The following is a 54,788-nucleotide window of genomic DNA, read 5'->3' on the forward strand; positions in this document are numbered from 1 at the left end:
CCCGCTCAAGGTGGTCACCGACGGCTCGCTCAACACCCGCACCGCCTACTGCCACGACCCGTACCCGGGCCTGACCGGCCCGGACGCGCACGGCATCCTCGCCGTGCCGACGGAGCACCTGGTGCCGCTGATGGCGCACGCGCACCGCAAGGGCCTCACCTGCGCGATCCACGCGATCGGCGACCACGCCAACACCCTCGCGCTCGACGCGTTCGAGGCCAGCGGCGCCCGCGGGTCGGTGGAGCACGCGCAGCTGCTGACCGACGCCGACGTCGCCCGGTTCGCCGCGCTGGACCTGCTCGCCTCGGTGCAGCCGGAGCACGCGATGGACGACCGCGACGTGGCGGACCGGCACTGGGCCGGGCGCACCGGCCGCGCGTTCCCGCTGGCGTCGCTGGCCGCGGCCGGCGTCCGGCTCGCGATGGGCTCCGACGCGCCGGTGGCGCCGCTGGACCCTTGGCAGGCGGTGTCCGCCGCCGTCGAGCGCACGCGCGACGGGCGCGAGGCGTGGCACCCCGAGCAGCGGCTGGACCTGCTGACGGCGCTCCGGTCGTCCACCGACGGCCAGCCCCTGGAGCTCGCCGTCGGGGCCCCGGCCGACCTGGCGGTGCTGGACGCGGACCCCCTCGGCGCGAGCGGGGCGGCGCTGCGCGAGCTGCCGGTGGCCGGGACGCTGCTGGCCGGGCGGTGGACGCACCGGGAGCTGTGAGGCCACCGGTCCGGACGCCGCCGGCGTCCACCACCCGGACGAGGTCGGCCGATCGGGTGGCACCGCGAACGGGGCCTGGGTGCTAGCACCCCACCCTCCCGGCGACAGCGGGCGTACCGGGTCGTAACGTCGAGCCACCCATGTGCCCTGACCTGCGAGTCCTCGCCCCCCACGGGATCGCCGCCCGTGCCGCGCTCGGCTACCACCCGCGCGACGGCCGCCCGGTCGCGTGCTGGGTCGTGCACCCCACGGCCGCGGACGCCGGGGTGCTGTCGCGGCTCGACCGGTTCACCGCCGCCCTCGGTCTCGGCGCGCAGACCGACGCCGTCCTGACGGAGGTCGACGGGTACCGCGCGTCGCTCACGGCGGCCGGCGGCTGGGCGACCCTGTGGGTCGGCGACGAGTCCGAGCTGGTGGCCGAGCACGACGACGCGTGGCTCGACGCGCTGCTGGACCGGGGCTGGGCCATCGTCGTCATCGGCACCTCGCCGGACCTGGCCCGCGCCGACAACGCGACGGTGCTGGCGTACCTGACCGGCGGCGACGCCGCGCACGTGGGCGTGGTCCGGGCCGCCTGAGCCGGGTGCGCGGGCGGCGGGCGCCAGCAGTCCCGCGGGGTCGGTAGGCTGTGACCATCCCCACCGCCGCGAACCAGGGAGCTCACCCGTGGGACGAGTCGTCGTCGATGTGATGCCCAAGCCGGAGATCCTCGACCCGCAGGGCAAGGCCGTCGCCGGCGCGCTGCCGCGGCTGGGCTTCGGGCAGTTCACCGCCGTCCGCCAGGGCAAGCGGTTCGAGCTCGAGGTCGACGGGCCGGTGACCCCCGAGGTCCTCGCCGCCGCCGCCGAGGCCGCCGCCCAGGTGCTGTCCAACCCGGTCATCGAGGACGTCGTGCGGGTCGCCGACTCCGAGGCCGACGCGGCCGCCACCATCACGTCGGGCGGCCTCGCCTGATGACGAGGATCGGCGTCGTCACGTTCCCCGGCACGCTGGACGACCGCGACGCCGCGCGCGCGGTGCGGCTCGCCGGTGCCGAGCCCGTCGCGCTCTGGCACGCGGACGCCGACCTCAAGGGGGTCGACGCCGTCGTCCTGCCCGGCGGTTTCTCGTACGGCGACTACCTGCGGGCCGGCGCCATCAGCCGGTTCGCGCCCGTGATGGGCGAGGTCGTCGAGGCCGCCGGCAAGGGGATGCCCGTGCTCGGCATCTGCAACGGCTTCCAGGTCCTCACCGAGGCGCACCTGCTGCCCGGGTCGATGATCAAGAACGACCACCTGCACTTCGTCTGCCGCGAGCAGGTGCTGTCCGTCGAGCGGACCGGCACCGCCTGGACCGGCGAGTACCGCGAGGGCGAGCGGATCACCATCCCGCTCAAGAACCAGGACGGCCAGTACGTCGCCGACGAGCGCACGCTGGACGAGCTGGAGGGGGAGGGCCGCGTGGTCTTCCGCTACGAGGACGCGAACCCGAACGGCTCCCGCCGCGGCATCGCCGGCATCAGCAACGCCCGGGGCAACGTCGTCGGGCTGATGCCGCACCCCGAGCACGCGGTCGAGGCCGGGTTCGGCCCGGACGGCGCCCGCGGCCCGCGGTCCGGCACCGACGGCCTGCGGTTCTTCACCTCCGTGATGCGGTCGCTGGTCTCCTGACCCGCCGCTGACCCACCCGTGCCCGGGCTCGGCCCGACGCGACCCGGGCCCGGCCGGGCCCCGGGCGTCACGGTCGCCCGGCATGTGGACGCGGCGTGGTGCCGCGTGGCGCCGGCGGGTTAGCGTGCTCGCGTGTTCCTGACCCGGGTGTGTTGTCGCTGAGCTGACGACCCCGCGCGCCCGCGGCCGCCCCGGCCCCCGCGCGCACCCGCCTCCTGTCGAGGACACCCCCATGGCTCAGCCCGTGCTGGACCGCGCGCCCGCGGTCGCCCACCTCCACCCCGCCCCCTCCGGCACCCGGCCCACGCGTGCGCGTGCCGCCCGCGCTGCCGGCCCCGCCCGCGCTGCCGGCCCCGAGCAGCCCGCCCTCGCCGAGCACCCCTGGTCCGCGCCGTCCGCGCCGTCCGCGGTCAACGCGACGGAGCCGCCGGCGATCCACGTCCGGACGCCCCGCTACGGCGTCCGGACCGTCGAGGCCCGGCCCGGGTCCGAGTCCGCGATCGCGGTGGCCGCGCGCACCGCGGACGTCATCCGCCTGGAGTTCTCCGTCGCCGTGCCCTCGGTCGGCGCGCTGGCCCGGGTCGCCGCCCTGGTCGACGAGGCCCTCGCCGAGTCCGGCCGGGACCGCGACGGGGTGCGCGTGCTCCTGGACCTCGAGGTCGTGCTGGCCGGCGACGAGCGGACGGCGCGGCGCAAGCGGTCCCAGCTGGAGCACCTGGACGCGCTGGCGGGCCTGACCTGGTCGCCCGCCGACACCCGGGTGGTGACGACCGCGGACCGGCTGGTGGCCGAGGTCCGCGAGCTCGCTGTGCGGGCCGGGGTGGACGGCGTCGTGCTGCACCCGCTCGCCGGCGGCCGGGCCGTGGAGGACGAGCTCCGCGCGCTCGTCGCCTGACCCGGCACGGGCGTCGGTACGGTGTGCCGATGACACGGACGTGGCACTGGTCGGTGCTCGGCGTGCCGCTGCTCGCCGGGTGGCTGGTGGCGGGCGCGTGGGCGGGCGACGCCGGCTCGCGCGCCGCGTTCCTCGGCTACGCGGTGCTGATGTTCCTGGTCGGCGTCGTGCCCGTGGTGCTGCTCCTGACGCTCGTCGGGGCGGGGGTCCTGGCCGTGGCACGACGGCTCCCGCGGCCGGGGGAACCGCGCCGCGGCCGTGCCCTGGCCGTCGCCGTGGCCGCCACCGCGGCCCTGACCACGCTGGCCGGGGCGGTCCTCGGCCCCGGGGGACTGGCGGTCGCCGGCGCGGCGCCCGCGGTGCTCGGCTGGTCGGCGCTGGCCGTGGGGCTGCCCCTGACGACAGCGGCCGCGGTGGCCTGGACGCGCTGGCAGCCCCGGGCGGAGCCGGCCCGCTCGCCGGCGGCCGGCGGCGCGCGGAACTGACGCCGGCGCCCGCCGCGCGTCAGGCGTCCAGCGCCGCCAGGGCCTGGTCCAGGTCGTCCCGCAGGTCCGCCGGGTCCTCGAGCCCGACCGACAGCCGCACGGTCGACTCGGCGATGCCCACCGCCGCGCGGCCGGCGGCGCCGAGCTTGCGGTGCGTCGTCGTCGCCGGGTGCGTGACCAGCGACTTCGCGTCGCCGAGGTTGTTGGAGATGTCGACCACCCGCAGCGCGTCGAGCACGCCGAAGGTCGCCTGCTTGGCGAGGTCGGCGCCGGCACCGTCGGGCACCCGCAGGTCGAACGTCACGACCGTGCCGCCGCCGTCCTGCTGCGCGAGCGCGAGGGCGTGCTGCGGGTGCGACGGCAGGTACGGGTACCGCACCTGCGCGACCGCCGGGTGCTGCTCCAGCCACGTCGCCAGCGTCAGGGCGGACGCCGTCTGGTGCCGGACGCGCAGCGACAGCGTCTCCAGGCCCTTGAGCAGCACCCACGCGTTGAACGCGGACAGCGACGGCCCGGTGTTCCGGATGAGCGTCTGCACGGGACCGTGCACGTAGGCGTCGGTGCCGAGGATCGCGCCGCCGAGCACCCGGCCCTGCCCGTCGATGTGCTTGGTGGCCGAGTACACGACGACGTCGGCGCCGAGCTCGAGCGGCCGGGACAGCACCGGGGTGGCGAACACGTTGTCCACGACGACCACGGCCCCGGCGGCGTGCGCGAGCCGGCTGACGGTCGCGATGTCGACCAGGTCCTGCATCGGGTTGGACGGCGTCTCGAAGAACACCACGTCGGCCGGGGTGGCCAGCGCCTGCTCCCACTGCTCCGGCACGTGGCCGTCGACGTAGTCGGTGCGCACGCCCCACCGCGCGAGGATCTCGTCGAAGATCACGACGGTCGACCCGAACAGCGCCCGGGCCGCCACGACCCGGGAGCCGGAGCGGACCAGCGCGGCGAGCGCGGTGAACACCGCGGACATCCCGGAGGCGGTGGCGTAGCAGGCCTCGGCGCCCTCGAGCAGGCGGAGCCGCTCCTCGAACGTCGACACCGTCGGGTTGCCGTACCGGGAGTACAGGAACCGGTCGGCCTCGCCCGCGAACGCCGCCTCGGCGTCGGCGGCGCGCTCGTACACGTAGCCCTGCGTGAGGAACAGCGCCTCGGACGTCTCCTGGAACGGGGTGCGCACCGTGCCGCCGCGGACGGCCAGCGTGTCCGGGCGCAGCGTGTCCCGGGGCAGCCGGCCGTCGTGCCAGTCGGCAGGACCGGGCGCGCCGGTCAGGTCGTCCGCGCCGGTCACGCCTCCCGCCAGGGCAGGCCGGCGGCGCGCCAGCCCTGGTGCCCCCGCTGCCCGTCCGGGCCGACGTCGCCCTCGAACCCGGTGAGCACGTTGTACGCCGGGCCGAGCCCGGCGGCGGTCGCGGTGACGGCGGCGGCGACCGACCGCGCGCCGGACCGGCACAGGAACACGACGGGCCGCGGGTCGTCGGCCGTCACGCCGGCGGCCGCCAGCTCGTCGAGGAACCGCGCGTTCGGCCGGCCCAGCTGGTCGGTCCACTGCACGAAGGCCGTGCGGTCGTCGCCCGCGTCGGCGGTGTCGGGCACGCCGATCGTCCGCCACTCGCCCTCGGTGCGGACGTCCACCAGGACGGCCCGCTCGTCCTGCAGCAGCAGGTCCCAGGCCTCCTGCGGGGTGAGGTCACCCGCGTACGGCGCGGTCACAGCGGGCGCACCGTGGCGTGCGGGGCGGTCGCGGCGGGCAGGACCACGGCCTGCGCGACGACGACGCGCTCGCCGTCGAAGGTCGCGGCCGGGCCGCCGTGCAGCTCGTAGCCCTCGGCGAGCGCGGCGCTGACCCGCTCGCAGAAGGTGCGGTCGTCCGGCCCCGTCAGCAGGCGGTAGCGCAGGCGGTCGTCGGTCTCGGTCATGCGTCTCCTCCATCGGTTCTGGCGGAAGCACCCTCGGCAGGGCCGGGCGGGCGCCCAGGTCCACGGGTTGCTGCGGCGTCGTCGAGCCAGATCTCTCAGCCGCTCTGGATGGTGCGGCGATGCTACGCCACGGCCGCCGGGGAGCGGTTCACCCCGCCCGCTCCGTGGACCGGTGTTGACACGCGCGCGCGGCCCCGCCCATCCTCGAACCAGGTCATGAGCGCCAGCGCGAAGCCCCGGCTCGCTGGCCGGCAACCCTCCCACCGCGGCGGGGTGCCCCGGGTGACGACCTGGCCGACCGCCGTCCGGCGGCCGGCAAGCGCGGGGTCGCCCGGTCCGTGACCGAGCCCCCAGATCCGTCCCGGGGGTACTCCCATGTCCGTCAGCACCACCACCACCTGTGCACCGGCCGCGGCCGCGCTGCTGCCCGTCGTCGGCGCCGGGACGCTCGTCCCGCTGGTCGACGGCCGGTCGGTGCCGTACGCCAACCTCGACTACGCGGCGTCGGCACCGGCGCTCGAGCAGGTCGCCGCCCGCGTCGTCGAGGTGCTGCCGCTGTACGCGTCGGTGCACCGCGGCGCCGGCTACCTGTCCCAGGTGTCGACCGCGCTGTACGAGGCGTCGCGGGCCGCGGTCGCCCGGTTCGCCGGCGCCCGCGCGGACGACGTCGCGGTGATCACCCGCAACACCACGGACGCGCTGAACCTGCTGGCGGGCTGCGTCCCGGACGGCGGGCGGGTGCTCGTGCTGGACGTCGAGCACCACGCGAACTTGCTTCCGTGGGTGTCCTCGGTGCGCGGCTCCGGCCGCACCGCGACGATCCTGCCGGCCGCGCCCACGGTCGCCGAGACGCTCACGGCGCTGCGCACCGAGCTCGCGCGCCTGCCGTACGCGCTGGTGACGGTGACCGGGGCGTCGAACGTCACGGGCGAGGCGCTGCCGATCCCGTCCGTGGTGGCGCTGGCCCAGGAGGCCGGGGCCCGGGTGGCGGTGGACGGCGCGCAGCTGCTCCCGCACCGGGCGTTCTCGCTGGCGGACTCCGGCGTGGACTACGTGGCGTTCTCCGGGCACAAGACCTACGCCCCGTTCGGCGCGGGGGCGCTGGTCGGTCGCCGGGACTGGCTGGACGCCGGCGCCCCGTACCTGGCCGGCGGCGGCGCGGTCCGGGACGTCCGCACGGACCGGACGCTCTGGCAGCCCGCGCCGGCCCGGCACGAGGGCGGCTCGCCCAACGTGCTCGGTGCCGTGGCGCTGGCCGAGGCCTGCGACGCCCTCGCCGGCCTGCCGGCCGGTGCGCTCGCCGAGCACGAGGCCGCGCTGCGGGCGCGCCTGGTCGACGGGCTCGCGACGATCCCGGGCGCGCGCGTGCTGCGGCTGTGGTCCGACTCGGCCGAGCCGGTCGGCGTGGTCGCGTTCACGCTCGGCGAGCACGACGCCGGCCTGGTTGCCGCCTACCTGTCCGCCGAGCACGGCATCGGGGTGCGCGACGGGCGGTTCTGCGCGCACCCGCTGCTCGCCCGGGTCGGCGTCACCGGCGGGGCGGTCCGCGCCTCGGTCGGCGTCGGCACCACCACGGACACGGTCGACCGGCTGCTCGCCGGGCTGCGGGCGTTCGTGGCCGCGGGGCCGCGCGCGGCGTACGAGGTGGTCGACGGCTGCTGGGCCGTCGCCGGGGACACCCGGCCGCGGCCGGAGGTGTCCGGGATCGACGCCATCGCCGCGACCGCCGCCGCCGCGTGCGGCCCGGCGGTCGAGGACTGACCCACCCACAGACCGACCCGGGTCGGCCCGAGCGGGGGGCAGGCCGGCCCGGGTCGCACCCCCGTGCGCGCTCAGCGCACGGTCACCCCGAGGTGCGCGGCGAGCGCACCGGCGAGCTCCAGGAGCTGCTGCTCGCTGATCGTCGCGCCCTTCAGACCCGCGGTCCCGTCGATGCCGGCCAGGTCGGCGCCGCGCAGGTCCACCTCCCGCAGCTGCGCCCGGGTCACGTCCAGGCGGCCCACCCGGCAGCCCTCGAACCGGACGCGCGCAGCCTTCACCCCGGCCAGGTCCAGGTCGCCGATCGTGCAGCCCACCAGGCGGACGTCCTGCACGCGGGAGTCGCGCAGGTTCAGGTAGTCGATCTTGCCGCCCTCGACGGTCACCCGGTCCCAGGAGCCGCCGAACGCCTCCAGCGCACCGAACCGGCAGTCGCGCAGGGTCACGTCCCGCCAGGTGCCGGACCGGGCGCGGAGCGTGCCGGCGCGGCAGTCGGCCAGCGTGGTGTCGACCAGGTGCGCGTGGTCGAGCGTCGCGCCGTCCAGGTCGCAGCCCCGCAGCAGGCACTCGATGAACCGGCTGCTCTCGGCGTCGACCCCGGCCAGGTCGTGGCCGTCCAGCAGCAGCCGGTCGTAGTCGCCCTCCGGTTCCAGCGGGCCGGCGTAGGTCTCCAGGGCGGACTCGTGCGGTGCGGGCATGCGTCCAGGGTGGCACGCACCTCGGCGCACGCCTCAGCGCACGTCCCGGCCCAGCGGGGTCACCTCCACGGTGAGGTGCGGCTTGTTCCGCTTCCCGTCCCACACCACGACCGACCACCCGTCGCCGCGGTGCGGGTCGGGCCGCGGCCCGACCCGTACGGCGGGGGAGGACGGCAGCAGCACGGGCGCCGCGAACTCGACGTCCCAGGTGTACGCCTCCCCGCGCCGGGCGCCCACGTCGGCGAGCGCCCGCGCGGCGGTGTACATGCCGTGCGCGATGGCCCGGGGGAACCCCAGCGCTCGCGCGGTCAGCGGGGTGAGGTGGATGGGGTTGGCGTCGCCGGACACCGCGGCGTACCGGCGCCCCGTCCCGGCGTCGAGCACCCACCGGCCCGTGGGGTCCGGCGCGGTGAACGCGGCACGGGCCGGGTCCGCCGGGACCTCCCCGGGCACCCGGACGCCCGGGGCGAGGTACGTCGACACGCCGCGCCAGGCGGGCGCGGCGTCCGGGTCGGCCGGGTCCGTGCCCGACCGCCGGACCTCGGTGACCAGGTCCACCTGCGCGCCCTTGCGGTGCGGCCGGAGGTCCTGCGCCCAGGCGCGCACGTCCAGCACGTCGCCGACCCGCAGCGGCGACCGCTGCTCGACCCGGTTGGCCAGGTGCACGATCCCCAGCGGCGGCATCGGGAAGTCCGGCCGGACGATCAGCGCGATCGCGGCCGGGAACGCCAGCACGTGCACGTAGCCCGCGGGCAGCACGTCCCCGGCGGGCTCGCCGAGCAGGTGCTGGTACGCGGTGAGCACCCCGGGGTCGGGCCGCAGCCCGGTCACCCGGTGCTCGACGGCGGGGAGCACGGGCGCGGACGCGCCGCCCCGACCCCCGCCCAGCGCCCGCCGCAGCGGCCCGGCGACGGCGGCCCGGCCGGACGCGAGCCCGGCGCGGGCGTACAGCGCGCCGAGGCCGGGGGACCCCGGCAGCTCGACGACCTGCCGCGCGCCGGGGGTCGCGAGCGCGGTCACCGGCCCACCATGTTCTGCCCGCACACCCGCAGCACCTGCCCGACCACCCCGCCGGCCGGCGGCGACGCGAGGAACGCGACGGCCTCGGCCACGTCGACCGGCAGCCCGCCCTGCTGCAGGGAGGACAGCCGGCGCGCGACCTGCCGGGTGAGCGCGGGCATCCGCGCGGTCATGTCCGTCTCGATGAACCCCGGTGCGACCGCGTTGGCGGTGCCGCCGAACGCGGTGAGCAGCGGGGCGGTGGCCTGCACCATGCCGATCACGCCGCCCTTGGACGCGGCGTAGTTCGACTGCCCGCGGTTGCCCGCGATGCCGGACGTCGACGCGAGCGAGACGATCCGCGGGGCGTCCGTGACGTCGCCGGAGGTGAGCAGCGCCTCGTTGATCCGCAGCTGGGCGGCGACGTTCACCGCGATGACGGACTCCCACCGGTCGGGGGTCATGTTGGCCAGCAGCTTGTCCCGGGTGATCCCGGCGTTGTGCACCATGATGTCGAGCCGGCCGTGCCGGCCGAGCGCGTGCTCGAGGATGCGCGCGCCGGCGTCGTCGGCCGTGACGTCCAGCTGCAGGGCGGTGCCCCGCACCCGGTTGGCGACCGCGGCGAGCGCCTCGCCCGCCGCGGGGACGTCGACCGCGACGACGGTGGCGCCGTCCCGCGCCAGGGTGGTGGCGATGGCCGCGCCGATCCCGCGCGCGGCCCCGGTGACGACGGCGACCCGGCCCTCGAGCGGCCGGTCCCAGTCGGCGGGCAGGGACCCGGCGTCGGAGTCGACCGGCAGCAGCTGGCCGTCGACGTACGCGGACCGGGCGGACAGCAGGAACCGCAGGGTGCCGAGCACGCCCGGCGCCGTGACCGGCACGCCGTCGGCGACGACCACGCCGTTGGCGGTCGAGCCGGCGCGCAGCTCCTTGGCGACCGACCGGAGCGCGCCGTCGACGCCCTGCCGGGCGGCGGAGACCGCGGGCGCCTGGTCGGGGGTCGCCGGGCGGGAGACGGTGACGACGCGGCCGTGGGACGCGAGGGTCTTCAGCACCGGCGCCAGCGCGAGCAGCGGCTCGGCCAGGTCCGTCGGGTGCGCGACCTCGGTCAGCGCGAGCACCACGGCGGCGAACCGGGTGCCCTCGCCGGCGTGCCGGCGGACGTCCAGGTCCCAGCCCTTGCGGTCCGGTGACGTGCCGGCCAGCAGCTGCGCCAGCGTGTCGGCGTCCGCGCCGTCGCCGAGCACCAGCACGGGCCCGTCCACGAGCGGGGCGCCCGGCCGGTGCCGGCGCAGCCGTGCGGGGCGGGGCAGCCCGAGCTGCTTCGCGACCTTGGCGGTGAGCCCGCCGTTGACCAGGTCCAGGTAGGTGTCGGTCACGCCGCCTCCAGGATCGCGGCGACGCCGAGGCCCCCGGCGGCGCAGACGGACACGAGGGCGCGGACGGGGCGGTCCTCGCCGGCGGCGCGAAGCTCCGCGCGGCGCTGGTGCAGCGTCTTGGCGACGGACGCGACGATCCGCCCGCCGGTCGCCGCGAACGGGTGCCCGGCGGCCAGCGACGAGCCGTGCACGTTCAGGCGCGCGCGGTCCACGGTGCCGAGCGCGTCGTCCAGCCCCAGGCGGGACAGGCAGAACTCCTTGTCCTCCCACGCGGCGAGCGTGGTGAGCACGGTGGCGGCGAACGCCTCGTGGATCTCGACGTAGTCCAGGTCGGCCAGCGCCAGGCCCTGGCGGGCGAGCAGCCGCGGCACGGCGTACACCGGCGCCATCAGCAGGCCGTCCTCGCCGTGCACGAAGTCGACGGCCGCGGTCTCGGCGTCGACCACCGCGGCGAGCGGGGTCAGGCCGCGGGCGCGGGCCCAGTCCTCGGACGCGAGCAGCACGGCCGACGCCCCGTCGGTCAGCGGGGTGGAGTTGCCCGCGGTCATCGTGGCGGGGGTGTCGAGGCGCGTGCCGAACGCCGGCTTGAGCTTCGCCAGCTTCTCCAGGGAGGTGTCGGCGCGCAGGTTCTGGTCGCGCACCAGGCCGCGGTACGGCGTGACCAGGTCGTCGAAGAACCCGGCGTCGTAGGCCGCGGCGAGCCGCTGGTGGCTGGCGAGCGCGATCTCGTCCTGCGCCTGGCGGGAGATGCCCCACTGCGCGGTGGTCAGCGCCTGGTGCTCGCCCATCGACAGGCCGGTGCGCGGCTCGTCGGTGCGCGGCGTGGCGGGCTTGAGGTCGTGCGGCCGCAGCGCGGCAGCGGCCTGCAGCCGCTGCGGCACGGTCTTCGCGCGGGACAGGGCCAGCAGCGTGCGGCGCAGGCCCTCGCTGACGGCGATCGGCACGTCGGACGCCGAGTCGACGCCGCCCGCGACGCCGGACTCGACCTGGCCGAGCCGGATCTTGTTGGTGATGGCGACCACGGCCTCGAGCCCGGTGGCGCACGCCTGCTGCAGGTCGTACGCCGGGGTGCGGGCCGACAGCGGCGAGCCGAGCACGGCCTCGCGGGTCAGGTTGAAGTCGCGGCTGTGCTTGAGCACGGCGCCGGCGACCACCTCGCCCAGCACCTCGTCCTGCAGGCCGAACCGGGCGACCAGCCCGTCGAGGGCGGCGGTGAGCATGTCCAGGTTGCTGACCCGGGCGTAGGCGCCGCCGGCCCGGGCGAACGGGATCCGGTTGCCGCCGACCACCACGGCACGCGTGCCGCCGGGCGTCGGGGTGGGGGTGTCGGTCATCGTCGCAGGTCCTCCCGCATCGTCGTCGATGTCGCTGGGTGGTGCCGAACGGGCCGCCGGGGGTCCGGGACCTCGGTCCCTTGCGCGGTGCCCGAAACTCACAGTACCTGATACCGTCGGTTCTGTGAGCCCCAGCACCCGGGAGACGTCGACGGCGACCGCCGAGGCCGGCACGCGCCCCGACGACGGCCGGTCGACGCGCTGGGAGGACCACCGCGAGGCCCGCCGGGCCGAGCTGGTCCGCGTCGCGCGGCGCGTGGTGCACCACGGCGGGCCCGACGCGTCCATGGACGACATCGCGGCGGCCGCCGGCACGTCGAAGTCGATCGTCTACCGGTACTTCACCGACAAGGACGGCCTGCAGCTCGCGGTGGCCTCCGCCGTCGTCTCGGACATCCGGGACGCCCTGGACGCCGCCGCCACCGGGGCGAGCACGCCGCGGGACGCCCTGCGCCAGATGGTCGACACCTACCTGGCGATGATCGAGTCCTCGCCGCACGTGTACACGTTCGTCACCCGCGGCGGCTCCGTCGGCCCGTTCCTCGACTCCGTCACCGAGATGGTCGCCGTCCCGTTCGTCCGGGCGCTCGGCGTGCACGACGGGGACGGCGGCGACGACGCCGCGTGGGCCCGGCTCTGGGCCGCCGGCGCCGTCGGGTTCGTGCGCGGGGCGGGCGAGCGCTGGCTCGCCGCGGAGCCCGGCGCCGACCGCGAGGACGTCGCCGCCCGGGTCGCCGCGTGGCTGTGGGCCGGCCCCGTCGGCGTGCTGTCCCGCGAGCGCACCGCCCGGCCCGCCGACCCGCCCGGCTGAGCAGCCGGGCCACCCGCCCGACCCCGCCGCACCACCCGCACGCACCCCGCAGGACCCGCACCACCAGCACGTGACCGCATGGACACCGCGTCGACGACGACGCACCGATCGAGGGAGATCGTTCATGACCACGACCGCGCCGACCCCGGCCACCACCCCCGGCCCCACGTCGACGAGCCCGTCCGCGACCGTGCGCCCGACCGGCACCGGTCACCCGGCCCGCCGGGCGCCCGCGGACCCGCGCGTCGACGTCGCGCGGCTGACGGACGTGCTGCTCGGCCCCTACGCCGAGCTGCGCCGCGGCGCGCGCGCCGTCGTCGCTCAGGAGCGGTTCCAGCGGGTCGAGGGCCTGCCCGTGCCCGAGCACCGCGAGCGGGTGCTCGACCAGCTGCGCACGCTGGCGGCGGAGGGCGACGTGCTGCGCGCGTTCCCCTCGCGGCTCGGCGGCCGGGACGACCACGGCGGCAGCCTGGCCCGGTTCGAGGAGCTCGTCGCCGCGGACCCGTCGCTGCAGATCAAGGCCGGCGTCCAGTGGGGGCTGTTTGCCTCGGCGATCCTGCACCTGGGCACCGAGCGGCACCACGACGCCTACCTGCCGGGGGCGATGTCGGTCGACGTCCCCGGGGCGTTCGCGATGACGGAGACCGGCCACGGCTCGGACGTCGCGAGCATCGGCACCACGGCGACGTACGACCCGGCGACCGAGGAGTTCGTCGTGCACACGCCGTACCGGGCCGCCTGGAAGGACTACCTCGGCAACGCGGGTCAGCACGGCACGGCCGCGGTGGTGTTCGCCCAGCTCGTCGCGCAGGGCCCGGACGACAGGCACCCGGTCAACCACGGTGTGCACGCGTTCTACGTCCCGATCCGCGACGCGGCGACGGGGGAGTTCCTGCCCGGCATCGGCGGCGAGGACGACGGGCTCAAGGGCGGGCTGAACGGCATCGACAACGGGCGGCTGTGGTTCGACCACGTCCGGGTACCCCGCACGGACCTGCTGGACCGGTACGGCGCGGTGGCCGCCGACGGCACCTACAGCTCGCCGATCGCCAGCCCGGGGCGCCGGTTCTTCACCATGCTCGGCACGCTGGTGCAGGGGCGGGTGTCGCTGGACGGCGCCGCGGTGAACGCCGCGAAGCTCGGCCTGGTCACCGCGGTGACCTACGGCAACCAGCGCCGGCAGTTCGCGGGACCCTCGCCGACGGAGGAGGTCGTGCTGCTGGACTACGCGGAGCACCGGCGCCGCCTGCTGCCGCTGCTCGCCGAGACCTACGCCGCGACCTTCGCGCACGAGCACCTGCTCGCCGCGTTCGACGAGGTGTTCTCCGGCACGGACGACACCCCGGAGTCGCGCGAGGAGCTCGAGACCCTGGCCGCGGCGCTCAAGCCGACGTCGACCTGGCACGCGCTGACCACCCTGCAGACCTGCCGCGAGGCGTGCGGCGGCGCCGGGTTCCTCACCGCCAACCGGCTCACCTCGCTGCGCGCGGACCTCGACGTCTACGTGACCTTCGAGGGCGACAACACGGTGCTCTACCAGCTGGTGGGCAAGCGGCTGCTCGCCCGGTACGGCGCGCAGGTCGGCGGCGACCCGGCCGTCCTGGCCCGGCTGGTCGCGGGCAAGGCCGCCGACGCCGCGCTGCACCGGATGCCGCTGGCCCGGGCGGTGCAGACCCTGGTCGACGCCGGGGACGTCCGGCGCTCGGCCGGGCAGCTGCGGGACCCGCACGCCCAGCGCGACCTGCTCGCGGACCGCGTGGCGACGATGGTGGCCGAGCTCGCCCAGGCCCTGCGGCCCGCCCGCCGCGCGAAGCCGGAGGTCGCCGCGCAGCTGTTCGACGCGCACCAGCACGAGCTGGTCGAGGCCGCCCGCGCGCACGCCGAGCTGCTGCAGTGGGAGTCGTTCACCCGGGCGCTCGACACCGTGCCGGACGCCGCCACCAAGCAGGTGCTCACCTGGCTGCGGGACCTGTTCGGGCTCACGGTCATCGAGCGGCACCTCGCCTGGTACCTGGTCAACGGCCGGCTGTCCGCCGGGCGGGCCCGCACGGTGACGTCGTACATCGAGCGGCTGCTGCTCCGGCTGCGGCCGCACGCGCAGGACCTGGTCGACGCGTTCGGGTACGGCCCGGAGCACGTGCGCGCCGAGATCGCGTCCGGCGCGGAGGCGGCGCGGCAGGACGAGGCCCGCGAGGCGCAGCGCGCCGCGCGGGCGTCGGGGACCGAGCCGGTGCCGGAGCCGCGGCCGGCGCGCTGACACCGGCCGCCGGACCCCGTCGCGAGGGAGGTCACTCCGGGTTGCAGAGCGCCCCGATCATCGCGAGCAGCCCCACGTCCGGGCGCCACGGCTCGAGGTTCCAGGACGCCTTGTCCGGGGCGCCGATGACGTGGCAGGCCAGCTGGTCGCGCACGGTCGGGGCGTCGGCCTCGGGCTCCTGCGCGGTGAGCTGCGCCCACAGCAGCTCCTCGGCGGCGAGGCTGCCGCCGCGCGCCCAGGTGGCGGGCGCGACGGCCAGGCTGCGGCCACCCTCGTCGGCGAGGTCGCGCCAGGTCGCCTCCCGCAGGGCGGATCCGGCGAACGTGGCGGACACGGTCCCGCCCGGCGCCTCCTCCACGGTGCCGTCGGTGCGCACCGGCAGGGTCAGCCGCCACTCCAGCGCGCCGTCGGACGCGACCGCCTGCACCCGCGCGCCCGACCCGGCGGCGTCCCCGCCCAGCACGGGTGCGGTGACCGCGCCCGCGGCGCGGCCGTCGGCGTCCCGGAGCAGGGCGGAGCCGTCGTCCAGGCGATCGACCGCCCACCCCTCGGGCGGGACGAGCCACAGCACCGGGGCGACGGAGGTCTCCCCGGCCGGGCCCGCAGGCAGCGCGGCGGTCAGCACGACGGCGCCGTCCTCGTCGGGCTCGCCCGTGACCGGGTCGACCGGCGGCCAGACGGCGAGCTCGGCGTCGCCCGACCGCACCGGCACGCCGTCGGCGCGCATGCCGTCGGCCCCGCCCACGGTCAGGTGTCCGGTGGCGCTCGGCGCGGGGCTCGGCGTGGCCGCCGGGGCCGGCTCCGGGGACCCGGTGCACGCGGCGAGCAGGGCGAGCGGTGCGAGCACGGCCGCGAGCCCGGAGCGCACCGAGCGGCCCGTGCGCGCCGAGGGCAGCCGGGTGCGGGTGCGGGCACGGGTCACGGCGCCCAGTGTGCCGGTCCGCCGGCGGCGGGGTCAGCCCCCGGTCCCCGGCCTCAGGCGTGCGGGTCCCAGGGGTAGCCGGCGTCGCGGAACGCCCGCTCGAGGTCGGCGGCCGCGATCCCGGTCTGCACGCGCACCAGCTCGGTGCCGTTGGACGCCAGCAGCACCACCGCGCCGTCCTCGTGCAGCGCCTCCCGGACGTCGGCGCGCAGGTAGGTCCGGCGGGACCTCCCGCGGACGACCACGACGCGGTCCGGCGCGATCTCGAACCGGGGCTCCTTGTCCACCTCGGCGGCCGCGAGCAGCGCGCCGAGCAGGGCGCCCGCCGCGACGAGGGCGACCGGGCCCCAGGCGCCCCAGCCGTCCACCACCCGGTCGACCGTCACGACGACGCCGCGCCACGGCAGCACGTCCAGCGACAGCAGGCGGCCGCGCAGCAGGTGCAGCACGGCGCCCAGCGCGACGCCGCCGCCGACCAGGACCACGTACGTCCACGCGACGTCGCCGCGGGGGTAGGCCAGCGTCACGCTCCCGGCGGGGCGCGAGGCGTCCCGAGCGTCGGCCGGTGCGTCGGCGGGCTCCGGGTCGCGGTCGGTCACCCGGCCAGGTTAGGAGCCGGGCGGGCCCGGCCGCCTCCTCCCTCGTGCGGAGGCGGGTCCGCCCGGGGGCGGGCGTCCCGCCCGGTCGCCGCGCGCGGGTAACCTGTGCCACGTCTGACGACGCCCGCCACGCCCGCCGCCGGCCCGGTCCCCCGACCGCCGCGCGGCCGGCCACCAGCCCGAGGGACTCGATGACCAGCGCGCCCACCTCCCCGCAGCAGCCCGCCGACTCCGCCGTCGGGCAGGTGTCCGACACGGTGGAGCACGCCGCGGCCACCCCCGACGCCGTGCAGCCGTTCGCCGAGCTCGGCCTCAAGCCGGACGAGTACCAGCGGATCCGCGACATCCTCGGCCGCCGCCCCACGGCCGCCGAGCTCGCGATGTACTCGGTCATGTGGTCCGAGCACTGCTCGTACAAGTCGAGCAAGAACCACCTGCGCAAGTTCGGCGAGCGCGTCACGCCCGAGATGACCGAGCACCTGCTGGTCGGCATCGGCGAGAACGCCGGCGTCGTGGACATCGGCGACGGCTGGGCCGTGACGTTCAAGGTCGAGTCGCACAACCACCCGTCGTACGTCGAGCCCTACCAGGGCGCCGCGACGGGCGTCGGCGGCATCGTGCGCGACATCATCTCGATGGGCGCGCGCCCGGTGGCCGTCATGGACCAGCTGCGGTTCGGCGCGGTCGACCACCCCGACACCGCCCGCGTCGTGCACGGCGTGGTCTCCGGCGTCGGCGGCTACGGCAACTCGCTCGGCCTGCCGAACATCGGCGGCGAGCTGGTGTTCGACGCCTCCTACCAGGGCAACCCGCTGGTCAACGCGCTGTGCCTCGGGGTGCTGCGGCACGAGGACATCCACCTGGCCAACGCCTCGGGCGTCGGCAACAAGGTCGTGCTGTTCGGCGCCCGCACCGGCGGCGACGGCATCGGCGGCGCGTCGATCCTGGCGTCCGAGACCTTCGACGACACCAAGCCCTCCAAGCGCCCGAGCGTGCAGGTCGGCGACCCGTTCATGGAGAAGGTGCTCATCGAGTGCTGCCTGGAGCTCTACGCGGCCCGCGTGGTCGAGGGCATCCAGGACCTCGGCGCGGCCGGCATCTCCTGCGCGACCTCCGAGCTCGCGTCCAACGGCGACGGCGGCATGCACGTCGACCTGGAGAACGTGCTGCTGCGCGACCCGACCCTGACCGCCGGCGAGATCCTCATGTCGGAGTCCCAGGAGCGGATGATGGCGGTCGTCACGCCGGAGAAGCTCGACGAGTTCCTCGCGATCACGTCGCGGTGGGACGTCGAGACGGCCGTGATCGGCGAGGTCACCGGCACCGGCCGGCTGACCATCGACCACCACGGCCAGCGGATCGTCGACGTGGACCCGAAGACCGTCGCGCACGAGGGCCCGGTCTACGACCGCCCGTACTCCCGCCCCGAGTGGCAGGACGGCCTGGTCGCCGACTCCGTCAGCATCCCCGAGGGCGTCGCGCGGTACGCCCGCGCCGAGGGCGGCCCGGCGCTGCGCGCGACCGTGCTGCAGCTGCTCGCCTCGCCGAACCTGGCCTCGAAGGCCTGGGTCACCGACCAGTACGACCGCTTCGTGCAGGGCAACACCGCGCTCGCCCAGCCCGACGACGCCGGCGTGGTCCGGGTCGACGAGACCACCGGGCTGGGCGTCGCGCTCGCGACCGACGCCAACGGCCGGTACGCCAAGCTCGACCCGTACACCGGGGCGCAGCTCGCGCTGGCCGAGGCCTACCGGAACGTCGCGGCGTCCGGGGCCCGGCCGCTCGCCGTCACCGACTGCCTCAACTTCGGCAGCCCCGAGGACCCGGCGTCGATGTGGCAGCTCGTGCAGGCGATCGAGGGCCTGGCCGACGGCTGCGCCACGCTCGCCGTCCCGGTCACCGGCGGCAACGTCTCGCTCTACAACGGCACCGGCGAGCCCGGCAAGATCGACTCCGCCATCCACCCGACGCCCGTCGTCGGCGTGCTCGGCGTGATCGACGACGTCGCCGAGGCCACCCCGTCCGGCTGGACCACCGCCGGCCAGTCGGTCTACCTGCTGGGCACCACCCGTGGCGAGCTCGACGGGTCCGCGTGGGCCGACGTCGTGCACGACCACCTGGGCGGCACCCCGCCGCAGGTCGACCTGGCGGCCGAGCGCCGCCTGGCCGAGGTGCTGGTCCGCGCGTCCCGCGACGACCTGGTCGACGCCGCGCACGACCTGTCCGAGGGCGGGCTGTCGCAGGCGCTCGTCGAGTCCTCGCTGCGGTACGGCGTCGGCGTGCAGGTGGACCTGGGTGCGCTGTGCGAGCGGGACGGCGTCACGCCGTTCGAGGCGCTGTTCTCGGAGTCCACCGCCCGCGCGGTCGTCGCCGTGCCGCGCAGCGAGGCGGTCCGGTTCGAGGACCTGTGCACGGCCCAGGGCGTCCCCGCGCTGAAGATCGGCGTCACCGCCGAGACCTGCACCCCGGGTGCCGGTGCGCCGACGCAGGACCTCCCCGAGGACCACGTGCACGCAGCGGCCGTCGAGGTGACCGGCCTGTTCACGCTCCCGCTGGCCGAGGCCCGCGAGGCCTCCGAGGCCACCTTGCCGCGCTACTTCGGCTGAGGCCGGCGACCGGACGGACCGGTCCCGTCGCGCGACGGGACCGGTCCGGCCGGGGGGTGCGGGCGTGCGGCTCAGCCCTCGACGGGGGCCTCGGGCTCCTCGACGGGCGCCGTGACGGGCACGACGACGAGCTTCGAGCCGGCGCCGTTGATCTTCGCGGTGCCGCCGTAGACCGCGGTCAGCCGGTGCGTGCCGGGCGCCAGGTCCACCGCGACCGTGGCGGCGCCGGAGACGAGCGTCCCGGAGCCGACCAGCGCGGTGCCGTCCAGCAGGCGGTAGGTGCCGGTGACGACGGTCTTCGGGGCCTTCACCGTGACGACGGCGGTGTAGTCGGTGGTCGCGGGGGTGCTGGCGACCGGCGTGACCCGCAGCGTGACCTGCGGGGCGACCTTGACCACCTTGACGACCTTGACGGGCGGCTTCGGTGCCGGGGCCTTCGGGCCGGCGACGGCGGCACCGGCGGTGCCGAGCGACAGCGTGGCGGCGAGTGCCAGCGCCAGGGTGGCGCGGCGGCGGGTGCGGGTCATGGTGCTCCTCGGGGGGGTGGTGCCGACGGGGGCTGCATCGGCTGCTGACGTGTCATCGGTCGCCCCGGCCCCGGGATGACGGGTCGCCGGGCGATCTCACCCGCGGCGGGGCGGGCGGAAAAACGAGTCGCTCCGCGCCGGGCCGGGTCCCTACCGTCGGTGGCATGGAACCTGTCCGGGACGCCGCAGGGCGTGTGGTGCGCGTCGACCGCGGCGCGGTGCTCGTGCTGCCCGCGTCGCACGGGCAGACCGGCGAGCCGGTGCGGGTCGCCGTGCCCGGTGACGGGCTGGTCCCGCTGCTGGGCGCCGACGGAGTCCCGGGGGAGGCGGTGCCCGCCGCGGTCGGCGACGACGTCGTGCTCGGCACGCACCCGGACGGCTCCCCGGCGCTGGTCGCGCTGACCGCCCGGCGCACCGCGGTGGTCCGGGACGGGCCGGACCGCACGTCGCGCGAGCAGGTGCTCGCGGCCAACGTCGACGTCGTGCTGGTGGTCGAGCACCTGGACCCCGACCCGAGCCTGGGGCGGGTCGAGCGCCTGCTGACGCTGGCCTGGCGGTCGGGCGCGACACCCGTCGTGGTGCTGACCAAGGCGGACCTGGTGCCGGATCCCGACGGGATGGCCGACGAGGTGCGCGCCGCCGCGATCGGCGCGGACGTGCACGTGGTCAGCGTCGCCGCGGGGACGGGGCTGGACCCGGTGCGGGACCTGCTCGGACCGGGTCGGACGCTGGTGGTGGTCGGGCCGTCCGGGGCGGGCAAGTCCACCCTGGTGAACGCGCTGGCCGGCGCCGAGGTGATGCTGACGGGGGACCGCCGCTCCGACGGCCGCGGCCGGCACACGACGGTGCACCGCGAGCTCGTGCCGCTGCCCGGCGGCGCCAGCCTGATCGACACCCCGGGGCTCCGCGGCGTCGGGCTGGTGGCGGACGCGGCGGCCCTCGACACGACGTTCGCGGACGTCGTCGAGCTCGCGGCGGCCTGCCGGTTCGCCGACTGCGCGCACGGCGCGGAGCCCGGCTGCGCGGTGCAGGCCGCGGTGGCCGACGGCTCGCTGCCCGCGCGACGGCTCGACTCCTGGCGGCGGCTCGCCCGGGAGGCGGCCTACCAGGAGCGCCGGTCCGACGCCCGGCTCGCCGCGGCCGAGCGGAACCGGGTCAAGCGGGCGACGGTCGCGTACCACCGGCTGCAGCAGGGCCGCCCCGCCCGCTGAGCCGTCGCGTCGGCGGGCGTGCCGCCCCGGCGAGCGTGCCGCCCCGGCGGCCGGGGAGAATGGCGCGCATGCCACCGCGTCGCCGTACCGATCCCGCCGTCGGCCGGGTCGCGCTCGCCGCCTGGCGCGCCGACCCCACCGACCGCGCCGCCCGCCGCACGGCCGTGCGGTTCACCCTCGAGGAGCTGGCCGACGTCGCCCCCGGGCACACCGTCGAGGTCCGGGTCCCGCCGGACGGGGCCGTGCAGGCGGTCGAGGGCCCGCGGCACACGCGCGGCACCCCGCCGAACGTCGTCGAGACCGACCCCGACACCTGGCTGGCGCTGGCCACGGGGACGGAGTCGTGGGGCTCGGCGCTGGCCTCGGGCCGGGTGCACGCCTCGGGCGAGCGCGCGGACCTGTCCGACTGGCTCCCGCTGCAGGCGACCCGCGCGCGCTGACCCGGTCGGCGCGGGTCCGGTCCGACCGCCTAGCGGGTCAGGATCTCGGTCGCGCCGCGCACGGCGTGCCGGGTGCCCGCCGTCGCGGCGGCCAGGGCGGCGTCCAGCGCGTCCAGGTGCGCCGGCGGCACCAGGAGGGCGAACGTCGCCTCGGCGCCGTACGCGACGTCGGCCAGGCCGGCGTCGTGCGCGCCCGCCCAGTCGAGCAGCAGGCCGTGCAGGCGGCCCGCGTCGGCGTGCGGGACCGCCACGGTGACCCGCACGGCCGCGGTGCGCCGCAGCACCCGGGCGTGGTCCAGCACCTCGGACGTGGCCGACGAGTACGCCCGCACCAGGCCGCCCGCGCCGAGCAGCACGCCCCCGAAGTACCGGGTCACGACGACGACCAGGTCGGTGAGCTCGCGTCGGCGCAGCACCTCCAGCATCGGGACGCCCGCGGTGCCGGACGGCTCGCCGTCGTCGGTCGACCGCTGCTGCTCGGCGAGCGGGCCGACGGCCAGCGCGACGCAGTGGTGCCGGGCGTCCCAGTACCGCTTGCGGACCGCGGCGACGACGGCGTCCGCCTCCGCGACGGACGCCACGGGGTGCGCCAGCGCGAGGAACCGGGACTTCTTGACGACCAGCTCGTGCTCGACGGGCCGGGCGATGGTGGACGGGTACCGCGGCGCGGTGTCGGCTGCGGGTCCCACCCGGCCGAGCGTAGGCGGTGCGGCCCGGCGCGCGGTCGCCGCCTAGGATCGGCGGGTGGCCGATCCTGCTGACCCGCGACCCGACGACGCGACGGGCCCCGCCGACGTGCCCGCCCGGCCCGCGGTGCCCGTGCAGCCCGCGGCTCCGGCCCCGGTGCCGGACGAGGCCGAGCTCGCGCGCGTGGCCGAGCCCGCGCAGGTGCGCCGTGCCCCGAAGATCGGCGCGTTCATCGTCACCGGCGCCCTGGTCGGCGCGCTGCTGGGCCTGGTCGCGGCGCTCGTCGCCGGCCCGGACAGCGACCTGGTGGCGGACGGCACGGCGTTCATCGGCATCCTCGAGGGCCAGGGCAGCGCGCGGTTCTTCTCCGCCCTGATCGGGGCGATCGTGGGCGGGTTCGCGGGTGCGGGCCTGGCCCTGCTGGCCGACCGCCGCAGCGTGCGCCGGACGGAGCGCGACGCCCGCCCCTGACTCGGCGCCTCGCGTGGCATGTGTCACCATGGAGCCGTGGCCCCCCGCGGAGACGGACTGCTCAACCACGACCTCTTGCCGAACGAGAAGGGTCCCCAGGACGCATGCGGCGTCTTCGGGGTCTGGGCTCCCGGCGAGGAGGTCGCCAAGCTCACCTACTTCGGGCTCTACGCCCTGCAGCACCGTGGACAGGAGTCCGCAGGCATCGCGACGTCCAACGGCGAGCAGCTGCTGGTCTACAAGGACATGGGACTCGTCTCCCAGGTCTTCGACGAGACCGCGCTCAACGCCCTGCACGGGCACATCGCCGTCGGGCACGCGCGCTACTCCACCACCGGTGGCAGCACCTGGGAGAACGCGCAGCCCACGCTCGGCGCGACGGCCGGCGGCACGGTCGCGCTGGCGCACAACGGCAACCTGACCAACACGGCCGAGCTGGTCGACCTGGTCGCGGAGCGGTACGGCGCCCAGCGGCGCGGCGAGCTCGCGCGCGGCAACACCACGGACACCGCCCTGGTGACCGCGCTGTTCGCGGGCGACCCGGACCACACGCTCGAGGCCACCGCGATGGAGGTGCTCCCGCGGCTGCGCGGCGCCTTCAGCCTGGTGTGGATGGACGAGCACACGCTCTACGCGGCGCGCGACCCGCAGGGCGTCCGCCCGCTGGTGCTCGGTCGCCTGGAGCGCGGCTGGGTCGTCGCGAGCGAGACTCCCGCGCTGGACATCGTCGGCGCGTCGTTCGTCCGCGAGATCGAGCCGGGCGAGCTGGTCGCGATCGACGCGGACGGCCTGCGCACGCAGCGGTTCACGGAGCCGCAGCAGCGCGCCGGCTGCGTCTTCGAGTACGTCTACCTGGCCCGCCCGGACACCTCGATCTCCGGCCGGTCCGTGCACGCGGCCCGCGTCGAGATGGGCCGCCGGCTGGCCAAGGAGCACCCCGTCGAGGCCGACCTGGTCATCCCGGTGCCGGAGTCCGGCACCCCGGCGGCGGTCGGGTACGCGCAGGCGTCGGGCATCCCGTTCGGGCAGGGCCTGACCAAGAACGCCTACGTCGGCCGCACGTTCATCCAGCCGTCGCAGACGCTGCGCCAGCTCGGCATCCGGCTCAAGCTGAACCCGCTCCGCGAGGTGATCCGCGGCAAGCGGCTGGTCGTCGTCGACGACTCGATCGTCCGCGGCAACACCCAGCGCGCGCTGATCCGGATGCTGCGCGAGGCCGGTGCCGCCGAGGTGCACGTGCGGATCAGCAGCCCGCCGGTCAAGTGGCCGTGCTTCTACGGCATCGACTTCGCGTCCCGCGCCGAGCTGATCGCGAACGGCCTGGCCGTGGACGAGATCGGCTCGTCGCTGGGCGCCGACTCGCTGGGCTACATCTCGATGGACGGCATGATCGCCGCCACCGAGCAGCCCGCGTCGCAGCTGTGCACGGCGTGCTTCAGCGGCACGTACCCCATCGAGCTGCCGTCCCAGGACCGGCTCGGCAAGCACCTGCTCGAGCAGAACGAGCTGCCGCTCGGCGCCCCGGAGGACGGGCTGGCCACGCTCGTGCCGGGCTCGGGCGGATCGAACGCGTTGGAGCACCCGTGACCGAGGGCATCACCTACGCCGGCGCCGGCGTCGACACCGAGGCCGGCGACCGCGCGGTCGAGCTGATGAAGGACGCGGTGCGCGCGACGCACGGACCCGAGGTGCTGGGCGGGGTCGGCGGGTTCGCCGGGCTGTTCGACGCGTCCGCGCTGGTCGGCTACCGCAAGCCGCTGCTGGCGACCTCCACGGACGGCGTCGGCACCAAGGTCGCCATCGCGCAGGCCATGGACGTGCACGACACCATCGGGTTCGACCTGGTCGGCATGGTCGTCGACGACATCGTCGTGGTGGGCGCCAAGCCGCTGTTCATGACGGACTACATCGCGTGCGGCCGGGTCGTGCCCGAGCGGATCGCCGACGTCGTGCGCGGTATCGCCGCGGCGTGCTCGGTGGCGGGGACGGCGCTGGTCGGCGGGGAGACCGCGGAGCACCCGGGCCTGCTCGGCCCGGACGAGTACGACGTGGCCGGCGCGGCGACGGGCGTGGTCGAGGCGGACGCGCTGCTCGGCCCCGAGCGGGTGCGCGCGGGGGACGTGCTGATCGCGCTCGGGTCGTCGGGCCTGCACTCCAACGGCTACTCGCTGGTGCGCCGGGTCGTCGCGCACGCGGGCTGGGCGCTGGACCGCGATGTGCCGGAGCTCGGCCGGACGCTCGGCGCGGAGCTGCTCGAGCCCACCCGGGTGTACGCCGCCGACTGCCTCGCGCTGGTCGAGCGCGCCGGGGGAGCGGTGCACGGGTTCAGCCACGTCACCGGCGGCGGGCTGGCGGCGAACGTCGCGCGCGTGCTGCCCGCGGGCCTGGTCGCGGACGTCTCCCGCGCGGGCTGGACGCTGCCGCCGGTGTTCTCGCTGGTGCAGGCCGCCGGCGCGGTGCCGTGGGCCGACCTGGAGCGGACCCTGAACCTGGGCGTCGGCATGGTCGCGATCGTGGACGCCGCGGCCGCCGACGCCGTGCAGCGGCACGCGGTCGAGCTCGGCATGACTGCCTGGCACCTCGGCGAGGTGCGCGCGCTCGCCGCCGCGGACGCCGACGCGGGCCCGGACCTGGTCGCGGGGACCAAGGGCGTGCAGGGCGGCGCGGTCCGGATGAGCGGCACGTACCGCACGTCCTGACCTCCGGCCGCCCCGCCGGGCCGGCCGGCCGCGGGGTCGCCCGGTGGGCTCGCCGAGGTCGTCACATCGGCGCGAGGTCGTCAGTCGTACGTGACGACCTCGCCGACGACTGACGACCTCGCGGCTGCCGGACGACGCGGGGCGCGACGCAGCCGCGAGGGGTGCCGGGGGTGACGTGGCCCGGACGGCCGAAGGTCCACCCCGCGACCGGTGATCGGCGCGAGGTGGACCTGCGGTACGTCAGGGTGCCGCGGGATCCGCGGCAGGGCCGGTGCCACGCGGTGCGCGACTGCCGGCCCGGGGATTCAGCGCTCGTCCGCCCAACGAGGGGGGTACTCGTCACCCTCGTCGTCGGTGTCCTGGCGGCTGTCCGTGACGAGGTCGTTCCCGTGCCCGGTGAGCTCCTGCTCCAAGGCCCGGTAGTTGGTGTCAGGGCTGAAGTACTTCAGCTCCCGCGCCACCTTCGTCTGCTTAGCCTTCTGACGGCCGCGCCCCATGGCATCGACCCCCTCTAACGTGGAAGCGGGGCGGCTCCGTGCTCACACGTGCGGCCCCGGGGTGCTGAATAGTCTGTTCGAGTCGCAACGGTACATGGTCCTGGCGGGATCCGACCACTCGCCGCGAGAGTGACACGCGCCCGGTGCGGCGGCCCCCGGAGGCCTCGCCACCTGGGCCTGGCGCCTCGAGCGCGCTCGCGCGGGGCTCCGAAGCGGTCGGAAGTGTGACCTTCGCCACGTCCGTGCCGGGTGAGCCGGGACCGCGAGACCGGCAGGTGCCCTCACCCGGTCGCCGCTGCCGGCTGGGCCGGACGCGACGAACCCGGTGGTCGGGCGCCCGCCCCGGGGCTCTGTGACTGGGCGAGGTCCCCGAACGGGTGACGGCGGGCGATGCGATGACGCTCGTCTGGCGCACGTCTCCCGCGCGCAGTCATGTCCAGTAAGACCTAGAGTGTCCCAATAGTTACCGCTTGTCCGGAGATGGGACGTAGGTACTGGTTGTGTGGAGTTCTGTCGTGACAGAGTGGTCGCGGTGGGGGCGCAAGGGGGGTAGCAGCACGATGAGGTCGACGTCGTCAGCCCGCTCGGGAGCAGTTCCGGCGCCGGTGCTGAGGTCGACCACGATCCTGACAGCGATGGTGCTCGGCCAGCGGGCCGGTCACCACGAGAGCACCCCGGAGGTCTGACGTGTCCGCCCCCCACACCGAGAACGAGATCCTGCTGACGCCGTCCGAGGTGGCGAGCCTCTTCCGCGTCGACCCCAAGACGGTGACCCGCTGGGCCAAGTCCGGCAAGCTCTCGTCGATCCGCACGCTCGGCGGCCACCGCCGCTACCGCGAGACGGAGGTCCGCGAGCTGCTCGGCGGGGTCCCCGGCCAGCGCGGCGACGACGTCTGAGCCGTCCCGGTCCGACCACGCGCGGCGGCCGACGCCGCGCGCCGGCGTGCGTCCACGCGTGCGCCGGCTCCCGGCACGACGGGACCACGGCAGCGCGTGCGCAGCGCCCCCGGTGACTTCCACGGTCGTGACGACCCTGCCCTGACACCCGTGCCCGGACGCCCGTGCCCCCGGGGACACCGGTGCGTGGCATCCGAGACCGTGACGACCGGACCCGGGAGGACGCGGTGACGACAGCCGTGTCCGATGCCCGCCAGAACGCGGGTGGCGCGGCGGCGCATGATGGGGCCATGGCCCTCGACAGCGTCTCCCTCGGCAGCGCGCCTCTCGGCGCGCCCGACCTCGACCGCCCGGTTCTCGGATCCCCGGCCGTCGGCACCACGATCGACGACACCGCGGCCGTCGACACCACGGGCCCGCTGCTCGCCGCCGTGCTGCCGTCGCCGGCCGGTGCGCTCGCCGTGCTGCTGACCCCGGACGGCGTCGTGCGCGCGGCCGGGTTCGCGCCCGTGGCGACGATGCTGGTCCGGCTGCCGCTGGACCTGGCGGTACGCGGCCACGAGCTGGTGGACGCCCGTGAGCTGCTGGCACGCGGCGGCGCGGTCGCGGTCGTGGCGGAGTCCGCCGCGCGGTACGCGGACGGCGAGGTGCGCGCGCTCGACGCGGTGGCGGTGGCGCAGCCCGGTGGCCCGTTCCAGCAGCGCGCGTGGGTCGCGATGCGGGCCATAGCCCCAGGCACGACGGCGACGTACGCCGAGCTGGCGGTGGCGGCGGGCAACCCGGCCGCGGTGCGCGCGGCCGGGTCGGCGTGCGCGCGAAACCTCGTGGCCCCGTTCGTCCCGTGCCACCGCGTGCTGCGCAGCGGCGGCACGCTGGGCGGCTACTACTACGGGCTCGAGGCGAAGCAGGTGCTGCTGGCGCACGAGTCCCGGGGCTGACCGCCCGGGGCCGGGCGGCCGGCCCCGGCGAGCGGTCAGCGCGCAGTCAGCGCACGCCTCAGCGCCGGACCATCATCGCCACGGCGAGCGCCAGCACCCCGACGCCCGCGGCGAGCAGCCCGCGCGCGCGGTTCTTGTTCGCCGGGTCCGCGGCGGGGTCGGTGCCGATCGCGTCGCGCCAGACCTTCTGGGCACCGGCCTTGGCGTCCGCGACCTGCCGCTGCGGGCTCAGGCGCGCGGCGAGCTCGTCGGCGGTGCCGGCCAGCTCGGCCCGGGTGAGCTCGACCTCGGTCTCGAGGGCGGCGATCGACGGGGTGGACGTGCTGTCGCTCATCGGCGCAGACCCTCCTTGACGGACGCGGACACCATGTCGGCGTCCTGCTTGAGCCCCGCGATCGCCTTCTCCGGCGACGGCGGGGTGCCCTTCTGCAGGCTCTTCAAGCCGATCAGGGCGAGGACGCCGGTGATGATCGCGAGGACCACCAGCACGATGAGTGCGGCGAGCCAGGGCGCGAGGCCCTCGCTGATCGCCAGGATGATCGTGGTGATCAGCACGGCGAACGTGAAGAACCCGAAGAACGCGGCGCCCGCGAGCAGCCCGATCCCGATGCCCGCGGCCTTGGCCTTCTGCGCGAGCTCGGCCTTGGCCAGGTCGATCTCGGCGCGCACGAGGCGGGCGCCCTGCTCGCTGAGCCTGCTGATGAGCTGGCCGATCGACTGCTGGTCCGGGCCGGACCCGCTGCCCGATGTCGTCGTCATCCGGTGCTCCTTCGTGGACGGGGAGGCGTTGCGCCTAGTGTGGCGCGTCGAGACGATCCGCGCAGGTGGGGCGCGTGCGCGCCGGGCGCGGTCAGTCGGTCCACGGGTGCACCAGGTGCTCCGGCGCGGGTGCGGCCGGGGGCTCGTCGAGCCGGGTGCGGACCGGCTCGGGCAGCCGGCGGCGGCCCCACGCGGCGGCGCCCGCCGCGGCACCGATGAGGACGACGCCGACCAGCAGCGCCGCCAGCCACAGGTCGAGCACCGCCGACAGCCCGACGACCGCGCTCGTGACCAGCAGGGCGAGCCCGAACACCGTCAGCAGCAGGGCGACGGCGAACGCCAGCGCGCTGGGCCGGACCTCGACGGCGCGCGCCCGGACGGAGCGCAGCACGGAGTCGACCTCGGCCTGCACCGAGCGGCGGACCCGGTCCTCCACCTGCTCGATGCGCTCGCGGGTGCGTTCCGCGAGCGGCTCGGCGAACCGGCTGAACAGCCCGGCCCGGCGCGGCTCGTCCTGGGGGTCGGTCACGGCGTCCTCCTCGGCACCAGGTCCTGCGCTGCTCGCCCGTCCCGGACCACCCTAGCGACCGGCGGCTTGCGAGGTCGTGCCGTGATTTGCGATGGTCGGGGCAGCCTCGCGCGACGCGCCCGGTCGTCCCACCGTCCGACGAGTGCTCGCCCGAGAGGGGATGTGCGTGCAGGAACCCCTGCTCATGGCCCCCGGCGACCCCGTCGACCTCGACAGCTGCGCGCGCGAACCGATCCACGTCCCCGGTTCGGTCCAGCCCCGCGGCGTGCTGCTGCTGGTGCGGGACGCGGGCGCGGTGGTGCTGCAGTGCTCGGCGAACGTGGCCACGGTGCTCGGGCGCCCGGTGCAGGACGTGCTCGGCCGACCGCTCGCGGAGGTCCTCGGCACGCCCGCGGCGCGCGTCGTCCTGGAGCAGCTGGCGGCGGTCCCGGACCACCGGACCCGCAACCCCGGGCTCGTGCACGTCCCGGTCGGCGGCGGTCCCGAGGGCTCCGGGGGCACGGCCGTGCTCGACGTCGTGGTGCACCGCCCGCCGCCCGCCACGGCGTCGGACCCGGGCGAGGTGTTCGTCGTCGAACTGGAGCCGGCCGACGGCCCGCGGCCCCTCACGTACGGCAGCACGTACGAGACGGTGCGCGACGCCATCGCCGACCTGAACCGGACCGGCGAGCTGGGTGAGCTGTACGACGTGGCGGCGCAGCACGTGCGGCGCCTGACCGGGTTCGACCGCGTGATGATCTACCGGTTCGACGCCGAGTACAACGGCGAGGTGGTGGCCGAGGCGCGCCGGGCGGACCTCGAGCCGTTCCTCGGGCTGCACTACCCGGCCTCGGACATCCCGCCGCAGGCCCGCGCGATGTACGAGAAGAGCTGGATCCGGCTGATCTCGGACGTGTCCTACACGCCGGTGCCGATCGTCCCGACGGACGTGCCGCTGACCGGGCAGCCGCTCGACCTGACCTACGCCACGCTGCGCAGCGTCTCGCCCATCCACTGCGAGTACCTGCAGAACATGGGCGTGCGGGCGTCCATGTCCATCTCGCTGCTGCGGGACGGGCGGCTCTGGGGCATGGTGGCGTGCCACCACTACTCGGGGCCGCACGCCCCGTCCTACGGCGTCCGCTCGGCGGCGGAGTTCCTCGGCGTCGCGTTGTCGGCGCGCCTGGTCGCGCAGGTCGAGGAGGACCTGCTCACCGAGTCCCGGCGCGCGTCGGGCGTCCTGGCCCGGCTGGTCGGTGCGAGCCGCGACGAGGACGTGCGCCTGACGCAGGCCCTGACCCGGACCGGCGACCTGCTCGCGCTGGTGCCGGCCGACGGGGTCGTCGTCGGCGCCGGCGACGACCTGGTCACGCGTGGGCACGTGCCGGACCCGGCGGCCTGCCGGGCGCTGGCCGCGTGGGTCGGGTCGCTCGGGGACCGGGTGCTCGCCACGGACCACCTGGCCGCCGAGCCCGGTGCGCCCGACGTCCCGGGGGTGGCGGGCGTACTCGCGATCGCGCTGCCCGACGGCGGGGCCGTGCTCTGGCTGCGCGACGAGGTCGTCCGGACCGTCGACTGGGGCGGCGACCCGACCACCAAGGCGATGGTCGTGCCGCACGGCGAGGGCGCGCGCCTGGGGCCGCGGCAGTCGTTCGACCTCTGGCGGGAGCAGGTCCGCGGCCGGTCGCTGCCGTGGGACGACCGGCACGCGACCAGCGCGGCCGACCTGCGGGTGCACCTGGTCGAGGCGCTGTTCCGGCGCGGGCGCGCCGAGGTGGTCGCCGCCCGGGCGCTGCAGCGCACCCTCCTGCCGACGAGCCTGCCGGACGTGCCGGGCTGGACGGTCGACGCCCGCTACCAGGCGTCGGGCACGGGGCAGGTGGGCGGCGACTGGTACGACGTGCTGCCCCTGGCCGACGGGCGGGTGGCGTTCACCGTCGGCGACGTCGCCGGGCACGGGCTGCCCACCGCCGCGGCGATGGGCCAGCTGCGCAACGCCACGCGCGCCTACCTGCTGGACGCCGCCCCGCCGGCGGTGGTGCTGGCCCGGGTGGCGGCGCTGGCGCGGTGGACCCTGCCCGGGCAGATGGCCACGATGGTGCTGGCGCTGCTCGACCCGGCGACGGGCGAGGTCGAGTACGCCACGGCCGGGCACCTGCCCCCGCTGGTCGTGCGGGCCGGCGGGGCGGCGGGGTGGGAGCCGGTGCAGGGCTCGCCGCTCATCGGCCTGCTGGCCGGCGAGCCGGCGACGGCGCGCGTGCGGCTCGCGCCGGGGGACGCGCTGCTGCTGCTGACCGACGGGGTGGTGGAGCGGCGCCGCGAGTCGCTGCGCGTCGCGCTGGACCGGGCTGCCACCGAGGTCGGCCGCCCCGAGCCGGGCGCGCTCGGGGCCCTGGTGGACCGGCTGCGCGAGCCGAGCTCGGAGGACGACGCGACGGTCGTGCTGCTCGCCCGCGACTGACCCGGGCGAGCGGCGCCGGTCCCCGGCTCAGCCGCCCAGCAGGTCGGCGAAGCTCGGCGTCGCGGCGAACGGGTCCTGCGGTCCGCGCGGGCCGCGGGCGGCGACCGTGGTCGCGAGCTCGGCGCCGGCGCGCCGGATGCGTGCGGGCAGCGGGCTCGGCTCGCCGGCGGTGCTGCCGGTGGCCCAGTCGTCGGTGGCGGCGAACACGGAGGTCGTGGCGACGTCGGCCCGCAGGTAGGTGAACAGCGGGCGCATCGAGTACTCGACGGCCAGCGAGTGCCGGGCGGTGCCGCCGGTCGCCCCGAGCAGCACGGGCAGCCCGATCAGGCTGTCCTTGTCCAGGATGTCGACGAACGACTTGAACAGCCCCGAGTAGGTCGTGGTGAACAGCGGCGTCACGGCGATCAGCGCGTCGGCGCCGGTCACGGCCTCGATCACCTCGGCGAGCGCCGGGCTCGGCACGCCGGTCAGCATCGCGTTGACGACGTCGTGCGCGTGGTCGCGCAGCTCGACGACCCGGACCTCCGGACGCTGGCCGCGGTCGGCGAGCTCGGTCGCGGTCGCCTCGGCGAGCCGGTCGGCGAGCAGGCGGGTGGAGGACGGCTGGCCGAGGCCGGCCGACAGCGCGACGATCCTGCGCTCGGTCATGGGTGGTGCTCCTGTCCTGAGGGTGCTTCTGGTGCTGCGGGGTGCGCGCCGGGCGGGAGGAGGAACCTCCCGCCCGGCGGCGTTGTTCCGGGCGGTCCGGGTCAGCGGCCGGCGACCGCGTCGGCGGCCGCGGTGTCGTCCTCGGCCGTCTTGCCGGTCCAGTGGTCGGCGGCGGCGACGGACTGCTCGTGCACGGTGCCGGCCGCGCGGGCCTGCGCGACGCGCTCGGCGTGCGTCGGCGGGCCCGAGGGCACGTCGGCCGGGCGGTCGGACTCCATCTCCTTGCGCAGCACGGGGACGACCTCGCCGCCGAGGATGTCGAGCTGCTCGAGGACCGTCTTGAGCGGCAGGCCGGCGTGGTCGATCAGGAACAGCTGGCGCTGGTAGTGGCCGACGTCGTGCCGCATGGCGGCGTACCGGTCGATCACCTGCTGCGGCGAGCCGACCGTCAGCGGGGTCTGCGCCGAGAAGTCCTCGAGCGACGGGCCGTGGCCGTAGACCGGGGCGTTGTCGAAGTACGGGCGGAACTCGTCCACCGCCGCCTGCGAGCTCTTCCGCATGAACACCTGGCCGCCGAGGCCGACGATCGCCTGATCCGCGCGGCCGTGGCCGTAGTGCTCGAACCGCTGGCGGTAGAACTGCACCATCTGCTTCGTGTGGCTCATCGGCCAGAAGATGTTGTTGTGGAAGAAGCCGTCGCCGTAGAACGCGGCCTGCTCGGCGATCTCGGGGCTGCGGATCGAGCCGTGCCAGACGAACGGCGGCACGCCGTCGAGCGGGCGCGGCGTGGAGGTGAAGCCCTGCAGCGGGGTGCGGAACTTGCCCTCCCAGTCGACGACCTCCTCGGTCCAGAGGCGGCGCAGCAGCGCGTAGTTCTCGATCGCCAGCGGGATGCCCTGCCGGATGTCCTGGCCGAACCAGGGGTAGACGGGGCCGGTGTTGCCGCGGCCCATCATCAGGTCCATCCGCCCGTCGGAGACGACCTGGAGCATCGCGTACTCCTCGGCCAGCCGGACCGGGTCGTTGGTCGTGATCAGCGTGGTGGCCGTCGACAGCACGATGTCCTTCGTGCGGCCGGCCAGATAGCCGAGCATCGTCGTGGGGGACGACGCGACGAACGGCGGGTTGTGGTGCTCGCCGGTCGCGAAGACGTCGAGGCCGACCTCCTCCGCGTGCTGGGCGATCGTCAGGATCGACCGGACGCGCTCGGTGTCGTCGGGCGCGCGGCCCGTGTGGGGGTCAGGGGTGATGTCGCTGACCGTGAAGACTCCGAACTGCATCTCGCGCTCCTCAAGTCGATGCGTTTGCATGTACTTGCGCCCCAACGGGCGGGAGCGCGGATCTATTCCGCGGACGTCCCGGCGTGCTCGCGGGCCCCGCGCAGCGACGCCCTGCGGGTCACCAGGTGCAGCACCAGGCCGACCGCCAGCAGGACACCCGCCAGCGCCCAGTGCCGCGCCTCCTGCTGGGTCAGCAGCACCAGGCAGGTGACGATCGCCAGGACCGGCAGGGCCGTCCACGCCCGGAAGTGGTCGTGCTCGACGCGGTCGCGCCGCAGGACGAGCACCGCCACGTTGGTGCTGAGGAAGACGAACAGCAGCAGCAGGACGACGGTCGAGGCCAGGTCGACCAGCTCCCCGGTCGCGGCCAGCACCATCGCGACCACGGTCGTCACGACGATCGCGACCCACGGCGTCTGCCGGCCGGGGAGCACGCGGCCCAGGACGGGCGGCAGCAGGCCCTCGCGCGCCATGCCGTAGGTGAGGCGGCTGGCCATGATCATGGTGAGCAGCGCGCCGTTGGCGACGGCGACCAGCGCGACCGCGGAGAACACCTCGAGCGGGATGCCACCCGCGACGCGCACGACCTCGAGCAGCGGGCCGCTGGAGGCCGCGAGGTCCTCGGGCGCGACGACGGCCGGGGCCACCAGGCCCACCAGCAGGTAGACCACGCCCGCGGCGAGCAGGGCGCCGAACAGCGCGCGCGGGTAGACCCGGCGCACGTCGGTGACCTCCTCGGCCAGGTTGGCCGAGGTCTCGAACCCGACGAACGAGTAGAAGGCGATCAGGGCCCCGCCGAGGATCGCGGCGGCCCAGGACGTCTCGGCCGGCAGCTCGAGGACCCGGGACGGGTCGCCGTCGCCGCGGCCGAGCACCACGGCGCCCAGGACCACGACCAGCACCAGCCCGGACAGCTCGATCGCGGTCATCACGACGTTGGCGCGCAGCGACTCCTGGATGCCGCGCATGTTCAGCGCGGCGACCAGGGCCAGGAACACCAGGGCGACCGGCACGGCCGGCAGGTCGAGGAACACGGCGAGGTAGTCCCCGGCGAAGGCCAGCGACAGGCCCGCCGCGGACGTCACGCCGGCGGCCAGCATGCTGAAGCCGACCAGGAACGACACCAGCGGGCTGCCGAACGCGCGCTGCGCGAACACCGCCGAGCCGCCGGCCCTCGGGTACTTCGTGACCAGCTCGGCGTACGACGCGGCGGTCAGCAGGGCCATGCCCAGGGCGACGAGCAGCGGCAGCCAGATCGCGCCGCCGGCCTCGGCCCCGAGCTCGCCCACGAGGGCGTAGACGCCGGCGCCCAGGACGTCGCCGAGGATGAACAGGAACAGCAGGGGCCCGGTGACGGCGCGCTTCAGGCCCGCCGGACGCTGCGCGGTCGTGGTGTCGGTGTCGGTCACCCGGTGAGTATCGGGGCGCGGCCGCTGGTCCGCTCGTCGGGCGCCGGAGGCCGGCGAACGGGTGACCGAGACCACACGTGCGGCGGGATGTGCTCGCGCGGCGGCCCGCGTTGTCGATCGAGAGCCTGCGGCCTCCTCCTGTCACGGAGCCGCACGCGGGGGCGCGGGGCGCCCCGAGGACCGACGGCCCTCCCGGTGGCGACGACGACGCCGGGCACGGGTCCGCCGCACCGCCGCGCAGCGGCATCCCGCACCAGCACGCACCCGGGCGTCCGGAGCCGGCGCCCGCCAGCAGGGGGATCCCACCATGCCGTCCGACCTCGGGCGCGCCCACGCGCGCGCCCTCCTGACCGCAGTACTCGTGCTCGTCCTGGCGCTCGCGGGCGCCGCACCGGCCGCCGCCCTCGTCCGACCCGCCGGCCTCGTCCGACCCGCCACCCCGGCGGCCGCCGCCTCGTCACCCGCCGACGACCCCGGGTTCCGGCTCGGTGCCCACGTCGACCGGGGTGCCGCGCCCGACGCCGCGACCGCGGTCGAGGGGTTCGAGGACGCGATCGGCCGCCGCCTCGACGTGCACCGCTGGTACAGCCGGTGGGACGACGTGCAGCCGGCCGGCCCCGTCGTGGAGTCGGTGGCCCGCGGGCGCACGCCGCTGCTCTCGATCTGGCCGAAGCGGCTGGACGGCTCGGTCGTCCCGTGGGCCGCGATCGCCCGGGGCGACGTGGACGCGGACATCCGGCGGCAGGCGGCCGGAGTCGCCGCGCTCGGCGTGCCCGTCTACCTGACGCTGCACCACGAGGCCGACATCGCCGAGGGCTGGGGCACGCCCGCCGAGTTCCGCGCGGCCTGGCGGCACTACGTGCAGGTGTTCCGCGACGCGGGGGTGGCGGACGTCCGCTGGACGTGGGTCGTGACGCCGGGCAGCTTCGGGTCCGCGCCGTCGACGGCCGGGGCCGACGCCTTCTACCCGGGGGACGACGTCGTGGACCGGGTCGGCCTGGACGCCTACAACTGGTACGGCTGCGCGCCCGGCAAGCCGGCGACGTGGCGGTCGCTGGCCGAGGTGGTGACGCCGTTCCGGCGCTGGGCCGACGCCCGCGGCAGGACGCCGCTGCTCGCGGAGTTCGGCACGGCCGCCGACCCGGCCGACCCGGGCCGGCGCGCGGCCTGGCTGACCGACGCCGTGGCGTACCTCGGCGCCTGGCCGGAGCTGGACGTCGCCTCGTCGTTCGAGGGCACCGGGACCTGCCCGTGGGCGGTGGCCGGCTCCGCCGCGGCGCGTGCCGCCTACGCGGCGGCGGTCGCGGCCCCGGTGGCGCACGCCCGCCCCACGGCGTCGCTCGTCCCGTCCGGGTCGGTGGGTGCCGCGCCGTTCGCGGTGACCCTGGACCTGAGCCGCAGCACCGGGGGCGGGTCGGCCACCGGTCACGGCGTGGCCCGGTGGGCTCTCGACCTCGGCGACGGCACCACCCGGAGCGGCACCGGGCAGCCCGGCACCGTCGCGCACACGTTCGCCGCGGGTACGCGGACGGTGCGGCTCACCGTGACCGACGCCGCGGGCCGCACGGCGACGGACCGGCGCACGCTGGTCGTGGCGGCCCCGCCGGCGGTCACGGCCGCCGAGCGCGACGTCACCGGGTCGGGCGCGGGGCTGCGGGCGTGGGTGGACCCCGAGGGGCTGGCGGGCACGGTCCGGCTGTCCTGGGCCGTGGACGGCGGTGCCGAGGTCGGCCGGGTCGACCGCGCGGTCACCCCGACGACGTCGGCGCAGGCGCTGGTGCACGACGTCACCGGCCTGCGCCCGGGGACCCGCTACCGGTGGACCGTCACCGCGACGACGGCGGCCGGGACCACGGCGGTCAGCCGGACCTTCGACACCCCGGGTGCGCCGGAGGTGCGGGCGCTCGCGGCCACGGCGGTGGGGCGGACCGGGGCGACGGCGCAGCTGCGCGTGCACCCGCACGGGCTGGACACGGCGGTCCGGGTCGAGTGGGGGCCGGCCTCGACGGCCGGCTGGACCGCTCGCACCGGTGACGTCGCGTTCCCCGCCGCGTCCTGGGAGCGGTCGGGGACGGCGCCGCTGACCGGCCTCGCGCCCGGGACGACCTACCGGTACCGGGTGGTCGCCACGAACGCCGCGGGCAGCACGGCCGGGCCCGTCCAGACGCTCACGACGGCGCCGTAGGGACGGCTGGGGAGGGCCGCGGCCCCGCCCGCGGGATAACCTCGCGGGCGGGGCCGCGGCACGTCCCGGTCCTGCCCGCCGCGACCCGCCCAGCACCAGGAGGATGCGTGGCCGACCCGCTGTCGAAGGTCTTCTCCGCGCTCGCGGACCCGCTGCGCCGGGACATCGTCGCCCGGCTCACGGCCGGGGACGCCACCGTCGGGGAGCTGGCGGCGCCGTACGACGTGACGACCCAGGCGGTCTCCAAGCACCTGCGCGTGCTGGAGGAGGCCGGGCTGGTCAGCCGGCGCCGGGAGGCGCAGCGCCGGCCCGTGCACCTCGAGGCCGACGTGTTCGACCTGATGACCATGTGGATCGAGCGCCACCGGCGCGAGGCCGAGTTCCGGTACCGCCCGCTCGACGGGGCGCTGCTCGTCGACGACCAGGACGCGATCCCCGACGTCGCGCCCGCCCCGCCGGTGCGCACCGAGCGCGCACCGCGGGTGCGGCCCTCGAGCCGGCGGGTGTTCCAGCCGTGGGACCTGCGCGAACGCGAGGTGCGTCGGGAGGACTGAGGCCGGACGGTGCTGTCCGTTTCACCCCGGGTGGTCGGATGAATCCCTCATGCCCGGGTCTGTCCGGGTCGATGGGGACGGGAGCGAGCGCCCCGACCCATCCCTGAGGAGCGAAGTGTTCAGAACCACCCGCCCGGCTGCGGCTGCTGCTGCCGTCGAGCTGTCCGAGGCCCGTGCCAACAACGAGGCCGTGACCGCGGTCGTGCACGCCCTGGCCGACGCCCGGACGTCCGAGGACGCCGTGCGCGTCGCGCTGGACGTCGTCCGCGAGCGGTTCGACTGGGCCTACGGGTCGTACTGGCGGGTCGACCGGGAGGGGCCCGCGCCGGCGCTGCGCTTCGTCCAGGAGTCCGGGGACGCCGGCGCGGAGTTCCGCGAGGTCACCCGGGCCGCGTCGTTCACGGAGGGCACCGGGCTCTCCGGCCGGGCGTGGCGGCGCCGCGACCTGGTGTTCGTCGCCGACCTGGGCGAGCTGACCGACTGCGTCCGCGCCCCCGCCGCCCAGCGCGCCGGCGTCCGGTCCGGGATCTGCTTCCCGCTGACCGAGGACGGCGTCGTCACCGGCACCATGGACTTCTTCACCACCGAGACGCTCAGCCCGTCCGCCGGCCGGCTGGCCACGCTGCGCAGCATCGGCGTGCTGGTGTCCCAGGCCATCGAGCGGGTGGTGGCCGCCGAGCGCCAGGCCGTGGCGGCGCAGGACGTCGAGGCCGTCAGCCGCGTGATCCACGAGGTCACCAGCGCCCCGTCCGCGCAGGAGGCGCTGACCCGCGCGCTCACCGCGATCCGGGTCGGGTTCGACTGGGCGTACGCGTCGTACTGGGCCGTCGACGACCAGGTCAACGCGCTGCGGTTCGTCCAGGAGTCGGGCGACGCCGGGCAGGAGTTCCGCGAGGTCACGCGTGCCGCGTCGTTCCGCGAGGGGGTCGGCCTGGCGGGCCGGGCGTGGAAGGCGAAGGACCTGGTGTTCGTCGCGGACCTCGGCGAGCTGACCGACTGCGTCCGGGCCCCCGCGGCCCAGCGGGTCGGCGTGAAGTCCGGGGTGTGCCTGCCGATCCTGGTGGACGGCCGGGTCACCGGGACGATGGACTTCTTCGCGACCGAGACCCTCGAGCTGTCCGACGGGCGCCGGGACGCGCTGCGCAACACCGCGTTCCTGGTCGGCCAGGCGCTGGAGCGGCACGCCGCCGCGAGCAAGCTGCGCACCGCCGGCGAGGAGCTGGTCACCTCCATCCAGGAGGTCGAGCGCAACGTGCTGGCGGCCACCACGGTGGCGCACGACGGCCAGCGCCTCACGCACGAGGCCAACCGCGAGGTCGCCGGGCTGGGGGAGTCGAGCGCCGAGATCGGGCAGGTCGTCACGGTGATCCAGGGGATCGCCGCGCAGACCAACCTGCTCGCGCTCAACGCCACCATCGAGGCCGCCCGCGCGGGCGAGGCCGGCAAGGGTTTCGCGGTCGTCGCCGGCGAGGTCAAGGAGCTCGCCCGGGAGACCGCCAGCGCGACCACCCAGGTCGGCGACAAGGTCGAGAAGATCCAGCAGCAGGTCACCGGCGTCATCACGTCGCTGGCCAAGATCGGCGGGGTCGTCGAGCGGATCAACGAGACCCAGCAGACCATCGGCGGGGTGCTGACGGAGCAGGTCGCGGTCACCCGCGCGATCCTCGACTGACGCCCGCGGGCCGCTCCGGCCGCACGGGGCCTGCGGGGGTCAGCCCTCGTAGGCCCAGTGCCAGGGCTCGCGCGGGGTGTCCTCGACGAAGCCGTACCGGTCGCCGTTCGCCCGCATCCACGCCTGGGCGGCGTCGTCCAGGCGCAGGTCGACGGCCATGCCCCAGCCGTGGTCGCTGGTGCCCGGCACCGCGGCGAGGCCGCCCTGCGAGTACAGGCCCTTGCGGGCGGCGACGTCCACCTGCGCCTCGTAGGAGCGGTACGAGTCGGTGATGCCGATGGTGACGCCGTCGCGCGCGGCGTCGGCGATGGCCCGCTCCAGCGCGTCGGCCGCCGGGGCCCACAGCCGGTGGCCGGTGTCGCCGACCGCGTGCAGGGCGTCGGCGGGAATCTTCCCGTTGCCGTAGGCGGCGAGCTCGACCGGGACGCCGTCGGCGTTCCGGGCGGTGCTCGTGGCCGTCGCCGCCCCGGGGGCGGTGGTCCCGGTGTCGACCGCCGTGGCCAGCGCCTGCGCGAACGCCGTCCCCGAGGTGCTGGTCGCGGTCACGGCCGGAGCCGGCGCCAGCGACCCGATGGTCGCCTGGATGGCGGCGATGCGCTGGCCGATCGCCGCGATGCCGTCGATGCTCATGGTGCGGTCCTTCCCCCCGGTGCTCCGCTTCCCATCGGCGGGGCGCGGCCGGATCTGAGGCGCCGCGCGCACGGTGGTCCGTGCAGGGCGGGGACGGCGCGCGCCGGGCGGGCGCGGGCAGGACGCGACACGCGGGGAGCGGAGCGGGACCGTGTCGGTGGGCGTGGTTACCGTCGGGGCATGAGCATCGGACGGCACGTGTGCATCTGGTTCGAGGACGGCGACGGCATCGACGTCGTCTGCGTCTGCGGCGCCCGCGCGGTGACCGTGGTCGACGAGGAGACGGGCGACCTGGTCGTCGTCGCGCTGGAGGAGGAGCCGGTCCCGCTGGCCGCCTCCGCCTGAGCCGCCGGTCAGTCGACCGGCACCCGGCGCGACTCCGGCGTGAACGCGTAGAGCGCGCCGTCGCGCTCGCCGACCCACCACGCGCCGCACATCACCGACGCGTCCTGCTCCTGCTCCGCCGGCCACCAGTCCGCCTGCAGCGTCGACACCCGGCGGAACTCCGCCGGGTCCGCGTCCGCCGGCCGCGGCGCCAGCGGCTGCTCGGCCGTCACCGGGACGCAGTCCGCCGGCAGGTCCCCGAGCCCCGCCCGCATCGTCACGATGTGCTCGGCACCGCCCGGCCGCGCCTTGACCCGCACGTCCTGGGCGTCGTCCGGCACCCACGCCGGCAGCGAGGCGTCCGCCTTCGCGTCGGCGCCCGTCGCGTAGGTGGACGCGGGCTCCGCGTGCGCGCCGCCGAGCGCGTTCGCGACCGCCCCGCCGCACGCGCTCAGCGTGAGCACGGCACCGGCGGCGACCGCGAGGACGGCCAGGAGCCGGCGCTCCGGCGTGCGGGCCGGGGTGCTGGTGAGCGGCGTCGTGTCCATGCCCTCGACGCTAGGGACGCACCCGGGGTCGTGGCATCGGCTCGCAGGCCGGTTCCGGGCGCCGGCCCTCCACCCGCGGGTGGAGGGCGGCGTCATCCCGTGGCCGGCGGTCGGCCTCGGCTCAGGGCGGCGACGGCTCAGGGCGGCGACGGCTCAGGGCGGCGGCGGCGCGGGCGGCGGCGCTGCGGGCGGTGCGGCCGGTGGTCCGGCCGAGGGCACGATGGTCACCGTCGAGCCGACGACGGTGCTGCCGGACGGGCTCTGCCGCACGACCGTCCCGGGCGGCGCCTCCGCGGGCTCGGGGGGCGCGACCTGGACGCGGAACCCGGCGGCCTGCAGCGCGGACCGCGCCCCGCCCTCGTCGCGGCCGACCACCCACGGCACGGGGACCTGCCGGCCGAGCACCTCGTCCTGGCCCGCCGCCGCGAACCCGGGCACGGTCTGCCCCTCCAGGGTGCGGGTCATGAAGCCCTTCCAGACGGGCACCGCGACCGACGACCCGAACACGTTGCGGATGTACCGGCCGTTGATGACGACGCCCTGCATCGGCAGCATGGCGTCGGCGTGGCCCACCCAGATCGCGGTCGCCCGCAGCGGGGTGTACCCGACGAACCAGGTGTGCTCGTTGTGCGACGTGGTCCCGGTCTTGCCGGCCGAGGGGAACGGCGGCGGGTCGGTGGCCGCGGTGCCCGACCAGACGTTCTGCAGCGCGTGGTTCACGGCGTTCGCGATCCGCGGCTCCAGCGCGCCCGGGGTGCAGCTGGACGCCGGCACGGGGAGCGGCGCCCCGTCGGTGTCCGTGACGGACGTGATCGCGACCGGGGTGCAGTAGGTGCCGCCGGACGCGAAGCCGGCGAACGCGGCGGCCATCGCCAGCGGCGCCACGGAGTCCGACCCGAGCACGTTGGCGGGCAGCGGGTCGAACGCGCCGTCGCCGGACTGCCCGCCCGCCTTGTGGATGCCCAGGGCGGTCGCGGTGTCGAACACCCCGCACAGGTCCACCTGCGAGGCGATGGCGATGTACCCGGAGTTCACCGAGTTCCGGGTGGCGTCCAGCACCGACATCACGCCGCCGGACCGCGGCCCCTCGGCGTTCGCGAACCGGTACTCGGTGCGCGGGTCCAGGCGGGTGCAGGGCGCGTCGAACTCGCCGAACCGGTAGGAGAACCGCCTGGCGTCCACCCGCTCGCTCAGGCTGTGCCCCTCCTTGAGCCACTGCGCCAGGGTGAACGGCTTGAAGGTCGAGCCGGGCGGGAAGCCGCTGCCGCCGCCGTAGCCGTGGTCCGTGTTGTAGTTGACGGCCGTCTCGCGGTCGCCGTGCTGCTGGGTGTTGTTGTAGACGCGGTTCTGCGCCATCGACGTGATCCGCCCGGTGCCCGGTTCGACCGTCACCAGCGTGGTCGCCACGCCCGACGGGTCGTCGACGGGGACGCCGCCCTTGAGCTCCTCGTCCGCGATGGTCTGCTCGCGCGGGTCGAGGGTGGTGGTGATGGTCAGCCCGCCGCGGTACAGCAGGTCGATCCGCTCGTCCTCGGTCGGGCCGAACGCCGGGTCGTTGCGGATCACCTTGGTGACGTAGTCGCAGAAGTACCCGGACCCGCGCACCACGGCGTCGGCGGCCATGCAGCCGACCGGCCGGGTGTCCACGCGCAGCAGCTCGGCGATCGGCACCGCGGTCGCGGCGGCCACCTCCTCCGCCGTGACGTAGCCCTGCTCCTGCATGAGGCGCAGCACCAGGTCACGGCGCTCCTGGGCGGTCTCGGGGTTGCGCACCGGGTCGTTGGCGGTCGGGCTCTGCGTGACGCCGGCGATGGTCGCGGCCTCCGGCGCGGTCAGCTCGGCCGCCGGCTTGCTGAAGTATCGCTGGGCCGCGGCCTGCACCCCGTAGGTGTTCAGGCCGAACTGGGCGATGTTCAGGTAGCCCTCGAGGATCTGGTCCTTGGTCATCTCCTTCTCGAGCGCGATCGCCAGCTTCGCCTCGCGCAGCTTGCGGGCGTAGCCCTCGGCGCCGTCCGCCTCGCGGGCCGCCTCGGCCGCGGCGTGGTCGCCCTCGCGCACCGCCCGCTCGATCAGGACGTTCTTGATGAACTGCTGGGTCAGGGTCGAGGCGCCCTCGGTGCGCTGCGGGTGCTGCAGGTTGCGCACCAGGGCCCGGAGCATGCCCTCGGGATCGATGCCCCCGTGCCGGTAGAACCGCTTGTCCTCGATGGCGATGACGGCCTGGCGCATCGGCTCGGACACCGCGGCGAGCGGCACGACCTGGCGGTTCTCCGCCCAGAACGTCGCGAGCACCGTCGTGCCGTCCGCCGCGAGCACCGTCGACCGCTCCGACAGCGGCTGGCGCTCCAGCTCGGTCGGCAGCTCCTCGAACGCCTCGACGGCGAGGTCGGTGGTCCCGTCGGCGACGGCCACCGTCGGCAGCACCAGCGCGGCGGTCAGCAGCCCGCCGAGCACCGCCGTGAGCACGAACGCCACCAGCAGCGCGACCGCCCTCGTGACGGACATGCGCCGCGCGCTGGGGCGCCGGCCCGGTGCCATGCTCGACACGGTAGGGCAGGGCGTCCCGGTGCGCGCCCCTGCTCCGCGGCAGTCATCCGCCGGGGGTGAGGGCGCGCCCGGGACCCTCCGGGGCGGCCTAGAAGTCGCCGCCCCCGAAGTCCCCGCCGAAGCCGCCCCCGCCGAAGTCCCCGCCGAACCCGCCACCGTCGTAGCCGCCGGAGTCGTAGCCGCCGGAGTCGCCCCAGCCGCCGCCGTCGGCGGACACGTCGCCGCCGGCGTCCGCACCGGTGTCCGCACCGGCGTCGCCGCCCGCGTCCCCGCCGCCGTCCGCCGCGGCGTCGCCCCCGCCGTCGGACAGGTCGAGCAGGCTGTCGGCGATCGCCGTGCCGACGAAGGCGCCGGCGACGCTGGCCAGCAGCGACCCGGCGATCATGCCGCCCATGCCGATGCCGCCGCCCATGCCCCCGCCCATGCCCCCCGTGCCGCCGCCCGCGCCCGGACGGCCGAAGGTGCGCTCGAGCGTGCCGGGCTGCCGGAGCTCGGCACGGGTGGCCATCCGGGCGAGCGAGCGCGGGTCGTCGTCCGCCGCGCGCTCGCCCGGCGGCACCTCGGCGGCCAGCCCGTCGAGCACCTGGCGGCGCTGCTCGGGGGTCAGCTGCGCGAACGCCTCGGCGTGCGCCTGCTCCAGCGCGTCCGGCGGCGCGGTGCGCAGCAGGTAGCGGTACCGCTCGATCGCGACCTGGTCCGGGTCGGCCGGGCCGGCCGAGGCTCGAGCGTCCGTCGGCTGCGGAGCGTACGGCTGCGGCGCGTACTGCGGCTGCCGGGGGGTCTCGCGGCCCAGCAGGCGGTCCAGGAAGCCCATGGTCGTCACCTCTCGTCGTGGTCCCCGGGGAACGGTCCGGCGCCCGCACCGGTTCCCGCGGACCTCCGTGCCAGCATCGGCGCGGGCGGACCGTGCCGCCACCGCTCCCGGCCTCGTGCGCCCCGCCGGCGGCTGCGACGGAAAGGGGTGGGCGGGCCAGGTCGCGGCTGCCTAGGCTGCGGACGTGGACGAGCAGCGGCCCGGCGCCGGCCCCGAGCGGTTCCTGGTGCGCGGACGCGTCGAGACGATGCCGCGGCGGCGCGCCGACCGGGACCTGCTGCTGCGGTGGCTGGCGCAGCAGGTGCTGCCCCTGGAGGACCCGGTGCCCGAGCGGGCGCTGACCGAGCGGATCGCCGCGCTGGCGCGGGACCCGGTCGGGCTGCGGCGCGACCTGGTGGACGCGGGCCTGGTCACGCGCACCCGGGACGGGGCCGAGTACTGGCGCACCCGCGTCACGGAGTTCGACCCGGTCTGAGCGGGGTGCCGGCGGGAACGACGAAGCCCCGCAGCACCTGGGGTGCTGCGGGGCTTCGTGACCGTGGCTCCGACCGGCGTCGATCCGGTGACCTTTCGATTTTCAGTCGAACGCTCTACCAACTGAGCTACAGAGCCCTGATACGACTACACCGGCCCAGGGGACCGGTGTGATCGAGCGACCCCGACGGGACTTGAACCCGCGACCTCCGCCGTGACAGGGCGGCGCGCTAACCAACTGCGCTACGGGGCCTCGTTGTGAGACCTATTCTTCCACATGCACTGCTCGTACCCCCAACGGGATTCGAACCCGTGCTACCGCCGTGAAAGGGCGGGGTCCTGGGCCGCTAGACGATGGGGGCTTGTCGCCCCTGACGTCGAGGCGTCTTCAGACCGGTGATGACTCTACGGGTACGTCCGCGGATCCTCCAAATCGGCGAGGATGGGCCCGTGGTGGACATGTCGCGCGAGGACTTCGAGGACGCCGTCCGGGACGGGCTGGACCGCATCCCGCCCGAGCTGGCGGCCCAGATGGACAACGTCGTGGTGCTGGTGGAGGACGAGGCACCGGCGGACGACCCCGAGCTGCTCGGGCTCTACGAGGGGGTGCCCCTGACCGAGCGGGGGGAGTTCTGGGCGGCCGGATCGCTGCCGGACCGGATCACGATCTTCCGGTTGCCGACGCTCGCGATGTGCGAGGACCGCGAGGACGTCGTCGAGGAGGTCGCGATCACGGTGGTGCACGAGATCGCGCACCACTTCGGGATCGACGACGACCGGCTGCACGCGCTCGGCTGGGCCTGATCCTTGCCGGGCATCGAGGGAGAGCGATAACATCGATGAGTAACGATCATTTGCGGGACCGGCCCGCGCTGCACGACCACGACGGCGTCCCGGGCGGGACGCACGCGCACGCCGACGTCGTCGCGGTCCTGCACGCGCTGGCCGACCCCACGCGGCTGTCGCTCGTCCACCTGCTCGCGGACGGCGCGCGGCGGGTCGTCGACCTGACCGGGGCGCTCGGCCTCGCGCAGTCGACGGTCTCCGCGCACCTGGCCACGCTGCGGGCGGCCGGGCTGGTGGTCGCGACACCCGAGGGCCGGGCCACGCGGTACGCGCTGGCCGACCCCGAGCTGGACGAGCTGCTGGGCGCTGCCGAGCGGGTCGTCGCGCGGACGGAAGGACGGCGATGGGGCACGGGCACGGGGGTCACGACCACGGCGTGACCGCGGCGCAGGCCCACCGGGGCCGGCTGATCGTGGTGCTCGCGATCACGCTGACCGTGATGGTGGCCGAGGTGGTCGGCGGGCTGCTGTCCGGCTCGGTGGCCCTGGTCGCCGACGCCGGGCACATGCTCACCGACGCCGCGGGGGTCTCGCTGGCCCTGGTCGCGACGTCGCTGGCCCGCCGCCCCGCGACCGCGCGCCGGACGTTCGGCTGGCAGCGTGCCGAGATCCTCGCCGCGCTCACCAACGCGCTGATCCTCACGGTCGTCGCGGTCCTGGCGGTGGTCGGCGGGGTCCGCCGGGTGGCCGAGCCGGGGGAGGTCGAGGCCGGGCTGATGCTCGGCGTCGCGGTCCTCGGCCTGGTCGCGAACGCCGTCGGCCTGGCGCTGCTGCGGCCCGGGCAGCAGGAGTCGCTGAACGTGCGCGGGGCGTACCTGGAGGTGCTGGGGGACCTGCTCGGGTCGGTCGCGGTGATCGCCGCCGCGGTGGTGGTGCTGACCACGGGGTTCGTCGCGGCGGACGGCCTGGCGTCGGTCGTCATCGGCGTGCTCATCGCGCCCCGCGCGTGGAGCCTGCTGCGGGACGTCGGCGCGGTGCTGCTGGAGGCGACGCCGCCCGGGGTGGACCTCGACGCGGTGCGGTCGCACATCTGCGGCGTCCCCGGCGTGCTGGGCGTGCACGACCTGCACGCGTGGACGATCACCTCGGGCGTGCCGGTGCTGTCGGCGCACGTGGAGGTGCCGGCAGACGTGCTGGCCCGCGGGGAGTCCGGGCGGGTGCTCGCCGACCTGCGGCGCTGCCTGTCGGGGCACTTCGACGTCGACCACTGCACGTTCCAGCTGGAGCCCCCGGAGGCGCGGGAGGCCCGCACGCACGCGTGACGCCCGGGCGCGGACGGTGCCCCGCTACGCTCGGTCGGGTGACCGAGCCCGCGACCTCCGCCCGCACCCGCCTCGGCGTGGTGATCCTGCCGCAGCAGCGCTGGGCGCAGGCCCGCCGCACGTGGGAGCGGGCCGAGGAGCTCGGGTTCGACCACGCGTGGACCTACGACCACCTGGCGTGGCGCTCGCTGGCGGACGAGCCGTGGTTCGCCACGGTTCCGCTGCTGGCCGCGGCCGCGGCCGTGACGGAGCGGATCCGGCTGGGCACCTGGGTCGCCAGCCCGAACTTCCGGCACCCCGTGCCGTTCGCCAAGGACGTGATGGGCCTCGACGACGTGGCCGGGGGCCGGTTCCTGCTCGGGCTCGGTGCGGGCGGCGAGGGCTTCGACGCCGGCGTGCTCGGCCCGGCGCCGACCCGCGGCGAGCGCACCCGCCGGTTCGAGGAGTTCGTCGAGCTGCTGGACCGGCTGCTGACCCACCCGGTGACGGACCACGAGGGCACGTTCTACGAGGCGCACGGCGCGCGGATGCACCCCGGCACGGTGGCGCAGCCGCGCACCCCGTTCGTGATCGCGGCGAACGGACCGCGGGCGATGGCCGTGGCGGCGCGGCACGGGCAGGGCTGGGCGACGTACGGGCCGACGTTCGAGCCGGGCGAGGCCGAGGGCTCGACCGCGGCGGCGCAGGAGGCGTGGTGGACCGGCCTGGCGGGGATGGTCGACCAGCTGCGGGAGATCGCCGGCCGCCTGGCGCCCTCCGGCGTGGTGCCGGACCTCTACCTGAACCTCGACGGCGCGCCCGTGTTCTCGCTCACGTCGGCGGACACGCTGGTCGAGGGCGTGGAGCGGGCGGCGGACCTCGGGTTCACGGACGTGGTGGTGCACTGGCCGCGCGCCGAGGGCATCTACGCGGGGTCCGAGGACGTGCTCGAGGAGGGGCTGTCCCGCCTCGGGAGGTGAGGCAGGACCGGGGCCGGCGCAGGGGGGCTCCGACCCCGGTCGTCGGGGGCCTCAGTGGGCCTGGCGCGCCTCCCAGGCGCTGGCGACCATCTCGGTCAGCGTGTGCCGCATGACCCAGTCGAGGTCGCGCGCGGCCGCCTCGCCGGACGCGACGATCCGGTCGGGGTCGCCGGCGCGGCGCGGGGCGATCTCGGGCTCGAAGGCGATGCCCGTGCCCTGCGCCATCGCGGTCATGATCTCCCGCACCGAGACGCCGTCGCCGGAGCCCAGGTTGTAGACGCGCTGCAGCTCGCGGCCCTCGGACAGGGCGCGCGCGGCGGCGACGTGCGAGGTGGCCAGGTCCGCGACGTGCACGTAGTCCCGGACGCAGGTCCCGTCGGGCGTGGCGTAGTCGGTGCCGTTGATCCGCGGGGTGCGGCCCTCCGCCAGGGCGTCGAGCACCAGCGGGAACAGGTTGTGCGGGCTGGTGTCGTACAGGTCGGGGGTGCCGGAGCCGACCACGTTGAAGTACCGCAGCGAGGTGTGGTGCAGCTCGGTGGCGCGCGCCTGGTCGCGCAGCAGCCACTCGCCGATCAGCTTGGACTCGCCGTAGGGCGACTCCGGCGTCGTCGGGGTGTCCTCGGTGACCAGGTCGACGTCCGGCGTGCCGTAGACGGCCGCGCTGGAGGAGAACACGATCCGGCGGACGTCGGCGGCCTCCATCGCCTGCAGCAGGTGCGCGGTGCCGGTGACGTTCTGCTCGTAGGTGTGCAGGGGGCGCTGCACGGAGACGCCGGCGTACTTGAACCCCGCCAGGTGCACGACGCCCGTGACCCGGTGCTCGCGGAGCGCCTCGGTCACCAGCGCGGTGTCCAGGATCGAGCCCGTGACGAACGGGACGTCGTCCGGCACGAACTGCCGGTGCCCGGACGACAGGTCGTCCAGCACGACGGCGGGGATGCCGACCTGCCCGAACGCCCGCACCACGTGCGATCCGATGTACCCCGCGCCTCCGGTCACCATCCACGTCATGCCGCCAGCCTAACCCCGCCCTGGTGCTTTCTGGTCGGAATCGGTGGTTCCTGTTCGATCGCGGGTGCGGCGACGGTCGGCCCGGCCGCCCGGATCGGGCTCGTCCGCGCCCCACCGGTGCGCGGGCTCGTGCGTGCGCCCGCGATGAGGCAGAGTGCACCGCAGACGGGGCAGAGGTGGCACCGCGGCCGCCTCGGCCGCCCCGACCGCTCCGGTGGTGCCGCGACAGATGCTCAGTATGCTGACCATCTACTCGAGACCTGGGAGGACGCCGTGCGCAGTGCTCACCGCGCCCGCAGCACCGACGCCCGCGCGGGCCTGGTCGCGGACGCCCCCGCGGCGCACGGCCAGGCCGGCGCGCTCGGCCTCGCCCCAGAATCCGCCGTTCCCGGCGACCTCGCCACCCGGGTCGAGGACGGCGTCGCCGCGGTCCGCCTGCTGCTGGCCGACGACGCGGCGCGGCGTCGCGCCCGTGCGCGCGAGCTCGCGGTCGAGCACGCCGCCCTGTGGCGCACGCTCGGCGAGCAGCTCGGCGGCGGCCGGCTGATGCGCCCGCGGCTGACGGTGGCTGCCTACCTGGGGCTCGGCGGCACCGACCTCGCCGCGGTGGCCCCGGTGGCGGCGGCGCAGGAGATGCTGCACACGGCGATGCTGGTGCACGACGACGTGCTCGACCACGACGACACCCGGCGGGGCCGGCCCAACCTCACGGGCACCGCCCGCCGCCGGCTGGCCGCGCGCGGCGTCGTCGGGCCGGCGGCGGACGACCCGGTGCTCGCCGCAGGGCTGCTGGGCGGGGACCTGGCGATCGCCGCGGCCTTCGACCTGGTGGCCTCCGCGCCGGTGGCGCCGGCCGTCCTGCTGCGGGTGGTCCGGCAGCTGGCGGGCGCGGTCGACACGACGGTCGCCGGCGAGCTGCTGGACGTCACCGGCGCCCTGCACGGCCCGACCGCCGTGGACGCGCTGCGCGTCGCCGAGCTCAAGACGTCGGTCTACTCGTGCTGCGCGCCGCTGTCCGCGGGCGCGGTGCTCGCCGGCGCCGACGACGGGGTGCTCGGGGTGCTCGACCGGTTCGGCACGGCGTTCGGGGTGGCGTTCCAGCTGCTCGACGACGAGCTGGGCGTGTTCGGCGACCCGGCGGTCACCGGCAAGTCCGTGCTGTCCGACCTGCGCGAGGGCAAGCGCACCGAGCTGCTGCGCCTCGCGTACCTGCGGGCGGACGCCGCGCAGCGCGCCGTGCTGGACGGCACGGTCGGCCGCGCCGACCTCGGCGAGGACGACGCCGCGCGGGTCCGCGCCGTGCTCGAGGAGTCGGGCGCCCTGCACGAGGCGCGGCTGGTCCGCGCGGACGCCGTCCGCACCGCGCGCAGCACCGCCGCGGGCGGGCTGCCGGAGCCGCTGGCCCGCTACCTGACGGCGCTGGTCGACGCGACCGCCGGGGTGGCCGCGTGACGGCGGAGCGTCCCGGGGCCCGCGCCGCCGGCGCCGCGCTGTACGACCGCACCGCCGCCCGCGCCAGCCGCGCGGTGCTCGCGGGGTACTCGACGTCGTTCGGCCTGGGCACCCGCCTGCTCGGCCCGCGGGCCCGCCGGGACATCGAGGCCGTGTACGCGCTGGTGCGGATCGCCGACGAGGTGGTCGACACCCGCGGCGGGGCCGACGCCGGCGCGCTGCTGGACGAGCTCGAGGCGCAGACCGCCCGCGCTATGGCGGCGGGGTACTCGACGAACCTCGTCGTGCACGCCTTCGCGCGCACCGCGCGGCGGGTCGGCATCGGCCCGGAGCAGGTGGACCCGTTCTTCGCGTCGATGCGCGCGGACCTCACGGTGCGGGTGCACGACCGGGACTCCTACGAGCGGTACGTCTACGGGTCGGCCGAGGTGGTCGGGCTGATGTGCCTGCAGGTGTTCCTCAACGCGGACCGGCTGCCCCGCGAGCCGGTGCGGCGCCCGGACGCGGAGACGGTGGACGGCGCGCGGGCGCTCGGCGCTGCGTTCCAGAAGATCAACTTCCTGCGCGACCTGGGGGCGGACTCCGGCGAGCTCGGCCGGAGCTACTTCCCGGGCGTCGGCCCGGACGGCCCGACCGACGCCCAGCTGGCGGCGATCCTCGACGAGATCGCGGCGGACCTGGCCCGGGCGCGCGCCGCGCTGCCCCGGCTGCCGCGCCGGGCGCGGACCGCGGTGGCGGCGACGCTCGCGCTGTACGACCGGCTGCTGGAGGACCTGGCGCGCACGCCGCCCGAGCAGGTGCTGGCCACCCGGGTGCGGGTGAGCACGCCGCGCAAGGTCGCGGTGCTGGCGCGGACGGTCGGGGCGCAGGCCGTCGACGCGGCGCGGGACAGGGTGACCGGCGGCGCGCCGGCACGGACGACGGACGACGGAGGCAGCGCGTGACGGGACGGGTGGTCGTGGTCGGCGGCGGGATCGGCGGCCTGGCGACCGCCGCCCTGCTCGCGCGGGGCGGCGCCGAGGTGACGCTGCTGGAGCGGCACGACCACGTCGGCGGGCGCACCGGCACGCTCGCGCTGGACGGGTTCCGGTTCGACACCGGGCCGTCCTGGTACTTCATGCCCGAGGTGTTCGCGCACTTCTTCGCGCTGCTCGGCGAGCGCATCGAGGACCACGTCGACCTGGTGCGGCTGGACCCGGCGTACCGGCTGTTCGCGGAGCCGGACGCCCCGGGGGCCGCCTCCGAGCCGTTCGACGTCACCGCCGACCCCGAGCAGAACTTCGCCCTCTTCGAGGCGATGGAGCCGGGCGCGGGCGAGGCGTTCTGCCGGTACACCGCGGAGTCGTCCGAGGCGTACCGCACGGCCCTGGACCACTTCCTGTACACGACGTTCGAGCGTCCCGACCGGGCCATCACCGGCGACGTCGCCCGGCGGGCGGGCACCCTCGGCAAGCTGCTCACGCAGACCCTCGCGCAGAAGGTCGCGCGCACCACCGACCACCCCGTGCTGCGGCAGGTGCTCGGGTACCACGCGGTGTTCCTCGGCTCGTCGCCGTACCGGGTGCCCGCGCTGTACTCCCTGATGAGCCACCTGGACCTGGTGGACGGCGTGCAGTACCCGCGCGGCGGCATGTACACCGTGATCCAGGCGATCGAGAAGCTGGCCCGGGCGCACGGCGTCGACATCCGCACGGGTGCCGAGGTGGTCGAGGTCGAGGTGGACGACGCCCCGCGCTCGCTGCGGCACCCGCGCCGCAGCGGGGTGGCGCGCGGCGTCCGGCTGGCGTCCGGCGAGGTCGTGCCCGCCGACGTCGTCGTGTCCGGCGCGGACCTGTTCCACACCGAGACCGCGCTGCTGCCCGCCGCGCACCGCGCGCTGCCCGAGCCGTGGTGGGACGACCGGACCCCCGGGATCTCCGCGCTGCTGGTCATGGCCGGCGTGCGCGGCGAGCTGCCCGAGCTGGCGCACCACTCGCTCTTCTTCACCCGGGACTGGCCCGGCAACTTCGACGCGATCCTCGGTCCCGGCCGCAGCTCGCGGCCCGAGGACCTGCGGGTGCCGGAGGTCGCGTCCCTGTACGTGTCCCGCACCACCGCGACCGACCCCGACGCCGCGCCGCCGGGGCACGAGAACCTGTTCGTCCTCGTGCCCTTCCCCGCCGACCCGACGATCGGCGCGGGGCCGGCCGGCGCCGCCGAGCTCGACTCGTACGCCGACCGCTACCTGGACCAGGTGGGCACCTGGGCGGGGGTGCCCGGGCTCCGGGAGCGGGTCGTCACCCGCAAGGTGGTCGGGCCGGCCGACTTCGCGCGGGACTTCTCCGCCTGGCGCGGCACGGCGCTCGGCATGGAGCACACCCTCGCGCAGAGCGCGATGTTCCGGCCCGCCGACCGCTCGGCCAAGGTCCCCAACCTGCTGCACGTCGGCGGTGGCACCGTCCCGGGCGTCGGGCTGCCGATGTGCCTGATCAGCGCGGAGCTGGTGGCCAAGCGCCTGCTGGGCGAGACCTCGCCGAGCCCGCTGCCGACCCCGCTGCGGCGCGGGTTCCTGGACGCCGCGCGGACGCGCGGGGCCTGGGCGGAGCACGGGTGATCGCCTTCGCGTACCTCGGTGCCCTGCTGCTGGCGCTCGGCGGCCTCGCCATGATCGACCACCGCTGGCGGCTCGCGTTCTGGGACCGGCCGCGCACCGCGGCGCTGTGCGTGGGGACCGGCGTGGTCGGGTTCCTGCTCTGGGACGTCGCCGGGCTGCTGCTCGGGATCTTCGCCCGCGGGCAGAGCCCGCACATGACCGGGCTGCTGCTCGCGCCGGACCTCCCGGTCGAGGAGGCGGTGTTCCTCACGCTGCTCTGCTACAACGCGCTGCTCGCGTGGCGCGGGCTGGACCGGGCGCTCGCCGCCCGCACGACGAGGAGGGTCGCGCGGTGACCAACATCGTGCTCAACGTGATCGTGCTGGTGGCGCTCACCGCCGTGTCGTGGCGGGTGCTGCGCCGGCTGCGGCCCGGGCCCGTGGTCGGCGCCGCGCTGGTGCTGTGCCTGCTGACGATGGTGTTCGACACCCTGATGATCGCCGCCGACCTGTACATCTTCGACCCCGACAAGATCCTCGGGGTCTACCTGTGGGGAGCCCCGTTGGAGGACTTCGCGTACGCGATCGCCGCCGCGCTCGCGATGCCGGTGCTGTGGACCGTGCTGGAGCGACGCGCTGCCGTGCGTGCAGCCGCCGACGGCCGGGAGGGCGCCGCGTGAGGGAGGTGCTCGCGGCCAGCCGGCCGTTCTCCTGGATCAACACCGCGTACCCGTTCGCCGCCGGCTACCTGCTGGCCACGGAGGGTCGGGTCGACCTCACGTTCGTCGTCGGGACGCTGTTCTTCCTCGTCCCCTACAACCTGCTGATGTACGGCGTGAACGACGTGTTCGACTACGCCTCCGACCTGCGCAACCCGCGCAAGGGCGGCATCGAGGGCGGGCTCGTGGACCCCGCGGCAGCGCGGTCGGTGCACCGGCGGATCCTGTGGGCCAGCGGGCTGTCCGTGCTGCCGTTCCTGGCCTACCTGCTGGCGGTGGGCTCGCTCGCCGCGAACCTGACGCTGGCGCTCGTGGTGTTCCTGGTGGTCGCCTACTCGGCGCCGGTGCTGCGGTTCAAGGAGCGCCCGGTGCTGGACTCGGCGACGTCGGCGATGCACTTCGTCGGGCCGCTGCTGTACGCGCTGGTGCTGGTCGGGGCGGACCTCGGCGCGCGGACCGTGTGGCCGGTGCTCGTGGCGTTCGTGCTGTGGGGGATGGCGTCGCACGCCTTCGGCGCGGTGCAGGACGTCCGCGCCGACCGCGAGGGCGGCATCGCCTCGGTGGCCACCGTGCTCGGGGCGCACGCCACCGTGGTGGCCGCGACCGTCGGCTACGTGCTGGCCGCCGGCGTGCTGCTCGCGCTGCCGTGGCCGGGCCGGCTCGCCGCGGTGCTGCCCGTCGCGTACGCGGTGAGCACCGCCCGGTTCTGGTCGGTCCGGGACGAGGACTGCGAGCGCGCCAACGCCGGCTGGCGGACGTTCCTCTGGCTCAACCTCCTGGTGGGTTTCCTCGTGACGATGCTCCTGATCGCGATCGCGCTGACGTCCTGAACCACCGCGCGGTCCGCCGACCGCGGCGCGCGAGGACCGTCCTGTGCAGGTCGTGCGGAGGCTCCGCACGACCCCGCCCCTCAGGTGGTGCCGTCTCGGCAGGGCGTGTTCGATGGCTCGCGTGATCTCTGCAGCAACGACCGAAGAAGCCGTCGACACCGCCCAGGACGTCCTCGTCCCCGTGCTCTCCGTGGCGGGTGCCGTCGTCGTCGCCCTGCTCGTGGCGGTGCTGGTCGGCATCCTCGTCCGCACCCTCGCCAAGAAGTCCTTCATCGCCGCCGACCTGGCCCGGCGCGCCAAGCGGCCGCTGCGCGCCGTGCTCATCGTCATCGCCGTCTGGATCGCGCTGCGGATCTCGGTGCCGGACGCGACGTGGGAGACGTCGTGGATGGGCGCGATCGGGCACGTGCTGGTCATCGCCCTGATCGGCACCGCGACCTGGCTGGTGGGCACGCTGGCGTTCGTCGTCGAGGACGCCGCGCTGTCCCGGTACCGGGTCGACGTCAAGGACAACCGGCACGCCCGCCGGGTGCGGACCCAGGTGCAGCTGCTGCGCCGGATCACCGTGGCGGTCCTGGTGGTCGTGGCCGTGGCCGCCGTGCTGCTGACCTTCCCCGGCGTGAGCGCGTTCGGCGCCAGCCTGCTGGCCTCCGCCGGCGTGCTGTCCATCGTCGCCGGCCTCGCCGCCCAGAGCTCGCTGGCCAACGTGTTCGCCGGGCTGCAGCTCGCGTTCACCGACGCCATCCGCGTCGACGACGTCGTCATCGCGGACGACGAGTGGGGGCGGATCGAGGAGATCACGCTGACCTACGTCGTCGTGCACGTGTGGGACGACCGGCGGCTGATCCTGCCGTCGACGTACTTCACCCAGACCCCCTTCGAGAACTGGACCCGGCGCGCCGCCGACCTGCTCGGCACCGTCGAGCTGGACGTCGACTG

The 54,788-nt window shown here is 76.0% G+C and carries 56 protein-coding genes, 3 tRNA genes, 1 pseudogene and 2 riboswitches (2 of these 62 only partly in view); of the genes and pseudogenes, 34 read left to right on the plus strand and 26 right to left on the minus strand.

All coding sequences use genetic code 11. The features are described from left to right. The 6 genes from AC1050_RS10810 to AC1050_RS10835 form a co-directional block, all read left to right on the plus strand. A protein-coding gene (locus AC1050_RS10810) for an amidohydrolase (RefSeq protein WP_482387413.1) crosses the window boundary here: on the plus strand, window positions 1–709 show its final stretch. 779 nt of this gene lie to the left of the window's left edge; 709 of the gene's 1,488 nt are visible here — the last part of the coding sequence; its start codon lies off the left edge, out of view; it ends in the stop codon at window positions 707–709. Between the two features lie 140 nt (window positions 710–849). Beyond that, the gene (locus AC1050_RS10815; RefSeq protein WP_482387414.1) at window positions 850–1,287 is read left to right on the plus strand and encodes a hypothetical protein; all 438 of its coding nucleotides are present in this window, start codon (window positions 850–852) and stop codon (window positions 1,285–1,287) included. Window positions 1,288–1,375: 88 nt separating this feature from the next. Further along, window positions 1,376–1,663: a phosphoribosylformylglycinamidine synthase subunit PurS gene (purS, locus tag AC1050_RS10820; protein ID WP_482387415.1), complete on the plus strand. Its 288-nt coding sequence runs from the start codon at window positions 1,376–1,378 to the stop codon at window positions 1,661–1,663. Next, complete coding sequence (gene purQ / locus AC1050_RS10825; protein ID WP_482387416.1) at window positions 1,663–2,358, plus strand: phosphoribosylformylglycinamidine synthase subunit PurQ; 696 nt, start codon at window positions 1,663–1,665, stop codon at window positions 2,356–2,358. The genes purS and purQ overlap by 1 nt, the downstream gene beginning before the upstream one ends. Window positions 2,359–2,590: 232 nt before the next feature. Then, complete coding sequence (locus tag AC1050_RS10830) at window positions 2,591–3,253, plus strand: hypothetical protein (protein ID WP_482387417.1); 663 nt, start codon at window positions 2,591–2,593, stop codon at window positions 3,251–3,253. A 29-nt stretch (window positions 3,254–3,282) separates the two neighbouring features. Then, entirely contained in the window at window positions 3,283–3,738 is a 456-nt protein-coding gene (locus tag AC1050_RS10835) for a hypothetical protein (protein WP_482387418.1), read from the plus strand. 19 nt (window positions 3,739–3,757) lie between these two features. Here the strand turns inward: AC1050_RS10835 and AC1050_RS10840 are convergent, their stop codons facing one another. The 3 genes and pseudogenes from AC1050_RS10840 to AC1050_RS10850 all read right to left on the minus strand — a co-directional run. Continuing rightward, window positions 3,758–5,011 carry an O-succinylhomoserine sulfhydrylase gene (locus AC1050_RS10840; RefSeq protein WP_482387925.1) on the minus strand — a complete coding sequence of 418 codons (1,254 nt, stop codon included), beginning with the start codon at window positions 5,009–5,011 and terminating at the stop codon, window positions 3,758–3,760. Between the two features lie 14 nt (window positions 5,012–5,025). Next, complete coding sequence (locus AC1050_RS10845; protein WP_482387419.1) at window positions 5,026–5,451, minus strand: rhodanese-like domain-containing protein; 426 nt, start codon at window positions 5,449–5,451, stop codon at window positions 5,026–5,028. A gap of 23 nt (window positions 5,452–5,474) precedes the next feature. Beyond that, a pseudogene (locus AC1050_RS10850) lies at window positions 5,475–5,657 on the minus strand (DUF1737 domain-containing protein); the annotation flags it as partial. A 6-nt stretch (window positions 5,658–5,663) separates the two neighbouring features. Further along, window positions 5,664–5,772, minus strand: a riboswitch (SAM riboswitch). 97 nt (window positions 5,773–5,869) lie between these two features. Continuing rightward, a riboswitch (SAM riboswitch) is annotated at window positions 5,870–5,985 on the plus strand. A 47-nt stretch (window positions 5,986–6,032) separates the two neighbouring features. Between AC1050_RS10850 and AC1050_RS10855 the strand changes: the two are divergent. Next, window positions 6,033–7,418 carry an aminotransferase class V-fold PLP-dependent enzyme gene (locus AC1050_RS10855; protein ID WP_482387420.1) on the plus strand — a complete coding sequence of 462 codons (1,386 nt, stop codon included), beginning with the start codon at window positions 6,033–6,035 and terminating at the stop codon, window positions 7,416–7,418. A 71-nt stretch (window positions 7,419–7,489) separates the two neighbouring features. Here AC1050_RS10855 and AC1050_RS10860 read toward each other — a convergent pair whose 3' ends face one another. From AC1050_RS10860 to AC1050_RS10875, 4 genes are read right to left on the minus strand one after another with little or no spacing between them, the layout of a single operon-like run. Next, entirely contained in the window at window positions 7,490–8,113 is a 624-nt protein-coding gene (locus AC1050_RS10860) for a pentapeptide repeat-containing protein (protein WP_482387421.1), read from the minus strand. Window positions 8,114–8,146: 33 nt separating this feature from the next. Next, window positions 8,147–9,133 (minus strand): MaoC family dehydratase, encoded by a 987-nt coding sequence (locus AC1050_RS10865; RefSeq protein WP_482387422.1) that lies wholly within the window; start codon window positions 9,131–9,133, stop codon window positions 8,147–8,149. Then, complete coding sequence (locus AC1050_RS10870; protein WP_482387423.1) at window positions 9,130–10,491, minus strand: 3-oxoacyl-ACP reductase; 1,362 nt, start codon at window positions 10,489–10,491, stop codon at window positions 9,130–9,132. The genes AC1050_RS10865 and AC1050_RS10870 overlap by 4 nt, the downstream gene beginning before the upstream one ends. Beyond that, window positions 10,488–11,825, minus strand: a complete 1,338-nt coding sequence (locus AC1050_RS10875) for an acetyl-CoA C-acetyltransferase (protein WP_482387424.1) — start codon at window positions 11,823–11,825, stop codon at window positions 10,488–10,490. Before AC1050_RS10875 ends, AC1050_RS10870 begins: the two co-directional genes overlap by 4 nt. 124 nt (window positions 11,826–11,949) lie before the next feature. Here AC1050_RS10875 and AC1050_RS10880 point away from each other — a divergent pair, with 124 nt between their 5' ends. Continuing rightward, a complete protein-coding gene (locus AC1050_RS10880) occupies window positions 11,950–12,636 on the plus strand; it encodes a TetR/AcrR family transcriptional regulator (protein WP_482387425.1) in 687 nt (228 codons plus the stop codon). Between the two features lie 124 nt (window positions 12,637–12,760). Continuing rightward, window positions 12,761–14,893 carry an acyl-CoA dehydrogenase family protein gene (locus AC1050_RS10885; protein ID WP_482387426.1) on the plus strand — a complete coding sequence of 711 codons (2,133 nt, stop codon included), beginning with the start codon at window positions 12,761–12,763 and terminating at the stop codon, window positions 14,891–14,893. 31 nt (window positions 14,894–14,924) lie between these two features. Here the strand turns inward: AC1050_RS10885 and AC1050_RS10890 are convergent, their stop codons facing one another. After that, window positions 14,925–15,815: a DUF2599 domain-containing protein gene (locus AC1050_RS10890; protein WP_482387427.1), complete on the minus strand. Its 891-nt coding sequence runs from the start codon at window positions 15,813–15,815 to the stop codon at window positions 14,925–14,927. A 53-nt stretch (window positions 15,816–15,868) separates the two neighbouring features. Then, a complete protein-coding gene (locus AC1050_RS10895) occupies window positions 15,869–16,414 on the minus strand; it encodes a YqeB family protein (RefSeq protein WP_482387428.1) in 546 nt (181 codons plus the stop codon). Window positions 16,415–16,605: 191 nt separating this feature from the next. Between AC1050_RS10895 and purL the strand changes: the two genes are divergently transcribed. Next, window positions 16,606–19,020, plus strand: a complete 2,415-nt coding sequence (gene purL / locus AC1050_RS10900; protein ID WP_482387429.1) for a phosphoribosylformylglycinamidine synthase subunit PurL — start codon at window positions 16,606–16,608, stop codon at window positions 19,018–19,020. Between the two features lie 71 nt (window positions 19,021–19,091). Here purL and AC1050_RS10905 read toward each other — a convergent pair whose 3' ends face one another. Beyond that, window positions 19,092–19,547, minus strand: coding sequence for an Ig-like domain repeat protein (locus tag AC1050_RS10905; protein WP_482387430.1), 456 nt, complete (start codon window positions 19,545–19,547; stop codon window positions 19,092–19,094). A gap of 164 nt (window positions 19,548–19,711) precedes the next feature. On the opposite strand from AC1050_RS10905, the gene rsgA reads away from it, so the two are divergent. Continuing rightward, on the plus strand, window positions 19,712–20,758 hold the full coding sequence (rsgA, locus tag AC1050_RS10910) for a ribosome small subunit-dependent GTPase A (RefSeq protein ID WP_482387431.1): 1,047 nt from the start codon (window positions 19,712–19,714) through the stop codon (window positions 20,756–20,758). A gap of 68 nt (window positions 20,759–20,826) precedes the next feature. After that, the gene (locus AC1050_RS10915; RefSeq protein WP_482387432.1) at window positions 20,827–21,198 is read left to right on the plus strand and encodes a sterol carrier family protein; all 372 of its coding nucleotides are present in this window, start codon (window positions 20,827–20,829) and stop codon (window positions 21,196–21,198) included. Between the two features lie 29 nt (window positions 21,199–21,227). Here AC1050_RS10915 and AC1050_RS10920 read toward each other — a convergent pair whose 3' ends face one another. After that, window positions 21,228–21,887 carry an IMPACT family protein gene (locus AC1050_RS10920; RefSeq protein ID WP_482387433.1) on the minus strand — a complete coding sequence of 220 codons (660 nt, stop codon included), beginning with the start codon at window positions 21,885–21,887 and terminating at the stop codon, window positions 21,228–21,230. Between the two features lie 55 nt (window positions 21,888–21,942). Here AC1050_RS10920 and AC1050_RS10925 point away from each other — a divergent pair, with 55 nt between their 5' ends. From AC1050_RS10925 to purM, 3 genes are read left to right on the plus strand one after another with little or no spacing between them, the layout of a single operon-like run. After that, window positions 21,943–22,356 carry a histidine kinase gene (locus tag AC1050_RS10925; protein WP_482387434.1) on the plus strand — a complete coding sequence of 138 codons (414 nt, stop codon included), beginning with the start codon at window positions 21,943–21,945 and terminating at the stop codon, window positions 22,354–22,356. Window positions 22,357–22,392: 36 nt separating this feature from the next. Further along, a complete protein-coding gene (purF, locus tag AC1050_RS10930) occupies window positions 22,393–23,943 on the plus strand; it encodes an amidophosphoribosyltransferase (RefSeq protein WP_482387435.1) in 1,551 nt (516 codons plus the stop codon). Next, complete coding sequence (gene purM / locus AC1050_RS10935) at window positions 23,940–25,055, plus strand: phosphoribosylformylglycinamidine cyclo-ligase (RefSeq protein ID WP_482387436.1); 1,116 nt, start codon at window positions 23,940–23,942, stop codon at window positions 25,053–25,055. The genes purF and purM overlap by 4 nt, the downstream gene beginning before the upstream one ends. Before the next feature lie 305 nt (window positions 25,056–25,360). Here purM and AC1050_RS10940 read toward each other — a convergent pair whose 3' ends face one another. Then, on the minus strand, window positions 25,361–25,552 hold the full coding sequence (locus AC1050_RS10940) for a DUF3073 domain-containing protein (protein ID WP_454049933.1): 192 nt from the start codon (window positions 25,550–25,552) through the stop codon (window positions 25,361–25,363). Between the two features lie 687 nt (window positions 25,553–26,239). Between AC1050_RS10940 and AC1050_RS10945 the strand changes: the two genes are divergently transcribed. Both AC1050_RS10945 and AC1050_RS10950 read left to right on the plus strand, forming a co-directional pair. After that, window positions 26,240–26,449 carry a BldC family transcriptional regulator gene (locus AC1050_RS10945; protein WP_482387437.1) on the plus strand — a complete coding sequence of 70 codons (210 nt, stop codon included), beginning with the start codon at window positions 26,240–26,242 and terminating at the stop codon, window positions 26,447–26,449. Window positions 26,450–26,739: 290 nt separating this feature from the next. Next, the gene (locus AC1050_RS10950; RefSeq protein ID WP_482387438.1) at window positions 26,740–27,387 is read left to right on the plus strand and encodes a methylated-DNA--[protein]-cysteine S-methyltransferase; all 648 of its coding nucleotides are present in this window, start codon (window positions 26,740–26,742) and stop codon (window positions 27,385–27,387) included. Between the two features lie 58 nt (window positions 27,388–27,445). Here AC1050_RS10950 and AC1050_RS10955 read toward each other — a convergent pair whose 3' ends face one another. The 3 genes from AC1050_RS10955 to AC1050_RS10965 all read right to left on the minus strand — a co-directional run bounded on the left by AC1050_RS10955 (window position 27,446) and on the right by AC1050_RS10965 (window position 28,675). Continuing rightward, a complete protein-coding gene (locus tag AC1050_RS10955; protein ID WP_482387439.1) occupies window positions 27,446–27,721 on the minus strand; it encodes a DUF3618 domain-containing protein in 276 nt (91 codons plus the stop codon). Continuing rightward, window positions 27,718–28,146 carry a phage holin family protein gene (locus AC1050_RS10960; RefSeq protein ID WP_482387440.1) on the minus strand — a complete coding sequence of 143 codons (429 nt, stop codon included), beginning with the start codon at window positions 28,144–28,146 and terminating at the stop codon, window positions 27,718–27,720. Before AC1050_RS10960 ends, AC1050_RS10955 begins: the two co-directional genes overlap by 4 nt. Before the next feature lie 91 nt (window positions 28,147–28,237). Further along, window positions 28,238–28,675 carry a phage holin family protein gene (locus tag AC1050_RS10965; protein ID WP_482387441.1) on the minus strand — a complete coding sequence of 146 codons (438 nt, stop codon included), beginning with the start codon at window positions 28,673–28,675 and terminating at the stop codon, window positions 28,238–28,240. A gap of 160 nt (window positions 28,676–28,835) precedes the next feature. Here AC1050_RS10965 and AC1050_RS10970 point away from each other — a divergent pair, with 160 nt between their 5' ends. After that, window positions 28,836–31,115 carry a SpoIIE family protein phosphatase gene (locus tag AC1050_RS10970; protein ID WP_482387926.1) on the plus strand — a complete coding sequence of 760 codons (2,280 nt, stop codon included), beginning with the start codon at window positions 28,836–28,838 and terminating at the stop codon, window positions 31,113–31,115. A gap of 27 nt (window positions 31,116–31,142) precedes the next feature. On the opposite strand, the gene AC1050_RS10975 is transcribed toward AC1050_RS10970, so the two are convergent. The 3 genes from AC1050_RS10975 to AC1050_RS10985 form a co-directional block, all read right to left on the minus strand. Then, window positions 31,143–31,763, minus strand: coding sequence for an FMN reductase (locus AC1050_RS10975; protein ID WP_482387442.1), 621 nt, complete (start codon window positions 31,761–31,763; stop codon window positions 31,143–31,145). 101 nt (window positions 31,764–31,864) lie between these two features. Next, window positions 31,865–33,043 (minus strand): LLM class flavin-dependent oxidoreductase, encoded by a 1,179-nt coding sequence (locus AC1050_RS10980; protein ID WP_482387443.1) that lies wholly within the window; start codon window positions 33,041–33,043, stop codon window positions 31,865–31,867. Window positions 33,044–33,105: 62 nt separating this feature from the next. After that, a complete protein-coding gene (locus tag AC1050_RS10985; protein WP_482387444.1) occupies window positions 33,106–34,452 on the minus strand; it encodes an APC family permease in 1,347 nt (448 codons plus the stop codon). Between the two features lie 307 nt (window positions 34,453–34,759). Here AC1050_RS10985 and AC1050_RS10990 point away from each other — a divergent pair, with 307 nt between their 5' ends. The 3 genes from AC1050_RS10990 to AC1050_RS11000 all read left to right on the plus strand — a co-directional run bounded on the left by AC1050_RS10990 (window position 34,760) and on the right by AC1050_RS11000 (window position 38,863). Next, window positions 34,760–36,637: a PKD domain-containing protein gene (locus AC1050_RS10990; protein WP_482387445.1), complete on the plus strand. Its 1,878-nt coding sequence runs from the start codon at window positions 34,760–34,762 to the stop codon at window positions 36,635–36,637. A 107-nt stretch (window positions 36,638–36,744) separates the two neighbouring features. Continuing rightward, the gene (locus tag AC1050_RS10995; protein ID WP_482387446.1) at window positions 36,745–37,191 is read left to right on the plus strand and encodes an ArsR/SmtB family transcription factor; all 447 of its coding nucleotides are present in this window, start codon (window positions 36,745–36,747) and stop codon (window positions 37,189–37,191) included. 115 nt (window positions 37,192–37,306) lie between these two features. Continuing rightward, on the plus strand, window positions 37,307–38,863 hold the full coding sequence (locus AC1050_RS11000) for a GAF domain-containing protein (RefSeq protein WP_482387447.1): 1,557 nt from the start codon (window positions 37,307–37,309) through the stop codon (window positions 38,861–38,863). A gap of 39 nt (window positions 38,864–38,902) precedes the next feature. Here AC1050_RS11000 and AC1050_RS11005 read toward each other — a convergent pair whose 3' ends face one another. Continuing rightward, window positions 38,903–39,493 carry a M15 family metallopeptidase gene (locus tag AC1050_RS11005; RefSeq protein WP_482387448.1) on the minus strand — a complete coding sequence of 197 codons (591 nt, stop codon included), beginning with the start codon at window positions 39,491–39,493 and terminating at the stop codon, window positions 38,903–38,905. Between the two features lie 180 nt (window positions 39,494–39,673). Here AC1050_RS11005 and AC1050_RS11010 point away from each other — a divergent pair, with 180 nt between their 5' ends. Next, on the plus strand, window positions 39,674–39,838 hold the full coding sequence (locus AC1050_RS11010; RefSeq protein WP_482387449.1) for a hypothetical protein: 165 nt from the start codon (window positions 39,674–39,676) through the stop codon (window positions 39,836–39,838). A gap of 8 nt (window positions 39,839–39,846) precedes the next feature. Here AC1050_RS11010 and AC1050_RS11015 read toward each other — a convergent pair whose 3' ends face one another. From AC1050_RS11015 to AC1050_RS11025, 3 genes are all read right to left on the minus strand, one after another. Continuing rightward, a complete protein-coding gene (locus AC1050_RS11015; protein ID WP_482387450.1) occupies window positions 39,847–40,365 on the minus strand; it encodes a hypothetical protein in 519 nt (172 codons plus the stop codon). Window positions 40,366–40,518: 153 nt separating this feature from the next. Continuing rightward, on the minus strand, window positions 40,519–42,870 hold the full coding sequence (locus AC1050_RS11020; protein WP_482387451.1) for a transglycosylase domain-containing protein: 2,352 nt from the start codon (window positions 42,868–42,870) through the stop codon (window positions 40,519–40,521). A 130-nt stretch (window positions 42,871–43,000) separates the two neighbouring features. Continuing rightward, window positions 43,001–43,726, minus strand: coding sequence for a hypothetical protein (locus tag AC1050_RS11025; RefSeq protein ID WP_482387927.1), 726 nt, complete (start codon window positions 43,724–43,726; stop codon window positions 43,001–43,003). Between the two features lie 184 nt (window positions 43,727–43,910). Here AC1050_RS11025 and AC1050_RS11030 point away from each other — a divergent pair, with 184 nt between their 5' ends. Continuing rightward, entirely contained in the window at window positions 43,911–44,201 is a 291-nt protein-coding gene (locus tag AC1050_RS11030; protein WP_482387452.1) for a DUF2087 domain-containing protein, read from the plus strand. A gap of 64 nt (window positions 44,202–44,265) precedes the next feature. On the opposite strand, the gene AC1050_RS11035 is transcribed toward AC1050_RS11030, so the two are convergent. From AC1050_RS11035 to AC1050_RS11045, 3 genes are all read right to left on the minus strand, one after another. Continuing rightward, a tRNA-Phe gene (locus AC1050_RS11035) sits at window positions 44,266–44,338 on the minus strand. Window positions 44,339–44,379: 41 nt separating this feature from the next. Next, window positions 44,380–44,453, minus strand: a tRNA-Asp gene (locus AC1050_RS11040). 36 nt (window positions 44,454–44,489) lie between these two features. Next, window positions 44,490–44,562: transfer RNA gene (locus AC1050_RS11045), tRNA-Glu, on the minus strand. A 97-nt stretch (window positions 44,563–44,659) separates the two neighbouring features. On the opposite strand from AC1050_RS11045, the gene AC1050_RS11050 reads away from it, so the two are divergent. From AC1050_RS11050 to AC1050_RS11065, 4 genes are read left to right on the plus strand one after another with little or no spacing between them, the layout of a single operon-like run. Beyond that, window positions 44,660–45,004: a metallopeptidase family protein gene (locus tag AC1050_RS11050; RefSeq protein ID WP_482387928.1), complete on the plus strand. Its 345-nt coding sequence runs from the start codon at window positions 44,660–44,662 to the stop codon at window positions 45,002–45,004. A gap of 35 nt (window positions 45,005–45,039) precedes the next feature. Further along, window positions 45,040–45,426, plus strand: a complete 387-nt coding sequence (locus tag AC1050_RS11055; RefSeq protein WP_482387453.1) for an ArsR/SmtB family transcription factor — start codon at window positions 45,040–45,042, stop codon at window positions 45,424–45,426. Continuing rightward, window positions 45,390–46,307 (plus strand): cation diffusion facilitator family transporter, encoded by a 918-nt coding sequence (locus AC1050_RS11060; protein WP_482387454.1) that lies wholly within the window; start codon window positions 45,390–45,392, stop codon window positions 46,305–46,307. Before AC1050_RS11055 ends, AC1050_RS11060 begins: the two co-directional genes overlap by 37 nt. Before the next feature lie 38 nt (window positions 46,308–46,345). Continuing rightward, complete coding sequence (locus AC1050_RS11065; protein WP_482387455.1) at window positions 46,346–47,266, plus strand: LLM class flavin-dependent oxidoreductase; 921 nt, start codon at window positions 46,346–46,348, stop codon at window positions 47,264–47,266. A gap of 51 nt (window positions 47,267–47,317) precedes the next feature. On the opposite strand, the gene galE is transcribed toward AC1050_RS11065, so the two are convergent. Further along, entirely contained in the window at window positions 47,318–48,277 is a 960-nt protein-coding gene (gene galE / locus AC1050_RS11070) for a UDP-glucose 4-epimerase GalE (protein WP_482387456.1), read from the minus strand. A 273-nt stretch (window positions 48,278–48,550) separates the two neighbouring features. Here galE and AC1050_RS11075 point away from each other — a divergent pair, with 273 nt between their 5' ends. The 7 genes from AC1050_RS11075 to AC1050_RS11105 form a co-directional block, all read left to right on the plus strand. Further along, a complete protein-coding gene (locus AC1050_RS11075) occupies window positions 48,551–49,729 on the plus strand; it encodes a polyprenyl synthetase family protein (protein WP_482387457.1) in 1,179 nt (392 codons plus the stop codon). After that, entirely contained in the window at window positions 49,726–50,673 is a 948-nt protein-coding gene (locus AC1050_RS11080; protein WP_482387458.1) for a phytoene/squalene synthase family protein, read from the plus strand. The genes AC1050_RS11075 and AC1050_RS11080 overlap by 4 nt, the downstream gene beginning before the upstream one ends. Beyond that, a complete protein-coding gene (crtI, locus tag AC1050_RS11085) occupies window positions 50,670–52,322 on the plus strand; it encodes a phytoene desaturase family protein (protein ID WP_482387459.1) in 1,653 nt (550 codons plus the stop codon). Before AC1050_RS11080 ends, crtI begins: the two co-directional genes overlap by 4 nt. Beyond that, window positions 52,319–52,657 carry a lycopene cyclase domain-containing protein gene (locus AC1050_RS11090; protein ID WP_482387460.1) on the plus strand — a complete coding sequence of 113 codons (339 nt, stop codon included), beginning with the start codon at window positions 52,319–52,321 and terminating at the stop codon, window positions 52,655–52,657. Before crtI ends, AC1050_RS11090 begins: the two co-directional genes overlap by 4 nt. Continuing rightward, window positions 52,654–52,980 carry a lycopene cyclase domain-containing protein gene (locus tag AC1050_RS11095; RefSeq protein ID WP_482387461.1) on the plus strand — a complete coding sequence of 109 codons (327 nt, stop codon included), beginning with the start codon at window positions 52,654–52,656 and terminating at the stop codon, window positions 52,978–52,980. Before AC1050_RS11090 ends, AC1050_RS11095 begins: the two co-directional genes overlap by 4 nt. Beyond that, window positions 52,977–53,849 (plus strand): prenyltransferase, encoded by an 873-nt coding sequence (locus tag AC1050_RS11100; protein ID WP_482387462.1) that lies wholly within the window; start codon window positions 52,977–52,979, stop codon window positions 53,847–53,849. Before AC1050_RS11095 ends, AC1050_RS11100 begins: the two co-directional genes overlap by 4 nt. Before the next feature lie 121 nt (window positions 53,850–53,970). Continuing rightward, on the plus strand, window positions 53,971–54,788 hold the beginning of the coding sequence (locus AC1050_RS11105) for a mechanosensitive ion channel family protein (RefSeq protein ID WP_482387463.1). 1,081 nt of this gene lie beyond the right edge of the window; 818 of the gene's 1,899 nt are visible here — the first part of the coding sequence; it begins with the start codon at window positions 53,971–53,973; its stop codon lies off the right edge, out of view.

The sequence above is a fragment of the Cellulomonas sp. NEAU-ZC6 genome (assembly GCF_056844425.1).

What these genes read in the sequence shown, in the direction of transcription:
- AC1050_RS11050 (WP_482387928.1), top strand. Translation starts at nt 44,660, where the DNA reads ATGTCGCGCGAGGACTTCGAGGACGCCGTCCGGGACGGGCTGGACCGC.
- rsgA (WP_482387431.1), top strand. Translation starts at nt 19,712, where the DNA reads ATGGAACCTGTCCGGGACGCCGCAGGGCGTGTGGTGCGCGTCGACCGC.
- AC1050_RS10990 (WP_482387445.1), top strand. Translation starts at nt 34,760, where the DNA reads ATGCCGTCCGACCTCGGGCGCGCCCACGCGCGCGCCCTCCTGACCGCA.
- purQ (WP_482387416.1), top strand. Translation starts at nt 1,663, where the DNA reads ATGACGAGGATCGGCGTCGTCACGTTCCCCGGCACGCTGGACGACCGC.
- purL (WP_482387429.1), top strand. Translation starts at nt 16,606, where the DNA reads ATGACCAGCGCGCCCACCTCCCCGCAGCAGCCCGCCGACTCCGCCGTC.
- AC1050_RS10915 (WP_482387432.1), top strand. Translation starts at nt 20,827, where the DNA reads ATGCCACCGCGTCGCCGTACCGATCCCGCCGTCGGCCGGGTCGCGCTC.
- AC1050_RS10960 (WP_482387440.1), bottom strand. Translation starts at nt 28,146, where the DNA reads ATGACGACGACATCGGGCAGCGGGTCCGGCCCGGACCAGCAGTCGATC.
- galE (WP_482387456.1), bottom strand. Translation starts at nt 48,277, where the DNA reads ATGACGTGGATGGTGACCGGAGGCGCGGGGTACATCGGATCGCACGTG.
- AC1050_RS10885 (WP_482387426.1), top strand. Translation starts at nt 12,761, where the DNA reads ATGACCACGACCGCGCCGACCCCGGCCACCACCCCCGGCCCCACGTCG.
- AC1050_RS10835 (WP_482387418.1), top strand. Translation starts at nt 3,283, where the DNA reads ATGACACGGACGTGGCACTGGTCGGTGCTCGGCGTGCCGCTGCTCGCC.
- AC1050_RS10970 (WP_482387926.1), top strand. Translation starts at nt 28,836, where the DNA reads ATGTGCGTGCAGGAACCCCTGCTCATGGCCCCCGGCGACCCCGTCGAC.
- AC1050_RS10875 (WP_482387424.1), bottom strand. Translation starts at nt 11,825, where the DNA reads ATGACCGACACCCCCACCCCGACGCCCGGCGGCACGCGTGCCGTGGTG.
- AC1050_RS11055 (WP_482387453.1), top strand. Translation starts at nt 45,040, where the DNA reads ATGAGTAACGATCATTTGCGGGACCGGCCCGCGCTGCACGACCACGAC.
- AC1050_RS10830 (WP_482387417.1), top strand. Translation starts at nt 2,591, where the DNA reads ATGGCTCAGCCCGTGCTGGACCGCGCGCCCGCGGTCGCCCACCTCCAC.
- AC1050_RS10950 (WP_482387438.1), top strand. Translation starts at nt 26,740, where the DNA reads ATGGCCCTCGACAGCGTCTCCCTCGGCAGCGCGCCTCTCGGCGCGCCC.
- AC1050_RS11015 (WP_482387450.1), bottom strand. Translation starts at nt 40,365, where the DNA reads ATGGACACGACGCCGCTCACCAGCACCCCGGCCCGCACGCCGGAGCGC.
- AC1050_RS11010 (WP_482387449.1), top strand. Translation starts at nt 39,674, where the DNA reads ATGAGCATCGGACGGCACGTGTGCATCTGGTTCGAGGACGGCGACGGC.
- AC1050_RS11025 (WP_482387927.1), bottom strand. Translation starts at nt 43,726, where the DNA reads ATGGGCTTCCTGGACCGCCTGCTGGGCCGCGAGACCCCCCGGCAGCCG.
- AC1050_RS10980 (WP_482387443.1), bottom strand. Translation starts at nt 33,043, where the DNA reads ATGCAGTTCGGAGTCTTCACGGTCAGCGACATCACCCCTGACCCCCAC.
- AC1050_RS10940 (WP_454049933.1), bottom strand. Translation starts at nt 25,552, where the DNA reads ATGGGGCGCGGCCGTCAGAAGGCTAAGCAGACGAAGGTGGCGCGGGAG.
- AC1050_RS10855 (WP_482387420.1), top strand. Translation starts at nt 6,033, where the DNA reads ATGTCCGTCAGCACCACCACCACCTGTGCACCGGCCGCGGCCGCGCTG.
- AC1050_RS10815 (WP_482387414.1), top strand. Translation starts at nt 850, where the DNA reads ATGTGCCCTGACCTGCGAGTCCTCGCCCCCCACGGGATCGCCGCCCGT.
- AC1050_RS11020 (WP_482387451.1), bottom strand. Translation starts at nt 42,870, where the DNA reads ATGTCCGTCACGAGGGCGGTCGCGCTGCTGGTGGCGTTCGTGCTCACG.
- AC1050_RS10860 (WP_482387421.1), bottom strand. Translation starts at nt 8,113, where the DNA reads ATGCCCGCACCGCACGAGTCCGCCCTGGAGACCTACGCCGGCCCGCTG.
- AC1050_RS10955 (WP_482387439.1), bottom strand. Translation starts at nt 27,721, where the DNA reads ATGAGCGACAGCACGTCCACCCCGTCGATCGCCGCCCTCGAGACCGAG.
- AC1050_RS10975 (WP_482387442.1), bottom strand. Translation starts at nt 31,763, where the DNA reads ATGACCGAGCGCAGGATCGTCGCGCTGTCGGCCGGCCTCGGCCAGCCG.
- AC1050_RS11060 (WP_482387454.1), top strand. Translation starts at nt 45,390, where the DNA reads ATGGGGCACGGGCACGGGGGTCACGACCACGGCGTGACCGCGGCGCAG.
- AC1050_RS11005 (WP_482387448.1), bottom strand. Translation starts at nt 39,493, where the DNA reads ATGAGCATCGACGGCATCGCGGCGATCGGCCAGCGCATCGCCGCCATC.
- AC1050_RS10905 (WP_482387430.1), bottom strand. Translation starts at nt 19,547, where the DNA reads ATGACCCGCACCCGCCGCCGCGCCACCCTGGCGCTGGCACTCGCCGCC.